Annotated in this window: 48 protein-coding genes, 5 tRNA genes and 1 pseudogene (2 of these 54 cut by a window edge); 18 read left to right on the top strand and 36 right to left on the bottom strand. The window is 71.6% G+C overall.

Annotated features, from left to right (window positions below):
• Positions 1-894 carry the 5' portion of a 3-isopropylmalate dehydratase large subunit gene (leuC, locus tag IE94_RS0125375; protein WP_030188532.1) on the bottom strand. It extends 537 nt beyond the left edge of the window, so only the first 894 of its 1,431 coding nucleotides appear in the window; its start codon is at positions 892-894; its stop codon lies off the left edge, out of view.
• A 197-nt stretch (positions 895-1,091) separates the two neighbouring features.
• On the opposite strand from leuC, the gene ndgR reads away from it, so the two are divergent.
• Positions 1,092-1,808, top strand: coding sequence for an IclR family transcriptional regulator NdgR (ndgR, locus tag IE94_RS0125370; protein WP_011030305.1), 717 nt, complete (start codon positions 1,092-1,094; stop codon positions 1,806-1,808).
• Between the two features lie 67 nt (positions 1,809-1,875).
• Here ndgR and IE94_RS0125365 read toward each other — a convergent pair whose 3' ends face one another.
• Entirely contained in the window at positions 1,876-2,463 is a 588-nt protein-coding gene (locus tag IE94_RS0125365; protein ID WP_030188528.1) for a DUF4188 domain-containing protein, read from the bottom strand.
• A 79-nt stretch (positions 2,464-2,542) separates the two neighbouring features.
• On the opposite strand from IE94_RS0125365, the gene IE94_RS0125360 reads away from it, so the two are divergent.
• Positions 2,543-3,187 carry a MerR family transcriptional regulator gene (locus IE94_RS0125360; protein ID WP_030188526.1) on the top strand — a complete coding sequence of 215 codons (645 nt, stop codon included), beginning with the start codon at positions 2,543-2,545 and terminating at the stop codon, positions 3,185-3,187.
• 49 nt (positions 3,188-3,236) lie between these two features.
• On the opposite strand, the gene IE94_RS0125355 is transcribed toward IE94_RS0125360, so the two are convergent.
• The 6 genes from IE94_RS0125355 to IE94_RS0125325 all read right to left on the bottom strand — a co-directional run bounded on the left by IE94_RS0125355 (position 3,237) and on the right by IE94_RS0125325 (position 4,591).
• A tRNA-Glu gene (locus IE94_RS0125355) sits at positions 3,237-3,309 on the bottom strand.
• Positions 3,310-3,353: 44 nt separating this feature from the next.
• Positions 3,354-3,425 (bottom strand) — tRNA-Gln (locus tag IE94_RS0125350).
• 20 nt (positions 3,426-3,445) lie between these two features.
• Positions 3,446-3,518 (bottom strand) — tRNA-Glu (locus IE94_RS0125345).
• 62 nt (positions 3,519-3,580) lie between these two features.
• Positions 3,581-3,653, bottom strand: a tRNA-Glu gene (locus IE94_RS0125335).
• A gap of 39 nt (positions 3,654-3,692) precedes the next feature.
• A tRNA-Gln gene (locus IE94_RS0125330) sits at positions 3,693-3,764 on the bottom strand.
• Positions 3,765-3,856: 92 nt separating this feature from the next.
• A complete protein-coding gene (locus tag IE94_RS0125325; RefSeq protein ID WP_030188525.1) occupies positions 3,857-4,591 on the bottom strand; it encodes an HAD family hydrolase in 735 nt (244 codons plus the stop codon).
• 106 nt (positions 4,592-4,697) lie between these two features.
• Between IE94_RS0125325 and IE94_RS0125320 the strand changes: the two genes are divergently transcribed.
• Positions 4,698-4,982, top strand: a complete 285-nt coding sequence (locus IE94_RS0125320) for a hypothetical protein (protein ID WP_037923539.1) — start codon at positions 4,698-4,700, stop codon at positions 4,980-4,982.
• Positions 4,983-5,072: 90 nt separating this feature from the next.
• On the opposite strand, the gene gltX is transcribed toward IE94_RS0125320, so the two are convergent.
• The 3 genes from gltX to IE94_RS39485 form a co-directional block, all read right to left on the bottom strand.
• The gene (gltX, locus tag IE94_RS0125315) at positions 5,073-6,557 is read right to left on the bottom strand and encodes a glutamate--tRNA ligase (RefSeq protein ID WP_063829735.1); all 1,485 of its coding nucleotides are present in this window, start codon (positions 6,555-6,557) and stop codon (positions 5,073-5,075) included.
• Positions 6,550-7,335: a fumarylacetoacetate hydrolase family protein gene (locus tag IE94_RS0125310; protein ID WP_030188522.1), complete on the bottom strand. Its 786-nt coding sequence runs from the start codon at positions 7,333-7,335 to the stop codon at positions 6,550-6,552. The genes gltX and IE94_RS0125310 overlap by 8 nt, the downstream gene beginning before the upstream one ends.
• A 103-nt stretch (positions 7,336-7,438) precedes the next feature.
• Positions 7,439-7,627 carry a hypothetical protein gene (locus IE94_RS39485; protein ID WP_167343977.1) on the bottom strand — a complete coding sequence of 63 codons (189 nt, stop codon included), beginning with the start codon at positions 7,625-7,627 and terminating at the stop codon, positions 7,439-7,441.
• 602 nt (positions 7,628-8,229) lie between these two features.
• Here IE94_RS39485 and IE94_RS0125300 point away from each other — a divergent pair.
• The 8 genes from IE94_RS0125300 (at position 8,230) to IE94_RS0125265 (ending at position 19,000) form a co-directional block, all read left to right on the top strand.
• Entirely contained in the window at positions 8,230-12,219 is a 3,990-nt protein-coding gene (locus IE94_RS0125300; protein WP_030188520.1) for a sensor histidine kinase, read from the top strand.
• A 9-nt stretch (positions 12,220-12,228) separates the two neighbouring features.
• Positions 12,229-12,642 carry a roadblock/LC7 domain-containing protein gene (locus tag IE94_RS0125295; RefSeq protein WP_003973453.1) on the top strand — a complete coding sequence of 138 codons (414 nt, stop codon included), beginning with the start codon at positions 12,229-12,231 and terminating at the stop codon, positions 12,640-12,642.
• Positions 12,643-12,753: 111 nt separating this feature from the next.
• Positions 12,754-13,152 carry a DUF742 domain-containing protein gene (locus IE94_RS0125290; RefSeq protein ID WP_003973454.1) on the top strand — a complete coding sequence of 133 codons (399 nt, stop codon included), beginning with the start codon at positions 12,754-12,756 and terminating at the stop codon, positions 13,150-13,152.
• On the top strand, positions 13,133-13,708 hold the full coding sequence (locus IE94_RS0125285; RefSeq protein WP_030188517.1) for a GTP-binding protein: 576 nt from the start codon (positions 13,133-13,135) through the stop codon (positions 13,706-13,708). Before IE94_RS0125290 ends, IE94_RS0125285 begins: the two co-directional genes overlap by 20 nt.
• A 407-nt stretch (positions 13,709-14,115) precedes the next feature.
• A complete protein-coding gene (locus IE94_RS0125280) occupies positions 14,116-17,349 on the top strand; it encodes a sensor histidine kinase (protein ID WP_030188515.1) in 3,234 nt (1,077 codons plus the stop codon).
• A gap of 10 nt (positions 17,350-17,359) precedes the next feature.
• Complete coding sequence (locus IE94_RS0125275) at positions 17,360-17,773, top strand: roadblock/LC7 domain-containing protein (RefSeq protein ID WP_004983065.1); 414 nt, start codon at positions 17,360-17,362, stop codon at positions 17,771-17,773.
• Positions 17,774-17,865: 92 nt separating this feature from the next.
• Positions 17,866-18,438 (top strand): DUF742 domain-containing protein, encoded by a 573-nt coding sequence (locus IE94_RS0125270; protein WP_030188513.1) that lies wholly within the window; start codon positions 17,866-17,868, stop codon positions 18,436-18,438.
• Positions 18,419-19,000, top strand: a complete 582-nt coding sequence (locus IE94_RS0125265; RefSeq protein ID WP_009314218.1) for a GTP-binding protein — start codon at positions 18,419-18,421, stop codon at positions 18,998-19,000. The genes IE94_RS0125270 and IE94_RS0125265 overlap by 20 nt, the downstream gene beginning before the upstream one ends.
• Before the next feature lie 204 nt (positions 19,001-19,204).
• Here the strand turns inward: IE94_RS0125265 and IE94_RS0125260 are convergent, their stop codons facing one another.
• The 3 genes from IE94_RS0125260 to IE94_RS0125250 form a co-directional block, all read right to left on the bottom strand.
• Positions 19,205-19,402, bottom strand: coding sequence for an acyl-CoA carboxylase epsilon subunit (locus IE94_RS0125260; protein WP_007387733.1), 198 nt, complete (start codon positions 19,400-19,402; stop codon positions 19,205-19,207).
• Between the two features lie 17 nt (positions 19,403-19,419).
• Positions 19,420-21,003 (bottom strand): acyl-CoA carboxylase subunit beta, encoded by a 1,584-nt coding sequence (locus IE94_RS0125255; protein ID WP_030188508.1) that lies wholly within the window; start codon positions 21,001-21,003, stop codon positions 19,420-19,422.
• A gap of 154 nt (positions 21,004-21,157) precedes the next feature.
• Complete coding sequence (locus IE94_RS0125250; protein WP_030188506.1) at positions 21,158-23,497, bottom strand: polysaccharide lyase 8 family protein; 2,340 nt, start codon at positions 23,495-23,497, stop codon at positions 21,158-21,160.
• A 150-nt stretch (positions 23,498-23,647) separates the two neighbouring features.
• Here IE94_RS0125250 and IE94_RS0125245 point away from each other — a divergent pair, with 150 nt between their 5' ends.
• Positions 23,648-24,205: a YceI family protein gene (locus IE94_RS0125245; protein ID WP_030188504.1), complete on the top strand. Its 558-nt coding sequence runs from the start codon at positions 23,648-23,650 to the stop codon at positions 24,203-24,205.
• On the opposite strand, the gene IE94_RS0125240 is transcribed toward IE94_RS0125245, so the two are convergent.
• A complete protein-coding gene (locus IE94_RS0125240; RefSeq protein WP_037923533.1) occupies positions 24,192-24,767 on the bottom strand; it encodes a cysteine hydrolase family protein in 576 nt (191 codons plus the stop codon). The genes IE94_RS0125245 and IE94_RS0125240 overlap by 14 nt on opposite strands.
• A gap of 42 nt (positions 24,768-24,809) precedes the next feature.
• A complete protein-coding gene (locus tag IE94_RS0125235) occupies positions 24,810-25,409 on the bottom strand; it encodes a TetR/AcrR family transcriptional regulator (protein ID WP_030188499.1) in 600 nt (199 codons plus the stop codon).
• Between the two features lie 83 nt (positions 25,410-25,492).
• Between IE94_RS0125235 and IE94_RS0125230 the strand changes: the two genes are divergently transcribed.
• On the top strand, positions 25,493-26,479 hold the full coding sequence (locus IE94_RS0125230) for a DMT family transporter (RefSeq protein WP_051777687.1): 987 nt from the start codon (positions 25,493-25,495) through the stop codon (positions 26,477-26,479).
• A gap of 17 nt (positions 26,480-26,496) precedes the next feature.
• On the opposite strand, the gene IE94_RS0125225 is transcribed toward IE94_RS0125230, so the two are convergent.
• From IE94_RS0125225 to ureA, 6 genes are all read right to left on the bottom strand, one after another.
• Positions 26,497-27,849 carry a TBP-associated factor 9 domain-containing protein gene (locus IE94_RS0125225; RefSeq protein WP_030188494.1) on the bottom strand — a complete coding sequence of 451 codons (1,353 nt, stop codon included), beginning with the start codon at positions 27,847-27,849 and terminating at the stop codon, positions 26,497-26,499.
• A 63-nt stretch (positions 27,850-27,912) separates the two neighbouring features.
• The gene (gene cimA / locus IE94_RS0125220) at positions 27,913-29,517 is read right to left on the bottom strand and encodes a citramalate synthase (protein WP_030188490.1); all 1,605 of its coding nucleotides are present in this window, start codon (positions 29,515-29,517) and stop codon (positions 27,913-27,915) included.
• A gap of 310 nt (positions 29,518-29,827) precedes the next feature.
• On the bottom strand, positions 29,828-30,430 hold the full coding sequence (locus tag IE94_RS0125215; protein WP_030188488.1) for a TetR/AcrR family transcriptional regulator: 603 nt from the start codon (positions 30,428-30,430) through the stop codon (positions 29,828-29,830).
• Positions 30,431-30,438: 8 nt separating this feature from the next.
• Positions 30,439-31,458, bottom strand: a complete 1,020-nt coding sequence (locus IE94_RS0125210; RefSeq protein ID WP_030188486.1) for an agmatine deiminase family protein — start codon at positions 31,456-31,458, stop codon at positions 30,439-30,441.
• Between the two features lie 29 nt (positions 31,459-31,487).
• A complete protein-coding gene (locus IE94_RS0125205; protein ID WP_030188484.1) occupies positions 31,488-33,164 on the bottom strand; it encodes an urease subunit alpha in 1,677 nt (558 codons plus the stop codon).
• Positions 33,161-33,844, bottom strand: coding sequence for an urease subunit gamma (gene ureA / locus IE94_RS0125200; RefSeq protein WP_030188482.1), 684 nt, complete (start codon positions 33,842-33,844; stop codon positions 33,161-33,163). Before ureA ends, IE94_RS0125205 begins: the two co-directional genes overlap by 4 nt.
• A 163-nt stretch (positions 33,845-34,007) precedes the next feature.
• On the opposite strand from ureA, the gene IE94_RS0125195 reads away from it, so the two are divergent.
• Positions 34,008-35,438: a cytosine permease gene (locus IE94_RS0125195; protein WP_030188479.1), complete on the top strand. Its 1,431-nt coding sequence runs from the start codon at positions 34,008-34,010 to the stop codon at positions 35,436-35,438.
• A 74-nt stretch (positions 35,439-35,512) separates the two neighbouring features.
• Here IE94_RS0125195 and IE94_RS0125190 read toward each other — a convergent pair whose 3' ends face one another.
• The 5 genes from IE94_RS0125190 to IE94_RS0125170 all read right to left on the bottom strand — a co-directional run bounded on the left by IE94_RS0125190 (position 35,513) and on the right by IE94_RS0125170 (position 41,034).
• Positions 35,513-36,601, bottom strand: a complete 1,089-nt coding sequence (locus IE94_RS0125190) for a branched-chain amino acid aminotransferase (RefSeq protein ID WP_030188477.1) — start codon at positions 36,599-36,601, stop codon at positions 35,513-35,515.
• Between the two features lie 261 nt (positions 36,602-36,862).
• Complete coding sequence (locus tag IE94_RS0125185; RefSeq protein WP_030188473.1) at positions 36,863-37,906, bottom strand: 3-isopropylmalate dehydrogenase; 1,044 nt, start codon at positions 37,904-37,906, stop codon at positions 36,863-36,865.
• A 74-nt stretch (positions 37,907-37,980) separates the two neighbouring features.
• Entirely contained in the window at positions 37,981-38,112 is a 132-nt protein-coding gene (locus IE94_RS41595) for a hypothetical protein (RefSeq protein ID WP_011030289.1), read from the bottom strand.
• Positions 38,113-38,420: 308 nt separating this feature from the next.
• Positions 38,421-40,061: an L-glutamate gamma-semialdehyde dehydrogenase gene (gene pruA / locus IE94_RS0125175; RefSeq protein WP_030188471.1), complete on the bottom strand. Its 1,641-nt coding sequence runs from the start codon at positions 40,059-40,061 to the stop codon at positions 38,421-38,423.
• Positions 40,062-40,107: 46 nt separating this feature from the next.
• Positions 40,108-41,034 carry a proline dehydrogenase family protein gene (locus tag IE94_RS0125170; RefSeq protein WP_030188469.1) on the bottom strand — a complete coding sequence of 309 codons (927 nt, stop codon included), beginning with the start codon at positions 41,032-41,034 and terminating at the stop codon, positions 40,108-40,110.
• A 165-nt stretch (positions 41,035-41,199) separates the two neighbouring features.
• Between IE94_RS0125170 and IE94_RS0125165 the strand changes: the two genes are divergently transcribed.
• Positions 41,200-42,435 carry a PucR family transcriptional regulator gene (locus IE94_RS0125165; protein WP_030188463.1) on the top strand — a complete coding sequence of 412 codons (1,236 nt, stop codon included), beginning with the start codon at positions 41,200-41,202 and terminating at the stop codon, positions 42,433-42,435.
• Here the strand turns inward: IE94_RS0125165 and IE94_RS0125160 are convergent.
• Positions 42,416-43,006, bottom strand: a complete 591-nt coding sequence (locus IE94_RS0125160; RefSeq protein WP_030188461.1) for a TetR/AcrR family transcriptional regulator — start codon at positions 43,004-43,006, stop codon at positions 42,416-42,418. The genes IE94_RS0125165 and IE94_RS0125160 overlap by 20 nt on opposite strands.
• 84 nt (positions 43,007-43,090) lie before the next feature.
• On the opposite strand from IE94_RS0125160, the gene IE94_RS0125155 reads away from it, so the two are divergent.
• The gene (locus IE94_RS0125155; RefSeq protein ID WP_030188460.1) at positions 43,091-44,638 is read left to right on the top strand and encodes an MFS transporter; all 1,548 of its coding nucleotides are present in this window, start codon (positions 43,091-43,093) and stop codon (positions 44,636-44,638) included.
• Between the two features lie 64 nt (positions 44,639-44,702).
• Here the strand turns inward: IE94_RS0125155 and serA are convergent, their stop codons facing one another.
• From serA to IE94_RS0125125, 6 genes and pseudogenes are all read right to left on the bottom strand, one after another.
• Positions 44,703-46,292 (bottom strand): phosphoglycerate dehydrogenase, encoded by a 1,590-nt coding sequence (gene serA / locus IE94_RS0125150; RefSeq protein WP_030188457.1) that lies wholly within the window; start codon positions 46,290-46,292, stop codon positions 44,703-44,705.
• A 134-nt stretch (positions 46,293-46,426) separates the two neighbouring features.
• Positions 46,427-46,992 (bottom strand): annotated as a pseudogene (ilvC, locus tag IE94_RS36025) (ketol-acid reductoisomerase); the annotation flags it as partial.
• Between the two features lie 118 nt (positions 46,993-47,110).
• The gene (gene ilvN / locus IE94_RS0125140; protein ID WP_030188454.1) at positions 47,111-47,635 is read right to left on the bottom strand and encodes an acetolactate synthase small subunit; all 525 of its coding nucleotides are present in this window, start codon (positions 47,633-47,635) and stop codon (positions 47,111-47,113) included.
• Positions 47,636-47,656: 21 nt separating this feature from the next.
• Positions 47,657-49,498, bottom strand: a complete 1,842-nt coding sequence (locus tag IE94_RS0125135; protein WP_030188452.1) for an acetolactate synthase large subunit — start codon at positions 49,496-49,498, stop codon at positions 47,657-47,659.
• Positions 49,499-49,741: 243 nt separating this feature from the next.
• Positions 49,742-52,873 carry a putative bifunctional diguanylate cyclase/phosphodiesterase gene (locus IE94_RS0125130; protein ID WP_030188450.1) on the bottom strand — a complete coding sequence of 1,044 codons (3,132 nt, stop codon included), beginning with the start codon at positions 52,871-52,873 and terminating at the stop codon, positions 49,742-49,744.
• A 424-nt stretch (positions 52,874-53,297) separates the two neighbouring features.
• Entirely contained in the window at positions 53,298-54,239 is a 942-nt protein-coding gene (locus tag IE94_RS0125125; RefSeq protein ID WP_030188448.1) for a 2-hydroxyacid dehydrogenase, read from the bottom strand.
• Positions 54,240-54,313: 74 nt separating this feature from the next.
• On the opposite strand from IE94_RS0125125, the gene IE94_RS0125120 reads away from it, so the two are divergent.
• Together IE94_RS0125120 and IE94_RS0125115 are read left to right on the top strand one after the other, a co-directional pair.
• Positions 54,314-55,312, top strand: a complete 999-nt coding sequence (locus IE94_RS0125120; RefSeq protein ID WP_030188446.1) for an aldo/keto reductase — start codon at positions 54,314-54,316, stop codon at positions 55,310-55,312.
• A gap of 107 nt (positions 55,313-55,419) precedes the next feature.
• On the top strand, positions 55,420-56,619 hold the full coding sequence (locus tag IE94_RS0125115; protein ID WP_051777679.1) for a PQQ-dependent sugar dehydrogenase: 1,200 nt from the start codon (positions 55,420-55,422) through the stop codon (positions 56,617-56,619).
• 8 nt (positions 56,620-56,627) lie between these two features.
• Here the strand turns inward: IE94_RS0125115 and IE94_RS0125110 are convergent, their stop codons facing one another.
• On the bottom strand, positions 56,628-56,831 hold the full coding sequence (locus tag IE94_RS0125110) for a DUF6191 domain-containing protein (protein ID WP_030188441.1): 204 nt from the start codon (positions 56,829-56,831) through the stop codon (positions 56,628-56,630).
• 38 nt (positions 56,832-56,869) lie between these two features.
• A protein-coding gene (locus tag IE94_RS0125105; RefSeq protein WP_037923557.1) for a helix-turn-helix transcriptional regulator crosses the window boundary here: on the bottom strand, positions 56,870-57,061 show its end. 2,868 nt of this gene lie beyond the right edge of the window; only the last 192 of its 3,060 coding nucleotides appear in the window; its start codon lies beyond the right edge, outside the window; it ends in the stop codon at positions 56,870-56,872.

Genomic DNA, 57,061 nt, shown 5'->3' with positions numbered 1-57,061 from the left:
CGCGCCCTGGCCCGGGTTGGTGCCCCAGGTGACGAACGGCGCCAGCTCGGCGGCCTCGATGACCACCTCGGCGTCGAACTCGGCGTCGTCGTCCGTACGCAGCGTCTTCCAGTACTCGACCGCCGCGTCCCAGTCGGCGCCCTCGGGGGCGTGCGGGCGGCCCTGGAGGTAGGCGAAGGTGGTCGCGTCGGGGGCGATCATGCCCGCGCGGGCGCCGGCCTCGATCGACATGTTGCAGATGGTCATCCGGGCCTCCATCGAGAGCTTCTCGATGGCCTCGCCGCGGTACTCCAGGATGTAGCCCTGGCCGCCGCCGGTGCCGATCCGCGCGATGATCGCCAGGATCAGGTCCTTGGCCGTGACGCCCTCGGGCAGTTCGCCGTTGACCGTGATCGCCATGGTCTTCGGACGGGCCATGGGCAGCGTCTGGGTGGCCAGCACATGCTCGACCTGCGAGGTGCCGATGCCGAACGCCAGCGCGCCGAAGGCGCCGTGCGTCGAGGTGTGCGAGTCGCCGCAGACCACGGTGGTGCCCGGCTGGGTCAGGCCCAGCTGGGGGCCGACGACGTGCACGACGCCCTGCTCGACGTCGCCCAGCGGGTGCAGCCGGACGCCGAACTCCGCGCAGTTCTTGCGCAGCGTCTCCAGCTGGACCCGGGAGACCGGGTCCGCGATGGGCTTGTCGATGTCGAGCGTCGGGGTGTTGTGGTCCTCGGTGGCGATGGTCAGGTCGAGCCGCCGCACCGGGCGGCCGCTCTTGCGGAGGCCGTCGAAGGCCTGCGGGCTGGTCACCTCGTGCAGCAGGTGCAGATCGATGAAGAGGAGGTCGGGCTCGCCCTCGGCGCGCCGGACGACGTGGTCGTCCCAGACCTTCTCCGCGAGTGTCCTACCCATCGCTTTCCCTTCGGTCGACGACGAAGCGCCGACCCAACTAGTGATCTTGGGGAAGCGGTGCCCGCGCCCCTGTGATTCCGGGCAACCGCCACCAGGCCCATGTGTCACGGGCCGTTGTGACTTCGTGCCTTCCAGAGTGGCGGGTTCCACGGAAAATTGAACTTGCGTTTCACAGAGTGAGACGGGAGTATCGTTGCATGGACAACAGTAGCGGCGTCGGCGTTCTGGACAAGGCGGCCCTCGTCCTGAGCGCTCTGGAGTCCGGTCCGGCCACCCTCGCGGGGTTGGTCGGTGCGACCGGACTGGCACGACCCACGGCCCACCGCCTGGCCGTGGCGCTGGAACACCACCGCATGGTGGCGCGCGACATGCAGGGCCGATTCATCCTCGGCCCGCGCCTTGCCGAGCTGGCAGCGGCGGCCGGCGAGGACCGCCTGCTCGCCACCGCGGGCCCGGTCCTCACCCACCTGCGCGACGTCACCGGCGAGAGCGCCCAGCTCTACCGCCGCCAGGGCGACATGCGCATCTGCGTGGCCGCGGCCGAGCGCCTGTCGGGCCTGCGGGACACCGTCCCGGTCGGCTCCACGCTCACCATGAAAGCCGGTTCCTCGGCCCAGATCCTGATGGCCTGGGAGGAGCCGGAGCGCCTGCACCGCGGCCTCCAGGGCGCCCGTTTCACGGCGACCGCGCTGTCCGGCGTGCGCCGCCGGGGCTGGGCCCAGTCCATCGGTGAGCGGGAGCCCGGCGTCGCGTCCGTCTCCGCGCCGGTGCGCGGCCCGTCCAACCGCGTGGTGGCCGCCGTGTCCGTCTCGGGGCCGATCGAGCGCCTCACCCGCCACCCCGGCCGTATGCACGCGCAGGCGATCATCGACGCCGCCGGCCGCCTCTCCGAGGCGCTGCGCCGCAACGGCTGAGCCGCGCGGGACACCGCCGACCGGTCAACGGGCCCGCCTCAACGCCGCGGCGGGCCCCGCGCCGTCCTCAGGCCCCGTCCTGGGCCTGGTCCCGGGTCGTCTCCCCGGCGACCACCTTCCTCTCCGCCCTCCCCCGCGCACCCCGCTCCACGCTCCTGCGCGACCGGTGCGCGAAGCGGTCCTCCGCGCGCCTGCCCCGCCGTTCGAGCGGCACCCGCCCGTGCGCCGCCGCGAGCCCGAAGGGCGGCATGTCCGCGTAGATCGACTCGTACGACCCCTCGGGCACGACGTACGCCTCGTGCCACAGCCCCACGTGCCCGCGCACCCGGCCCTTGCGCTCCTTGCGGTTGACGACCGCCCAGGCCCGGTGGTGGAACATGTCGGGCGAGTGGGCGTACCGGTAGAGCTTCTCCTTGGACTCCCAGTACTGGACGACGTAGTACGTCCGTGGCGACGCCGTCAGCAGGACGTGGCCCAGCAGTCCGCGCTCGGGCGCCCTCGCCAGCTCGCGGAGCATGCGCGGCATGGCGAGGAGGACCGGCAGCCAGTGGTGTACGGCCCAGAAGTGGTTGATCCGCATGCCGATCAGCAGGACGGTCACGTCCCCCTCGGCGGCGGCGGTGGTACGGGTCGCGGTCGTGGACCTGCCCGGCATGACGCCTCCCCGTGTTGGCGAGCCGCACTCTCCGAGCGGCTGCTTGGATAGTTCCGCTATCCGAGAAAGGGCGCAAGGGATGCGACTGGCCGACCTGAGCAGACACAGCGGGGTGTCCACCGCGACGATCAAGTACTACCTGCGGGAAGGGCTGTTGCCGCCGGGCCGGCAGATCAACGCGACCACCGCCGAGTACGACGAGGGCCATCTGCGCCGACTGCGGCTGGTGCGGGCGCTGATCCAGGTCGGGAAGGTGCCGGTGGCGACGGCCCGTGAGGTCCTGGGGCACGTCGACGACGAGTCGCTGGGCCGCACCGTCCGGCTCGGGGCGGCCCTGTGGGCGCTGCCGCAGGACGCCGAGCCCGACGAGGCGGACCCGGCGGTGACCGCCGCGCGCGTCGAGGTGGACCGGCTCCTCGAACTGCTGGGCTGGGAGACCTCCCGGGAACTGGCGCCGCTCTCCCCCGTGCACCGCTCCCTGGTGGTGGCGGTGGCCGCGCTGCGCCGCCTCGGCTATCCGTGGGACGCGGAACCGATGGCGCCCTACAGCGAGTTGATGAGAGAGGTGGCGCGGCGGGACCTGGACTTCATGGAGACCCACGCCTCGGAGGCGGAGAAGGTGGAGATGGCGGTCGCGGCGGCGGTGCTCTTCCAGCCGGTGCTGCGGGCCCTGCACCGGCTGGCACAGGAGGAGGAGTCGGCGCGCCGTTACGGCATCGAGTGAACGCCGAAGGGGGCTTCCGCCTCGGCGGAAGCCCCCTTGGGACTTCATGTACCCCCGACCGGATTCGAACCGGCGCTACCGCCTTGAGAGGGCGGCGTGCTAGGCCGCTACACAACGGGGGCGTGGATCATGCAGGCGTTCAATGCTGCTCCGCCGCAGATCCGAGCTGGTCTACCAGGACTCGAACCTAGACTAACTGAACCAGAATCAGTCGTGCTGCCAATTACACCATAGACCAATGTGGTTTAGACCAGTTCGTACCCCCGACCGGATTCGAACCGGCGCTACCGCCTTGAGAGGGCGGCGTGCTAGGCCGCTACACAACGGGGGCCCTAGCGATCCTGCATCGGAGACAGTGGGAGCGACCCGAACTGTCCTCGCGGGAAGGATCTGTACCCCCGACCGGATTCGAACCGGCGCTACTGCCTTGAGAGGGCAGCGTGCTAGGCCGCTACACAACGGGGGCTTTGCGGATGTACTCCGCAGCGCAGATAAGCTCTGCGAGCTGGCCTACCAGGACTCGAACCTAGACTAACTGAACCAGAATCAGTCGTGCTGCCAATTACACCATAGGCCACTGGAACGCAAGCCCCGGAGGGGTTCTTGTTCTAGCGTTGCGCTTCCGGTTCCCGGCCGTTCGGCCCGCTCTCCGGCGGCGCAGGAAGAACATTACCCGAAGGTGGACGGGGCTCCAAAACGGGTATCGGCGCCGAGGAGCGACGGAAGTTCGGAGAGCGAGGCGATGCGGCGCGGTCCGGCCGGCGGGTCGACGGCCGCGTAGACGCCGCCGCGGTCGATCCAGACGGAGAGCAGCCCGGCGTCGGCGGCGCCGCGTCCGTCGATCTCCGGGTGGTCGCCGACGTAGGCGACCTCGGCCGGGGCGAGGCCGAGGGCGTCGCAGGCCGCGAGGAAGGCTCCCGCCTCCGGCTTGGAGATGCCCAGCTCGGCGGCGCACAGGATGGCCTCGAAGCGGTCGTGCACGCCGAGGACACGCAGCTTGCGGTCCTGGACGGTGAGGCTGGAGTTGGAGAGCACGGCGTGCCGGTGGCTGTCGGCGAGGGCGTCCAGCACGGGCATCACGTCCGGGAAGAGCGACCAGGCGGCCTCGTAGTGCGTGACGTACCGCTGGAACCAGTCGTCGGCCTCGGCGTCCGTCAGCTCCGGCCGGCCCAGGAAGACCCGGGTGCGGTCGCGCCGCTGTGTGACGAAGTCCACCTCGCCCGCGGAGAAGCGCGCCCACTGCTGGTCGGTGATCTCCCGCCAGCGCACGAGGGCCTCCTCGGCCGACCCGTATCCGGCGAGCAGCCCCTCGGCGACCAGATGGGCGCGCATGCCCTCGCGGTCGGCGGTGGTGTAGTCGAAGAGGGTGTCGTCGACGTCCCAGACCACGGCGCGAATGCTCATGATCCGACGCTAACGCCGGGACGGGCGGTACGGGGGCTCCTCAGCGGTTCGGGGGGCGGCGGATGCCGTAGTTTGGGAGGACCGACGAGCGAAAGACCGAGCCGCCATGACCGAATATCGCGTTCAGTTCACCGTTGAGGCCCGCGCGACGTACGAGGCGCTGCCCGTCGAGCGCCGGGCCCATCTGGACCGGGCCGTACGGATACTGGCCCGCGACCCGTTCCGGAAGAACGCGACCGCCCAGCTCGGCCCCGACGAGCATCTGCGCAAGGCCTACGTCGCCCCTGGCGTGATGCTGGAGTACATGGTGGCCGGAGCGGTGATGGTCGTCGTCGTCCTGGAGATCTTCGACGAGAGCGCCTATCTCGTCGACGAGGCCGACGCGCAGTGACCCCGTGGCAAGGGGCGGCACCCGGAGTGTTCCGGATGCCGCCCCTTGCTCGTGCCCGTTGCCCGTAGGCGGTCCCTGCGCGCTCGGGCGTTACTCCGCCAGCCGCGCCAGCGCCGCGTCGATCCGGGCCAGGGACTTCTCCTTGCCCAGCACCTCCAGGGACTCGAAGAGGGGCAGGCCGACCGTGCGACCGGTGACGGCGACGCGGACGGGGGCCTGGGCCTTGCCGAGCTTGAGGCCGTGGGCCTCGCCGGCGGCCAGGACGGCCTCCTTGAGGGACTCCGGGGAGGTCCAGTCGGCGGCGTCCAGCTTCTCGCGGGCCGTGGTCAGGAGGGCGTCCGAGCCGTCCTTCATCGCCTTCGTCCAGCTCGCCTCGTCGAAGACCGGCTCCGGCAGGAACAGGAAGTCGACGTTGTCGGTGATCTCGGAGAGGACCTTGAGCCGGGTCTGCGCGTGCGGGGCGATCGCCTGCCATTTGGCCTCGTCGAAGTCCTCGGGCGCCCAGGGTGCGGCGGGGGCCTTCAGCCAGGGGCGGCAGCGCTCGGTGAAGTCCTTGACCTCCAGCAGGCGGATGTGGTCGCCGTTGATCGCCTCGCACTTCTTGAGGTCGAAGCGCGCCGGGTTGGGCTGCACGTCGGAGATGTCGAAGGCCGCGACCATCTCCTCGATCGTGAAGATGTCCTGGTCGGCCGAGAGCGACCAGCCGAGGAGGGAGAGGTAGTTGAGCAGGCCCTCGGGGAGGAAGCCGCGCTCGCGGTAGAGGTTGAGGCTCGACTGCGGGTCGCGCTTGGAGAGCTTCTTGTTGCCCTCGCCCATGACGTACGGCAGGTGGCCGAAGGCCGGGATCTCCTTGGCCACGTCCAGCTCGATCAGCGCCTTGTACAGGGCGATCTGGCGCGGGGTGGAGGAGAGCAGGTCCTCGCCGCGCAGGACGTGGGTGATCTCCATCAGGGCGTCGTCGACCGGGTTGACCAGGGTGTAGAGCGGGGCGCCGTTGGCACGCACGATGCCGTAGTCCGGGACGTTCTCCGCAAGGTAGGTGATCTCGCCGCGGACCAGGTCCGTGAAGGTGATCGCCTCGTCGGGCATCCGGAAGCGGACGACGGGCTCGCGGCCCTGCGACACGTACTCCTCGACCTGGGCGGCGCTCAGCTCGCGGCAGTGGCCGTCGTAGCCGGAGGGCTTGCCGGCGGCGCGGGCGGCCTCGCGGCGGGTGTCCAGCTCCTCCTGGGAGCAGTAGCAGCGGTAGGCGTGGCCGGCGTCCAGGAGCTTGGTGGCGACGTCCTGGTAGAGGTCCATGCGCTGCGACTGGCGGTACGGCGCGTGCGGGCCGCCGACCTCGGGGCCCTCGTCCCAGTCGAAGCCCAGCCAGCGCATCGAGTCCAGCAGCTGCTGGTACGACTCCTCGGAGTCGCGGGCCGCGTCGGTGTCCTCGATGCGGAAGACCAGCGTGCCCTGGTGGTGGCGCGCGAAGGCCCAGTTGAACAGGGCGGTGCGGACCAGGCCCACGTGGGGGTTGCCGGTCGGGGACGGACAGAAACGGACGCGTACGGGGGAGCCGGATGCGCTAGCCACGCTTGACAACCTTGTTGGTGAGAGTGCCGATGCCTTCGATGGTGACGGCGACCTCGTCGCCGACGTTGAGGGGGCCGACGCCGGCCGGGGTGCCCGTGAGGATCACGTCGCCGGGCAGGAGCGTCATCGCCTCGGAGATGTTGACGATCAGATCCTCGATGGAGTGGATCATCTCGCTGGTGCGGCCGAGCTGGCGCTGGTCGCCGTTGACCGTGAGCTGGATGGTCAGGTCGCCCGCGGTCGCGAGGTCGAGGTCCGTCTCCGCCCAGGGGCCGAGCGGGCAGGAGGAGTCGAAGCCCTTGGCCCGGGCCCACTGCTTCTCACGGCGCTGCACGTCGCGGGCGGTGACGTCGTTGGCGCAGGTGTAGCCGAAGATCACGTCCTGGACGCGCTCGCGCGGGACCTCGCGGCACATGCGGCCGATGACGACGGCCAGTTCGGCCTCGTGGTGCAGTTCCTCGCTGAAGGAGGGGTACTGGATGGGGTCCCCGGGGCCGATCACGGAGGTGGACGGCTTGAAGAAGGCGAACGGGGCGTCGGGCACCTCGTTGCCGAGTTCACGGGCGTGCTCGGCGTAGTTGCGGCCGAAGGCGACGACCTTGTTGGGGAGTACCGGCGGCAGGAGCCGCACCTTGCTCAGGGGCACCTTGGTGCCGGAGAGCTCGTAGTCCGCGAACGGGATGCCCTTGATGATGTCGAGGACGAGCTGGTCCGGCTGGTCGCCCTCGACCGCGCCGAAGGCGACGTTCCCGTCGATGGAGAACCTGGCGATGCGCACGGGTTGCTTGGCCCCTTGACTGAGCTGGCTGGAGTCTGACGCTCCAGGCTAACGCGGTGGGCCTGCCCGGGTGGCGCTGAACGGTCCCCCGTCCGGTGCCGTACTACTCTGCGACCGACGCCGCGACCGGGGCCTCCATGAGGATCGTGCGGCGGGGGTTGGCGGTCTGGGCGGGGAGCTCGACGGCGTGCTCCAGCTGTTCCGGCGTCTGCAGAGCGTCGGCGCCCTCGAGGTGCGCCAGCGTCGTGCGTCGCGGGTTGGCGATCTTGTGGAACATCATCGTCGTCTTCACGGTTGTACGAGGCCCTGTCGTGTCCGGGCGCCCGAGGGGCGGCGAAAGCCCCTGCGAGGGCGCGGGTTGTCGGTTTTGCCTTCTCTGTAAAGCGTCAGGCTAAACACGCGATTCCCCGGCAACCGTGGGCCAGACCACGATGTGGATGTGAGTTTGCTCACTCAGCAAGGTTCAAATCGGTCAATTGCGACGCCGAGGCCACTCGGACCAAACCGACATTACACGCCTGAAGCCATCATTCCGCTGCCGATCATGTCGACTGGGACACCCTCCGCACCCCGTCGACTCGCGGGCATACGTCCGCTTTGCAAGTGATCATCTTCTACGGCTGGTGACCTGGCCCTCACGTGCTGTCACGTATCTCACGGCCTGCCCCGTGGGCCTTGTTGGAGATCCTGCACTGTGCTGGAATTCCACGGACCGCCGCAGGATCGAGCCGGCGCACAGGGGGCGCACACCAGCGCCGAGCGGCGGCGAGAAGGGGGAACCAGCGCCGGTCACTCACGACCAACACAGGGGCGTATTCAGGGCGCCCCTTTGACGCCGACACCGTGCCCAGCCGTTCACGCGGAGGGGCGCCTGGTCCAGAGGTTGCGACGCTAGTGCAGGGACGTTTCAAGAGGGATGGCAGCGCTTCGGCGGAGCCGGAGCCGCAGGGCGGGACTGGCCCCAAGGCCGTCAGCTCCTCGCCCCAGCACGCCCAGAACCCGGGCCAGACCCAGCCCGGCGACGGCGGGGACCGCGCCGGCCAGGCGGCGGGCCCGTCCGCTCCCGGCCAGCAGCCGTCCGCCAAGCCGGCCAAGGGCTCGACCGGCCCCGGCCCGCGCATAGCCCTGCGCAACTGGCGGATCTCCACCCGTCTGGTGTCGCTGCTCGCGCTTCCGGTGGTCGCGGCGACCTCGCTGGGCGCGTTGCGCATCAACCAGTCGCTGGACGACATCCAGCAGCTCGAGAACATGAAGCTGCTGACCGAGATGACCAAGCAGGCCACGGAGCTGGCCGCCGCGCTCCAGGAGGAGCGCGACCAGTCGGCCGGCCCGCTGGCCCACGGCTCGAAGTCCAGCGCGATCGCCGTCAAGGGCGACCGCGAGCAGACCGACCGGGCCCTGAAGAACTTCCTCGACAAGTCCGAGGAGATCGACGCGGCGAGCAAGAACGGCAACCTCGTCGGCGTCCGGGACAGCCTCGTCGGCATCGCGAGTGACCTGAACGATCTGACGAAGATCCGCAGCACGGCGTACACGGCCAAGGACAACTCGACCCAGACGGTCGAGGCCTACCACCGCCTGGTCACCCACCTGCTCGACCTCTCGCAGGACATGGCGGAGGCCACCAGCAACCCGGAGATGATCCAGCGCACGCGCGCCCTGTCGGCCTTCTCCTCGGCCAAGGAGTACGCGTCCATCCAGCGCGCGGTCCTCGCCGCGGCGCTCCCGGCGAACAACACCGACAAGGGCGACCTCGCCGAGAACGACCGGCTGTACGCCCAGTCGGCGTTGCAGAGCCAGACCTCCGAGGTCCGCAGCTTCAGCAGCATCTACGGCGAGGGCGCCGAGGACCTGCTCAAGCCGATCTCCGAGGGCAACCCGGTGATCGAGACGTCCGACCAGTACGCCGGCCGCGCCCTCAGCAAGACCGACGGTCTGGCGGGCCTGAGGGCCCGGTCCTACCAGGACTGGCTGGACGACAGCTCCACCAAGATCCAGCAGATGAAGAACATCGAGCTGAAGCTGCTGGAGGACATGGAGCAGCAGGCCCGAGAGCTGCGCGCCGAGTCCGAGCAAGAGGCCATCATCTCCGGTGTCCTCATCCTGCTGGTGCTCGGCGTCTCCCTGGTCGGCGCGTTCGTCGTGGCCCGGTCCATGATCCGCTCGCTGCGCCGCCTGGAGGACACCGCGACCAAGGTCGCCCAGGACCGCCTGCCCGAGCTGGTCAAGCAGCTCTCCGAGACCGACCCGCAGGACGTCGACACCTCGGTGGAGTCGGTCGGTGTGCACTCCCGGGACGAGATCGGCCGAGTCGCCGCGGCCTTCGACGACGTGCACCGCGAGGCGGTCCGCCTCGCCGCCGAGCAGGCCCTGCTGCGGGGCAACGTCAACGCGATGTTCACCAACCTCTCGCGCCGCTCCCAGGGCCTCATCCAGCGTCAGCTCTCGCTCATCTCCGAACTGGAGTCCCGCGAGGCCGACCCGGACCAGCTGTCCTCGCTGTTCAAGCTCGACCACCTCGCGACGCGCATGCGCCGTAACGGTGAGAACCTCCTCGTCCTCGCCGGTGAGGAGCCGGGCCGGCGCTGGACGCGCCCGGTCCCGCTGGTCGACGTGCTCCGTGCCGCCGCCTCCGAGGTGGAGCAGTACGAGCGCATCGAGCTGGCCTCCGTGCCGAGCACCGAGGTCGCCGGCCGCGTGGTCAACGACCTCGTGCACCTGCTCGCCGAGCTGCTGGAGAACGCGACCTCGTTCTCCTCGCCGCAGACCAAGGTCAAGGTCACCGGTCACGCGCTGCCCGACGGCCGTGTGCTGATCGAGATCCACGACACCGGCATCGGCCTCTCTCCCGAGGACCTCGCCGCGATCAACGAGCGGCTCGCCTCGCCGCCCACCGTGGACGTCTCCGTCTCCCGCCGCATGGGTCTGTTCGTGGTCGGCCGCCTCTCGCAGCGCCACGGCATCCGCATCCAGCTGCGCCCCTCCGACTCCGGCGGTACGACCGCGCTGGTCATGCTGCCCGTCGACGTCGCCCAGGGCGGCCGCAAGCCGCAGCCCAAGCCGGGTCAGCCCGGTTCGGGCAACGGCGGTCCGGCCGCCGCGCAGGCCGCCGCCGGTGTCGCCGCGGCCCGCCGCGGCGGGCAGGGCGGCGGTGCCCTCGGCGCCGGTACGCCGGGCGGCCGTCTCGCCGCCGGCCAGGGACCGCGGGCCGCACTGCCCGGGCGCGACGCGGGCGGCCGCCCGGGTGCGCCGGGTGGCGCGCGCGGGCCCCAGTCCCCGGCGGCCCCGGCCGCCCCGGGCCAGCAGAACCGTCCGGCCCCGGCCGGCGCGGGAGCCGGTGCCGGTCAGGCGCCCGGTGCCCCGCAGGGCCTTCAGGCCGCGGGCATGAACGCGCCGCAGGGCAACGCACCGCAGGGCAACGCGCCGGCCGGCAACGCCGCGCAGGGCCAGGACATGTTCGGCGGCAACCGCGCTCCCTCGGCGCCCCCGCAGCGCACCAAGCGGAGCGGCAACGGCGACGCCGAGCAGGGCCGTCGCCCCCAGCTGCCGCCGCGCGGCGGTCCGCGGGCCGAGCTGCCCGGTGGCAACCCGCAGCCGCGGGTGCCGAGTTGGAGCGAGGAGAACGCGCAGCCGCCCGTGCCGCGCGCCTCGCTGGACGCCCCGCGCGGCCACGACGAGCCGGACAGCTCCCGCACCGACCGCACGCCGCACCTCGACGAGCGGCAGGGCCCGGGCGCGACCGCGGAGATGCCGGCCGTGCCCCGGTTCGGCGAGCCCCAGTCCCCCGCCGCCACGGCCGAGTTCCCCCGCCCCGACTTCGACGCCCCGGCGCCCCGGCGGGACGAGTCGCAGGACACGGGCCAGTTCGCCGCACCCGGCCAGAACCAGTACGAGGGCCAGTACGGTCAGGGCCAGTACGGCCAGGACCAGTACGGCCAGGACCAGTACGGTCAGGACCAGTACGCCCAGGGGCAGTACGACCAGGGCCAGTACGCAGGACCCGGCCAGTACGGTCAGGACCAATACGACCAGGGCCGGTTCGGCCAGGACGCCCCGCAGAACGACCCGTTCGCGCGGCCCGAGCCGGCCGCCCCGCAGCAGGGCGGCGGTTCCTTCGTCCGCTCGGACGTCTTCGGCGGGCAGCCCGCGCAGGCGGCCCCGAACGGTGCGGCCCCGGCCGACCGGTTCACCGGCGCCCAGGACTACGACAACGGCTCGACCGGCCGACCTCACCTGCCGGCCCGTCAGAACCCGGCGCCCACCGGACAGTTCGAGCGCTCCCAGGCGGGCGGCACGCAGGGCGGAAACGACTTCGGCACCGCGCGTCCGCCGGCCCCGCAGCGGCCGGTCGCGCCGGAGCCCGCGGGCCAGAACGCCAACGGCACTCCCCCGCAGCGGCCCGGAGACGGATGGGCCCTGCCCCCGGCCTCCGGTCCCGGTGACGGGCGTACGCCGCTGTACGACACGCTGGAGACCAACTGGTTCCACGGCGACCGCGAGACCAGGGCGCCGCAGGCCGCCCCGGCCGCGTCCCCGGAGCCGCAGGCCGCCCAGCCCCAGACCCCGGCGGCCCCCCAGCGGCCGGCCACCTCGGCCTGGCGCAGCTCGCCGAACGACGATCTCGTCCGGCAGGCGGAGCGCGTCAGGCAGCCGGCCGCGGGTGGGGTCACCACCTCCGGCCTTCCGCGCCGGGTCCCCCGGGCCAACCTCGTCCCGGGGACGGCTCAGCAGCAGTCGCACCAGAACGGTCCGCAGGTTTCGCGTGCGCCCGACGACGTGCGCGGCCGGCTGACCAATCTCCGTCGGGGAATCGCACAGGGCCGTCAGGCCGGTACCAGCCAGACCGGCAGTTACCCGCGGCCCACTCACCAGCAGGAGCGTTAGTTGAGCCCGATGAGCCAGGCGGCACAGAACCTCAACTGGTTGATCACGAATTTCGTGGACAACACCCCAGGTGTGTCCCACACCGTCGTCGTGTCCGCCGACGGACTCCTCCTGGCGATGTCGGAGGGCTTCCCTCGCGACCGCGCCGACCAGCTCGCGGCCGTTGCCTCGGGGCTGACCTCGCTGACCGCCGGGGCCTCCCGGATCTTCGAGGGCGGCAACGTGGCGCAGACGGTCGTGGAGATGGAGCGGGGATTCCTCTTCCTCATGTCCGTCTCGGACGGCTCGTCCCTGGCCGTTCTCGCGCACCCGGAGTGCGACATCGGCCTCGTCGGCTACGAGATGGCGCTCCTGGTCGACCGTGCCGGCGCGGTCCTCACACCCGACCTGCGCGCCGAACTACAAGGCAGTCTGCTCCACTGATCGGCCCCGGCACTACCCGTGTTACCAAATCACCGTCCGGCCGCCACAATCCCCCCACCGGCCTCGTCAGACGGCTTGACTGACCGACTTGCTGTCCCGCCCGGAGGATCCATGACCCCGCCCACCGCCTCTCATGATCCGTACGCGGAGCCGTACGAGGACGAGGGCGACCAGCCGCTGGTACGTCCCTATGCGATGACCGGTGGCCGGACCAGGCCGCGCTACCAGCTCGCCATCGAGGCGCTGATCAGTACGACGGCCGACCCGGCAGCGCTCATGGGGCTGCTCCCCGAGCACCAGCGCATCTGCCACCTGTGCCGCGAGGTGAAATCGGTGGCCGAGGTGTCGGCCCTGCTGGCGATGCCGCTCGGTGTGGCGCGGATTCTGGTCGCGGACCTCGCGGAGGCCGGACTCGTCGCCATTCACCAGCCTGGCGGAGACGAGAACAACGGCGGTGCGCCGGACGTGACACTGCTCGAAAGGGTGCTCAGTGGACTTCGAAAGCTCTGACGGAGGGCGGGCGACCACCTCCGCGAAGATCGTGGTGGCCGGCGGCTTCGGCGTCGGCAAGACCACGTTCGTGGGCGCCGTCTCCGAGATCAACCCCCTGCGCACCGAGGCCGTGATGACCTCGGCCAGCGCCGGGATCGACGACCTCACACACGCCGGGGACAAGACGACCACGACGGTCGCCATGGACTTCGGCCGCATCACGCTCGACCAGGACCTGATCCTGTACCTGTTCGGCACGCCCGGCCAGGACCGGTTCTGGTTCATGTGGGACGACCTGGTGCGCGGCGCCATCGGCGCGGTCGTGCTGTGCGACACCCGCCGGCTGGCCGACTGCTTCCCGGCCGTCGACTACTTCGAGAACAGCGGTCTGCCGTTCGTCGTCGCGCTCAACGGCTTCGACGGGCAGCAGCCGTACAACCCGGACGAGGTGCGGGAGGCGCTGCAGATCGGACCGGACACCCCGATCATCACGACGGACGCCCGGCACCGCGCCGACGCGAAGTCGGCGTTGATCACGCTGGTCGAGCACGCGCTGATGGCCCGCCTGCGGTAGGTCCACCGGACCCCGCGGCCAAGTCGGCAGGGCGCTACGGCACTTGTCGTAGACGAGTCGGAGCCGGCTGTGTCCTTTGACACGGCCGGCTCGGCTGTTCATAACGGTTCGGCAGAGGAATCGGGTGATACCGACACGCGACGCGGTCAACTGGTCTCGCTGCGCTCACGAACGCCCCGTCTTTTGACGGGCCTCGCTCTTTATGACCGTTTTACGTGGGGCTTACATCACGTGTAACCCCCGCGTTCGACTGTTTGGAAGAGCGCTGGTCGCCGTGCTGGAATGCCAGAACTGCCCAATGGTCAAAGACGTACTCAGCAGTAGCACGTACTCGATGACTGACGGAGCGGGGTTCTGAGACACAGCGGCACGACACAGGTGCCGACCGCCGAGAGGTTGTTGGTCGAGTGAGGCGAAGCACGAACAGTCCCGAGCCATCGGCCCGGGGCAACTTCACCCCGCCGCCGCGCGCAGCGGCGCCCGCCCCCGCCGCCGCCGCGGAGCCCAAGGCCGAACCCGCGCCCAGCGGTGGCCGTCTCACGCCGCGCAACTGGCGGGTGACCACCCGGCTGAACGCGATCCTGCTCATACCCGTGCTGGTCGGCCTCGTCATGGGCGGCTTCCAGGTGAAGAGCTCGATCGACACCTGGCAGGACGCCGAGGACGCCGAGAGCACCGCGCGCCTGGTGCGCGCCTCCCTCGGCTACGCCAACGCCCTCTACACCGAGCGGGACGTCACGGCGGCCCCGCTGCTCCAGGGCAAGGGCGAGAAGGACACCACCGTCGCCGAGGCCCGCCGGGCCACCGACGAGGCGGCCGACGCCTTCGACGAGGCGGCCCAGGGCATGCCCGCCAAGGCGGGTCTGGAGCGTCGCCTGAAGGTCTTCCGCGAGCAGGAGCCCAAGCTCCAGACGCTGCGGGCGGCGGCGTACACCGCCAAGCTCAAGGGCGTGGAGACCGAGGAGGGCTACACCGGCGTCGCCCACCCGCTGATGGAGTTCGCCAACGAGCTGGGTCTGGGCACCGGCAACATCACCTCCTACGGCCGTACCGTCTACGCGATCTCGCTGACGAAGGCGGCGCTCTCGCTGGAGCGCTCCATCGGCATGCACATGCTGGTCAAGCCGGGCCCGGAGCCCAGCCACCTCGCCAGCCAGCGCGTCGCGCTCTCCTCGTACGCCTATCTGGAGCGCATCGCGGTCGAGGAGTACATCGGCGGCGGCACCGAGGCGGACGCGCAGAAGCTCGAGGACGCCGAGGCGCGGCTCAAGGCGGACGGCGCGGCCATGGCCAAGGAGGCCAAGGCCAAGGACCCGGACTACGTGCCGCCGCCGTCCGACCCGACGACCATGATCTCGGAGCTGGCCGGACTCTCCTCCACGGACCCCGGCGCCCGCGCGGCGCTGGCCCAGCAGGGCATCACGCCGGAAAACTGGTGGGCGGTCAACACCCTCAAGTTCGACGCGTACCAGAAGATCGAGTCCGACCTGGCCGACAAGGCGGTGTCCGAGGCGTCCACGATCGCCGACGACGCCGAGCGCGACGCCTACATCACCGGTGCCGCCGTCGTGATCGCGCTGCTCGCCGCCTTCGTCCTGGCCGGCATGGTGGCCCGCCAGATGAGCCGTTCCATGCGCCAGCTGCGCAACGCCGCCTTCGGCATCGCCGAGCAGCGTCTGCCGATGCTGGTCGACCAGCTCTCCCGCACCGACCCCGGCCGGGTCGACACCCGGGTGCAGCCGATCCCGATCACCTCCACCGACGAGATCGGCGAGGTCGCCCGCGCCTTCGACCAGGTGCACCGCGAGGCGGTCCGGCTCGCCTCCGAGCAGGCCCTGCTGCGGGGCAACATCAACGCCATCTTCACCAACCTCTCGCGCCGCAACCAGTCGCTGATCGAGGGCCAGCTGAGCCTGATCACCGACCTGGAGAACAACGAGGCCGACCCCGACCAGCTGGAGAACCTCTTCCGGCTGGACCACCTGGCCACCCGTATGCGCCGCAACGGCGAGAACCTCCTGGTCCTCGCGGGCGAGGAGCCCGGCCGCCGCTGGGACCAGCCGGTCCCGCTGGTCGACGTGCTGCGCGCCGCCTCCTCCGAGGTGGAGCAGTACGAGCGCATCGAGCTGTCCGGTGTGCCGGAGGCCGAGATCCACGGCCGTGCCGTGACCGACCTGGTGCACCTGCTCGCCGAGCTGCTGGAGAACGCCACGACGTTCTCCTCGCCGCAGACCAAGGTCCGCGTCACCGCGACCCGGCTGCCCGACGGCCGCGTGATGGTGGAGATCCACGACAAGGGCATCGGCCTGACCGCCGAGGACTTCGCGGACATCAACCACAAGCTGGCCAACCCGCCGACCGTGGACGCCGCGATCTCGCAGCGCATGGGCCTGTTCGTGGTCGGCCGGCTGTCCGACCGGCACGGCATCCGCGTCCAGCTGCGCCCCTCCGGCGAGCAGGCGGGCACCACCTCGCTGGTCATGCTGCCGGACGCCATCACCCACGGTGGCGGCGGCGAGCAGCAGCCGCGCGACGAGTTCACGGTCTCGCAGATCATCCCGGAGCAGGACTTCCGGGGCGAGGGCTTCGCCCAGGTCGGCCAGCCCATGCGGACCGCCGCGGAGCTGGGCTTCGACGACAGCCGCTACGCCGAGATCCCGGACGACATACGCGAGCTGGACCCGGTCGGCCGCTCGCTGATGCGCGAGGAGCGCCGCGCGGCCCTGGAGGCCCAGTCGCACCCCGAGCTGCCGGGTCCGGTGGACCAGGGCGACGGCCGCAGCACCGGGGCCACCGGGTTCCAGGACCGGTTCACCGGTCAGCAGCCCGGGTACGACCAGCCCCTCGACGGCTACCAGCAGCAGCCGAACGGCTCCTACCAGGAGCAGGCGAACGGCGGCTACCAGGAGCAGGCGAACGCCGGCTACGACCCGCAGTCGGGGTACGCCGACCAGCAGCAGGCGTACCAGGAACCGCAGCAGGCGTCGTACGGCGAGCAGTACTACCCGCCGAACGGCGACATGCCGCAGACCGGGGACTACTCGCCCTTCGAGCAGCGGCGCCACCAGGACGACTGGCCGCAGCAGGACGGATATCAGAACGGATATCCGGACCACTACCCGACCGGTGCCCCTCAGACGCAATCCGCCGAGGCCGCTGACGTGACCGAGGCGGACCGCGTAGGCTTCGACCGTCCGGGGCCGGCCCCCTCCGCCGCCCACGAGCTGACCGACGCCGGTCTTCCCCGCCGCGGATCCCCCGCGAGCGGTGCGGGCGATGCGGGGCACGCGGGTCAGGAGACGCCGGCCGCCGCACCGGGGGCGGGCGGCGAGGACACCTGGCGGTCGGCCAACGACGACCGCTGGCAGCAGGCCTCGGCGCTGCGCAAGCCCAAGGCGGGCGGGGTGACCTCCTCGGGCCTGCCGCGGCGGGTGCCCAAGGCCAACCTGGTCGAGGGCGCGGCCGAGACCACTCCACAGGGAGGCCCCCAGGTCTCCCGCGCTCCGGAGGATGTCCGGGGCAGGCTGAGCAACCTGCGGCGCGGCGTCGAACGGGGCCGCAGCGCAGGCAGTGAAACGAACGGCCAGGACACAGGGAATGAACACCGTGGTCCTGACAGCACCTACAACCAGGAGCGTTAGTGTGAGCCCGATGAGCCAGGCGGCGCAGAACCTGAACTGGTTGATCACCAACTTCGTGGACAACACCCCGGGGGTGTCCCACACGGTGGTGGTCTCCGCCGACGGACTCCTTCTGGCGATGTCCGAAGGGTTCCCTCGCGACCGAGCCGATCAGCTCGCGGCCGTCGCCTCCGGCCTGACCTCGCTGACCGCGGGTGCCTCGCGCATCTTCGAGGGCGGCAGCGTGAACCAGACGGTTGTGGAGATGGAGCGCGGATTCCTCTTCATCATGTCCATCTCCGACGGCTCGTCCCTCGCGGTTCTCGCACACCCCGAGGCGGACATCGGTCTCATTGGGTACGAGATGGCCCTTCTGGTGGACCGTGCGGGCACGGTCCTGACCCCCGATCTGCGGGCGGAGCTCCAAGGGAGCCTTCTCAACTAAAGGACAGACGGTGCGTTTTGGCGTCCCATGCCCGTAAAGTTTCGGGACGCGGCTCCACAGCGTTGGTGCCAGGCACAGTCGGAGGAGGAAAAGTGGCAACACCCCCAGGCGGTCCGTCGTCGGGCAACTGGTCGTACGGCCCCGGTCAGGGCCAGGGCGACGGCTCGGCGAACGGGTACGGCTACCCCTCCGTGCCGAGCCACCGGCAGCCGTACGCGCCGCAGGGCCCCGGCCCTTCGCCGTACGACCAGCCGCACGCTCCGCGCATCCAGCCCGTGCAGCCGCAGCGCCGCACCCCTGAGCCGGCGCCCGCCGGGGCGTCGAACAATCCCCTGGTGCGCCCGTACGCCATGACGGGCGGCCGCACCAGGCCCCGGTACCAGCTCGCCATCGAGGCGCTGGTGCACACCACCGCGCAGCCGCACCAGATGCAGGGCCAACTGCCCGAGCATCAGCGGATCTGCAACCTCTGCCGGGAGATCAAGTCGGTGGCCGAGGTCTCGGCCCTCCTGACGATCCCTCTCGGCGTGGCCAGGATCCTCGTCGCCGACTTGGCGGAGGCGGGACTGGTCGCCATCCATCAGCCCGGCGGCGACGAGAGCGCCGGCGGCCAGCCAGACGTGACACTGCTCGAAAGGGTGCTCAGTGGACTTCGCAAGCTCTAGCGGCGGTCCTTCCCGCTCCACCACTTCCGCGAAGATCGTGGTGGCGGGCGGCTTCGGCGTGGGCAAGACCACGTTCGTCGGCGCTGTCTCGGAGATCAATCCGCTGCGCACCGAGGCCGTGATGACATCCGCGTCGGCGGGCATCGACGACCTCACCCACACGGGGGACAAGACGACCACGACGGTCGCCATGGACTTCGGCCGCATCACGCTCGACCAGGACCTGATCCTTTACCTCTTCGGCACACCCGGCCAGGACCGGTTCTGGTTCATGTGGGACGACCTGGTGCGCGGCGCCATCGGGGCGATCGTGCTGGTCGACACGAGGCGGCTCGCCGACTGCTTCCCCGCGGTCGACTACTTCGAGAACAGCGGTCTGCCGTTCGTCATCGCGCTCAACGGCTTCGACGGGCAGCAGCCGTACAACCCGGACGAGGTGCGGGAGGCGCTGCAGATCGGCCCGGACACACCGATCATCACGACGGACGCGCGGCATCGGGCCGACGCGAAGTCGGCGCTGATCACTCTCGTGGAGCACGCGCTGATGGCGCGGCTGCGCTGAAGGCTGCGCCGGGTTGCGCGACGCCCCCTGCGGCCACTGGGCTGCCGGGGGCGGTTTCGGTGCCGGGCGCGGGTAGTACGTGGCTGGTCGCGCCCACGCGGCGCAGCCGCATATTGACCCAGCCCCGCACCCCTGGGGCGTCCACCGAGCCCGGCGTAACAAGTAAGGCCCCTCCGTGTGGAGGGGCCTTACTTGCTGCTCGGGTCAGCGCCAGCTGTGCGGCGCCCGGAAACCGGGCTCGCGCTCCAGGCGGCGCCAGCCGGCGCGGGCTCGGCCGCCGCCGTGGGCCGGGGCGATCTCGGCGGGGCGGGCGGCGGCGCGGGCCAGGAGGAGGGCCGTGATGGCGGCGACTTCCTCGGGCTCGGCGTGGCCCTTCTCGACGCGGATGTCGGGAGTGGACATGGAGGTGGCTCCTCGGGTCACTGCGGCGGGTTGCCGTGCTTGCGGGAGGGCAGGTCGGCGTGCTTGCTGTGGAGCATCGCCAGGGACTTGATCAGCACCTCGCGGGTCTCGGCGGGGTCGATGACGTCGTCGACCAGGCCGCGTTCGGCCGCGTAGTAGGGGTGCATCAGCTCGGACTTGTACTCCTTGACCATGCGGGCCCGCATGGCCTCGGGGTCCTCGGCCCCGGCGATCTGCCGGCGGAAGATGACGTTGGCCGCGCCCTCCGCGCCCATGACGGCGATCTCGTTGGTCGGCCAGGCGTAGGTGAGGTCGGCGCCGATGGACTGGCTGTCCATGACGATGTAAGCACCCCCGTACGCCTTGCGCAGGATGAGCGAGATGCGGGGCACGGTCGCGTTGCAGTAGGCGTAGAGGAGCTTGGCGCCGTGGCGGATGATGCCGCCGTGCTCCTGGTCGACGCCGGGCAGGAAGCCCGGTACGTCCAGAAGGGTGATGATCGGGATGTTGAAGGCGTCGCACATCTGGACGAAGCGCGCGGCCTTCTCGGAGGCCTCGATGTCCAGGACCCCGGCCAGGCTCTGCGGCTGGTTGGCGACGATGCCGATGGCCTGGCCGTCGAGGCGGGCCAGGGCGCAGATGATGTTGCGGGCCCAGCGCTCGTGGACCTCCAGGTACTCGCCGTGGTCGACGAGTTCCTCGATGACCTTGGCCATGTCGTAGGGGCGGTTGCCGTCCGCCGGGACCAGGTCGAGCAGGACGTCGCTGCGGCGGTCCACGGGGTCCGAGGACTCGGCGCGGGGCGGGTTCTCCCGGTTGTTCTGCGGCAGCAGGGAGAGGAGGTAGCGGACCTCGGCGAGGCAGGTCTCCTCGTCGTCGTAGGCGAAGTGGCACACGCCCGACGTCTCGGCGTGCACGTCGGCGCCGCCCAGGCCGTTCTGCGTGATCTCCTCGCCGGTGACCGCCTTGACCACGTCCGGGCCGGTGATGAACATCTGCGAGGTCTCGCGGACCATGAAGACGAAGTCGGTGAGGGCGGGACTGTAGGCCGCGCCGCCCGCGCAGGGGCCGAGCATCACGCTGATCTGCGGGATGACGCCGGACGCCTTGGTGTTGCGCTGGAAGATGCCGCCGTAACCGGCGAGCGCGCTGACGCCCTCCTGGATACGGGCGCCGGCGCCGTCGTTCAGCGACACCAGGGGGGCACCGGCCGCGATGGCCATGTCCATGATCTTGTGGATCTTCGTGGCGTGGGCCTCGCCCAGCGCACCGCCGAAGATCCGGAAGTCGTGGGCGTAGACGAAGACCGTGCGGCCCTCGACCGTGCCCCAGCCGGTGATGACACCGTCGGTGTACGGCTTCTTGGTCTCCAGGCCGAAACCGATCGCCCGGTGCCGGCGCAGCTGCTCGACCTCGCGGAAGGAACCCGCGTCCAGAAGCAGCTCGATCCGCTCACGCGCCGTCAGCTTGCCCTTGGCGTGCTGCGCCTCCGTCGCCTTCTCGCTCGGTCCGGCCAGCGCCTGCGCACGAATCTCGTGCAGCTCGGCCACTCGCCCGCGTGCGTCCGTCGGCTCACCCGGCGCCTCATCCAAAACGGTCATGTAGCGACTCTACGAAGCAGACCAAGGAATGCGAGCCGTCGACTCCGTACAGTCTCCGGCCCGTTTTCCTGGTAGCACTGAACAGAATCCCCACCGCGTGCAGCCTTTTCGACTGCTCAGGGGGCCTCCAGCTTGTAGAGGTCGCACAAAGCCGTCAGCTGAGAGTCACCTCACATTCATGGGTGGTACATACCACCCCAGGAGTGACGCGGAGGTGCAGTCGGCGGCCCGTCGCGAGGACCTCGACCGTCTCGTCGGCCCGCGCCACCGCTCGCACCGGGTGGTCCCAGACGATCTCCAGGGGCTCTCCCGTGCGGGCCGGTTCGCTCACGCAGAGCGTAGCGGTACGGCCCCGGCGGCGGACCAGCACACTCGCCCCGGCCGCGGCGGTGAGCGGACCCGCCGTGCCGGCCTGCCAGAAGTTCGCGGCCGTGAGGCCGAGGGAGGGGACGGTCACCGCCTGGCGGCGGGCGTCGTTGGCGAGGACGGTGAACCGGTGGGGGTCGGCGGCGCGGCGGGCGACGGCTGCCAGGGAGGCGCCCGGCATGACGGTGTAGACGTAGCTCGCGTCGGCGGGGTCGGTGCCGTGGTCGAGCCAGAGGGTCTGCCAGCGGCGGGTGCGGCGCTCGGTCGTGCTGGTGGTGTTGATGTCGGACCAGGCACCGGTGCGGTCCTCGCGCAGCGTCCGCAGGCCGCCCCCGGGCACGATCCAGCCGCCGTGGCCCTCCAGGTGGGCCCAGTGCCGGCCGCGCGCGAGGGCCTGGCCGCCGCCCTCCCCCAGGTTGCGGTTGTCCACCACCGTCTCGACCGGGACGCCGTCCGCGCAGGTGATGCCGGCGCCCAGGCAGACCACGGCGTCGTCGAGGAAGAACCAGGACTTGCGGGCCTCAAGGGTCGAGCCGAGGCCCTTGAGGTGCTGGCCCACGGCCGCGTACTCGCCGTCGGTCGTGCCGCCGACCCGGCGCACGTCGGGTCTGGGGGCGCCCCATTCGCCGCCCGCGCGGTCGGGCAGGCGTTTGGTGGAGACGGTGGTGCCGGGCAGCCGGTACCAGTCGACGGTGGGCCAGAACCAGTCCGTGTACTGGTCGGAGGCGGTGCCGTTCGCCCACCAGGTGAGCATGCCCGCGCCGGTGTGCCAGCCGCGCGGGTTCTCGCCGTTGCCGCACTCGTAGTGGGCGATGCGGTCGCTGGCCATGGCGAGGCCCGCGGTGAAGGCGGGGCGGCGGTGGACGGCGCGGTCCATGGCCGCGAAGAGGTGGTGCCCTACGGGTTCGGGGGCGGCCTCGCCGGGTGCGTCGGCGATCGCGTGCAGCCTGGCCAGGTCGGCGACCGGGAACTGGGGCGCGGTGAGGAGCGGGGTGACGGTGTCACGTTCGATCCAGCCCTTGATCCGGGCGTGCCAGCGCTCGCGCTCGGCCTCGCTCGCGCCCCCCGCGAGGACCGCCATGGCGGCGATGATCTGCTGGCCGTGGAAGTGGTCGCCGCGCATGACGTGCAGGTCGTCGCTCGTGAGGTAACCCCGGCTGATGGCCCGCCCGTTGACGGTGTCCATGACGAGCCCGTCGTGGATCAGGGGCGCGTAGGCGTGCTCGACGCTGTCCAGGACGATCTGCCTGGCGGGGTCGGTCACCTCCCACTCGGAGCCGGCCAGCAGGGTGAACAGCCGCCCCAGCCCGTCCAGCATGACCTGGCCGTACGTCCCCGAGTAGGCGACCCAGGTGTGCTGGACGAAGGAGCCGTCGGCGTGCAGTCCGTCGCCCTCGGTGACGTACGGGAAGACCGGCGAGAGGGCGTCGCGGGCCAGGGCGAGCTTGGCGGGGGCCCGGCCCAGGACGCCGCGCAGGGCGACGGAGCGGCACAGGTCCACGCGGTTGGCCCCGGTGGAGGTGCCGGTGTAGTCGCCGAGCATCGCGTCGGGGACGAAGTGGTCGACGGCGGCGCAGGCGGCGGCCACGCGGTCGGCGCCGAGGTGGTCGTACAGGGCGGCCGTGATGTCCATCAGGAGCCGGGGGCTGCCGATCTGCCACTCCCACCAGTTGCCGTAGCGGGTGGTGGCGGGGTTGTAGACGGTGACCGAGAGGTGGTCGAGGCCGCGCAGGATGTCGGCGAGGAGGGCGGGGTCGCCGGTGGAGCCGGTGCCCCGCTGCACGTACGCCTCGGTCATCGTCCACAGGCGGCCGTAGGCGAAGGTGATGCCGGCGGGCGGGTCGAAGGGGTGGCCGGGCCACAGGGAGGTGGCGGTGGGGGCCATGGTGGCGCGGTGCTCACGGGCCCGTGCGCCGGTCTCGGCGAGACGGGAGGCGTACGGCTCGGCGGCCGGGTCGTAGCCGGCGCCGAGGGCGATCTCGAGCCAGCGCAGACGAAGGGCGTCGTAGGGGTCGGCGGCCGCGGTCGCCGTACGGGGGAGGGAGGCGAGGACGGCGGCCGTGGCCACCGTGGCGGCCCCGAGCAGGACCGTGCGGCGGGTGGGGGCGGTGGGGCGACGTGGGGTCATGCTCATGCCGTCTATCACGCCGGAGGCGGGAGGGGAACGGTGCGGCGACACGTCGGGCGAAGTGGTTGATGGCGGCGTGGAATAGGTCTAGAGTCGAGCCCGTTGGAACTGGTTGAACATTCAACATCAACGCCTTTCCCGGAGGACACCATGACCACCACCCCCGACCTCTCCACGCTGACCGGCGACTACACCGTCGACCCCACCCACACCACGATCGGCTTCACCGCGCGCCACGCGATGGTCACGAACGTCAAGGGCAAGTTCCTCGACTTCACCGGCACGCTGCACCTGGACGGCTCCGACCCGTCCCGCTCCACGGCGTCCCTGGACGTCACGATGGACAGCATCGACACCGGCTCCCCCGACCGTGACGGCCACCTGAAGAGCTCGGACTTCTTCAACACGGGCGAGTACCCGACGATGACCTTCCGCTCCACCAAGGCGGAGTCCACGGGCGGCGACGACTACCGCATCACCGGTGACCTGTCGATCCTCGGCACGACCAAGCCGCTCACCATCGACCTGGAGTTCAACGGCGCCGCCAAGGACCCGTTCGGCAACGAGCGCGTCGGCTTCGAGGGCAAGGCGGAGATCAAGCGCTCGGAGTGGGGGCTCACCTGGAACGCGGCGCTGGAGACGGGCGGCGTGCTGGTCTCCGACAAGATCAAGCTGAACTTCGACATCTCGGCGATCAGGCAGGCCTGACGTCCCGCGCCCCCTCGGGGGCATCGAAGTCCACCTCGGCGGCGGCCCGGACCCGGATACGGCGGCCGGGCCAGCCGATCGCCCGGTAGACGGCGTTGTACTGCGCGATCGAGCGGTCGGCCGGGACCAGGTCGGTGTCCGCCCCGGTCCGTACCGAGGTGGTGTGCCCGTCGGCGACCACGACCAGGTCGTAACCGCGGCTCAGCGCCTGCCGTGCCGTGGTGTCCACGCAGATCTCGGTGGCGAACCCGGTGACGATCACCTCGGTGACCCCGCGCGCCGTCAGGATGGCGTCGAGGTCGGTGTCCAGGAAGCTGTCCGGGGTGGTCTTGTCCACCACCGGCTCGCCCTCCCGCGGGGCCAGCTCGGGCACGACCTCCCACCCCTGGGTCCCGGGCACCATGTCCGCGTCGCGCTGCCGGACGGTCACCACCGGCACGCCGGCCGCGCGGGCCCGCTCGCTCAGTCCGGCGATCGCGGCGACCGTCTCGGCGGCCCGGTGCGCCATGGCGACCGTGGTGTTCTGCATGTCGATGACGAGAAGTGCGCTGGTGGCCGGCATGGGCTCACCGTAGCGGCGCCTCCTGCCCGCGCGCCCCCCGTTTCACCTGCCCAGCAGCTCCCGCACCTGGTCGAGGGCGGTACCGAAGGGGTCGGGGACGATCCCCACGCCGTGGGCGACCAGCGCCCCCTCGTGCAGCAGCATCAGCGTCCGCGCCAGCCGGTCGGCACCGGCCGCGTCGATCTCCCGGGCCAGGCCGGTGAACAGGTCGAGCATCCACCGCTTCTGGCCGGTGATGACCGGGTACGCCGGATGGGCCGGATCGCCGATCTCCGCATGCGCGTTGATCATGCCGCACCCCCTGGCGCCGTACCGCGCCGACCACGCGCGCGAGGCCTCGAAGACCGCCTCGATCCGGGCGGGCACCCCCTCCCCCGCCTCCTCCAGCCGCCCGGCGAGCAGCTCCCGCCACCGCTCGTCGCGCCCGGCCAGGTACTCCACGACGATCTGCTCCTTCGAGCCGAACCGGTCGTACAGCGTCTTCTTGGTCACCCCGGCCTCGGCGGCGATGAGATCCACCCCGACGGCGTGGATGCCGTGCTCGTAGAACAGCCGCTCGGCGGCCTCCAGCACCCGTCGCGCACCGGCCGTCATCCGGACGCGGCGCGGTTTCCCCTCCGGATCCCCGACTTCTGCACCCATGACCATGAGTATACCGGTCTGTATAGTGGGCACCCGAGGTGAGTAAACCGATCTGTCTACTGTGGACTCTGGAAGTGGTCGACGTGAACGTCCTGCTCCCGGCCGCCTTCGTACTGTGCTGGAGCTCCGGCTTCATCGGCGCCAAGCTCGGTGCGGAGACCGCTGCCACGCCCACCCTCCTGATGTGGCGCTTCCTGCCGCTCGCCGTGGTGCTGGCGGCCGCCGCTGCCGTCTCCCGGGCGGCCTGGCGGGGCCTGACGCCGGGCGGCGCCGGCCGGCAGATCGCCATCGGCGCGCTCTCGCAGAGCGGCTATCTGCTCAGCGTCTACTACGCGATCGAGCTGGGTGTCTCCAGCGGCACCACCGCCCTGATCGACGGGGTCCAGCCCCTCGTCGCCGGCGCGCTCGCCGGGCCCCTGCTGCGGCAGCACGTCTCCCGCGGGCAGTGGCTCGGACTGTGGCTCGGGCTGTCGGGTGTGGCCACGGTGACGCTCGCGGACGCCGCGGCGGCGGGGGCGGGCGTGGCCTGGTGGGCGTATCTCGTCCCGTTCCTCGGGATGCTGTCCCTGGTGGCGGCCACCTTCCTGGAGAGCCGCACCCGGGAGCCGGTCGCGCCCCGCGTCGCCCTGACGATCCACTGTGCGACCAGCGCCGTCCTCTTCTCCGGGCTGGCGCTGGGCGCCGGGGCGGCGGCACCGCCCGCCGGGTCCTCGTTCTGGCTGGCGACCGCCTGGCTGGTGGTACTGCCGACCTTCGGCGGCTACGGGCTGTACTGGCTGATCCTGCGCCGGTCGGGCATCACCGAGGTCAACACCCTGATGTTCCTGATGGCCCCGGTCACGGCCGTGTGGGGTGCCCTGATGTTCGGTGAGCCCTTCGGCGTCCAGACCGCCCTCGGCCTGGCGGTCGGCCTCGCGGCGGTGATCGTCGTCCGGCGCGGGGGCGGCGCACCCCGCGGGCGGCGACCCGTGCGGTCCGGCGCGGGCCGTCCGACGGCCCGGAGGACGACGGCCGGGAGGACGACGGCCGGGAGGACGACGGCCGGAAGGACGACGGAGGCCAGGCGCTGACGCCCGCCGCGCGCACCTCAGAAGCCGCCGCCGAAGTCCCCTCCACCGCCGAAGTCGCCGCCCCCGCCGAAGTCGCCGCCGCCGAAGCCGCCCCCGAAGTCACCGGGGTCGAAGTCGCCGCCCGAGATGTCGCCGCCCTCGTAGCCGCCGAAGTCGCCGTACCCGGTGCCGTAACCGGCCCCGTAGGCGGGGCCCGCCATCATGCTGCCGAGCAGGGTGCCGACCAGCAGTCCGGGCAGGATGCCGCCGCCGAAGTAGCCGCCCGCCCAGGGGCCGTAGGCCGGGCCCGCGTCCCAGTAGGGGCGGCGGCCGTACTCGGTGTCCACCTCGCGGATCATCGGGTCCCGCCCGTCGGACAGCCGGGCCTGGTCGGCGGCGCAGACCGGGACCTGCCGCGTCGTGCCGCCCGGCGGGGTCCAGGTGGCGTCCGCGACCGACGGGCCGTGCCGCGGGTCGAAGAAGCAGGGCGGCCGGCGTTCGGGCAGCGGCCTGCCCTCGCGGCGGGCGGCGAGCTGCGCGAGCGAGAAACGGCCGTCCTCCACCGCCTGGGTGACCGCGCGCACGTCCTCCGGTCTGCGGGCGTGGGCCATGTACGTCTTCGCCTGCTCGTAGGCGTCGAGGGCGCGTTCGTAGTCCGCCCGCATGGCGTCGTCGGCACCCCGTTCCGCCGGGTGGAAGTCCAGGCGGTCCAGTTCCTCGCCGAAGGCCGTGATGTCCTCGTCGACCACCACCCGCAGCCGTTCCAGGGCCGCCCGCTGCTCCGCCTCGCGGCGGCGGCGGTTGCGCCGGGAGACCGCGTAGACGCCCGCGCCGCCGATCACCACCACCGCGCCGGCGGTGATCAGGGCGCCCGTGGGCGCGGAGCCGCCGCCGGAGTCCCAGGACGAGGGGGCCGAGCCGCGCACACTGCGCAGCGCGTCGTCGACGAAGTCGTTCAGCTGGGCCTTGGGGTCGCCCGCGCCCCGCACGGCGGTGACCAGGTTCTGCACGCCCTGGCGGCTCAGCACGCTGCTGTCGGCGCGGGCGTCGAAGCGGTCGCCCAGGCGCACGCCGTACAGACCGGTGATGCCGGTTTCGGTGCGGATGTTCTGGAAGAGGTTCTCGGTCGGGTAGCCGGCCGGGAGGACCACCACGAAGACGGGTTCGCCGGCGTCCTCGATCTTGTCGGCGAGCGCGTCCGCGTCCGACTTGGACAGCAGGCCGGACGCGGCCGGATCCACGTAGACCGGACTCTCCCGCAGGGCGGCGCCGATCTCGGAGACATCGGTCTGCGCCTGCGCGCCCGGCGCACCGGCCAGCAGCACCGCCAGCGCGGCGACGACCGGCACGACCAGGAGACGGATGAGGACCTGAGCACGAACGCCCTTCATATGTTCGAACGTACCCGAAGGGACCTCAATCAGACATAAAGTGCGGGTCCGCGAGCGCTCGGCTCACTCGGCGGGCGCGACGCCCGCCCGCAGCAGCCCGTACGTGTAGGCGTCCTCCAGGGCCTGCCACGAGGCGGCGATGACGTTCTCCCCGACGCCCACCGTGGACCACTCCCCCGTCCCGTCCGAGGTGGAGACGAGGACCCGGGTCGTGGACTGCGTGCCGTGCACGCCCTCCAGGATGCGGACCTTGTAGTCGACCAGGTCGAGCTTGGCCAGCTCCGGGTAGATCTTCTCCAGGGCGACGCGCAGCGACCGGTCCAGGGCGTTGACCGGGCCGTTGCCCTCGGCGGTGGCGACGATGCGCTCGCCCTTGGCCCGGAGCTTCACCGTGGCCTCGTTGGCATGGGTGCCGTCGGGGCGGTCCTCGCTGATCGCGCGCCAGGATTCGACGTCGAAGTACGTGAGCGGCCTGCCCTCGGCCTCGGCGCGCAGCAGCAGCTCGAAGCTCGCGTCGGCGGCCTCGTAGGTGTAGCCCGCCAGCTCGCGTTCCTTGACCCGCTCGACGACCCGGCCGACCAGCTCGCGGTCGCCGCCGAGGTCGATGCCGAGCTCCTTGCCCTTGAGCTCGATGGAGGCGCGCCCCGCCATGTCGGAGACCAGCATCCGCATGGTGTTGCCGACCAGCTCGGGGTCGATGTGCTGGTAGAGGTCCGGGTCGACCTTGATCGCGGAGGCGTGCAGGCCGGCCTTGTGCGCGAAGGCGGAGACGCCCACGTAGGGCTGGTGGGTGGAGGGGGTGAGGTTGACGACCTCGGCGATGGCGTGGGAGATCCGGGTCATCTCGCGCAGCCGGCCCTCGGGCAGGACCTGCTTGCCGTACTTCAGCTCCAGGGCGGCCACGACCGGGAACAGGTTGGCGTTGCCGACGCGCTCGCCGTAGCCGTTGGCCGTGCACTGGACGTGGGTCGCGCCCGCGTCGACGGCGGCGAGGGTGTTGGCCACGGCGCAGCCGGTGTCGTCCTGGGCGTGGATGCCGAGCCGGGCGCCGGTGTCGGCCAGCACCGTGGCGACCACGGCCTGGACCTGCGCCGGGAGCATGCCGCCGTTGGTGTCGCACAGGATGACGACGTCGGCACCGGCCTCGGAGGCGGTGCGCACGACCGACTTCGCGTACTCGGGGTTGGCGCGGTAGCCGTCGAAGAAGTGCTCGCAGTCGACGAAGACCCGGCGGCCCTGTGCCTTGAGGTGGGAGACCGTGTCGGCGACCATCGCCAGGTTCTCGTCCAGCGTGGTGCGCAGCGCCAGTTCGACGTGCCGGTCGTGCGACTTGGCGACCAGGGTGATCACTTGGGCGCCGGAGTCGAGCAGCGCCTTGACCTGGTGGTCCTCGGCGGCGCTCGCGCCCGCGCGGCGGGTGGAACCGAAGGCGACCAGCTGGGCGTGCTGGAAGTCGATCTCCTGCTGGGCGCGGGCGAAGAACTCGGTGTCCCGCGGGTTGGCGCCGGGCCAGCCGCCCTCGATGAAGCCCACACCGAAGTCGTCCAAGTGCCGTGCGATGGCCAGCTTGTCCGCGACCGTGAGGTTGATGCCCTCGCGCTGCGCGCCGTCGCGCAGGGTGGTGTCGAAGACGTGGAACGAATCGTCGAGTTCGCTGGTTGCGGTCATGATCTGAAGGCTCCTGTAGGGGATCTCGGTCTACCGGAATGACCGGTTCCACCGTCCGTCTATGATCCCTCGCGCTCTCTTCCCGGCTCGGGGTGGGCCAGGAAAGCGAAAAACCCCTCGCGGGTGCGAGAGGTCTGCGCGCGGGTCGAGGACGACGGTGTCCACCCGTACCTGGTCGTACGTGGTGGTCACTGCGGACCGGCGCGCCTGCTGCCAATAATCATGGCGAACGAGAGCACGGGGGCAGTCTGGCACATTACGTCCCCCTGTCCACCGCCTGTCTCAGGATGCGAGCGAGGGACGGTCGGGATCAGGACCGGGCGAGGAGGCCCTCGGCGAGGAACTCCCGTGCGTGGCCGAGCACCTGCGTCCGGTCCGTCCCGCGCAGGCCGATCGCCACGTGGATGGCGAAGCCGTCGAGCAGGGCCCGCAGCCGGGACGCGAAGCGGTCCGGGTCCACCGGGCGGAACTCCCCGCGCGAGATGCCCTCGGCGAGCAGGGCGACCAGGTCGCGGTGCCAGGCGCCCTCGATGGCGGCCTGCCGGTCGCGGGCCTCCTCGGGGGCGTTCTGCGAGCGGTTCCAGACCTCCAGCCACAGCGTCCAGTGCGGGTCGCGGTGGCCCTCGGGGACGTACAGGCCGACGTAGGCGTCGAGGCGTTCGAGGGCGGTGCCGGGCCGGGTGAGCAGGCGGCCGCGCTCGGCGCCGAGGCGGCCCTCGCTCCACTCCAGGGTGCGCAGCAGCAGCTCGTCCTTGGAACGGAAGTAGTAGAGGAGGTGGCCGCTGCTCATGCCGACCTCGCGGCCGAGGGCCGCCATGGTGAGCTTCTCCAGGCCGCGCTCGGCGATCATCTCCATGGCGGCGGCGAGCACGTCCTCGCGCGGCGGGGCCTGTCTGCGCCCACCACCGGCCATGTCCGCTCCTAGATCCTCGGCTGCTGCTGCGTGATGCAGTGGATGCCTCCGCCACCCGCGAAGATCGTACGCGCGTCCACCAGGGTCACCGTCCGCTCGGGGAACAGGCGGCGGAAGATGCCCGCCGCGAGTTCGTCGTTCGGGTCGCCGAAGGCGCACAGGACGACGCCGCCGTTGCACAGGTAGTGGTTGATGTACGAGTAGTCCGCCCAGCCGCCCTGCTCGTCCTTGAGGACCGTCGGGGCGGGAACCTCGACGACCTCCAGGCGGCGGCCCCTGGCGTCACTCTCGCCGCGCAGGATCTCCAGATACCGCTGCGAACGCTCGTGGTCGGGGTGCCGGGGGTCGCGCTGGCTGTGCACGACGACGGTGCCCGGGCGGGCGAAGGCGGCGACGATGTCGACGTGGCCCTGGGTGCCGTACCTGCCGTAGTCGCCGGTCAGGCCGTGCGGGAGCCAGATCGCCCGGGTCGTGCCGAGCTTGGCGTGGACCTCCGCCTCGACCTCCTCGCGGCTCCAGCCCGGATTGCGGCCGGGGCCGAGCTGGACGGTGTCGGTCAGCAGCACCGTGCCCTCGCCGTCGACGTGGATCGCGCCGCCCTCGTTGACCAGCGCGCTGCCCAGCACGGGGGCACCGGCGAGGTCCGCCACCTGGCGGGCGATCTTCGCGTCGTGCTCCCAGCGGGCCCAGTCCTGGGCGCCCCAGCCGTTGAAGACCCAGTCCACGGCGGCGAGCCCGCCCTGCCCGTCCGTCACGAAGGTCGGGCCGATGTCCCGCATCCAGGCGTCGTCCAGCTCGCGCTCCACCAGGTCGACGTCCGGGCCGAGCAGCTCGCGGGCGGTGTCCGCCTGGCCGGGCCCGTGCACCATCGTCACCGGCTCGAAACGGCGCACCGCGCGGGCGACGGAGGCCCAGGCCGCACGGGCCCCGGCCAGCTCCTCGGCGTCGGTGAACGTCGCGTTGGGGCCGGGCCAGGCCATCCAGGTGCGTTCGTGCGGGGCCCACTCGGGCGGCATGCGGAAGGTCATCGAGGTGTCCCAGGAGGTCAGAGGGGGCGTCAGAGGAAGTAGAGGCGGTTGAGCGAGACGGACTCGGCCGCGTCGCAGCGCAGCGGGTCGCCGTCGAGGGTGACCAGGCCGGTGCGCTGGTCCACGTCGACCGCGCCGGTACGGGTGTTCAGGAGCAGGTCGGCGGGGCCGATGCCGCGGGTGCCGCGCACGGCGACCCGGCGGCGCCTGGTCGGCAGGGTGTCGTGGCCCTGGTCGAGGGCGGCCCGCGCGACGAAGGCCACCGAGATCTCGGCGGGCGTGGCGCCGTGCGCGCCGAACTGCGGCCCGAGGACCAGGGGTTCGCAGGTGTCGGTGGCCGCGTTCGGGTCGCCGACCACGCCGTACGCCGGGAAGCCCGACTTGAGCACCAGCTGCGGCTTGGCGCCGAAGTACTCCGGGCGCCACAGCACGATGTCGGCGAGCTTGCCGACCTCGAGGGAGCCGACCTCGTGCGCGAGGCCGTGGGCGAGGGCGGGGTTGATGGTCAGCTTGGCCAGGTAGCGCAGGACCCGCTCGTTGTCGTGGTCGTCCGGGGCGCCGAACCGGGCCTTCATCAGGCCCGCCATGGCGAGGGTGCGGCGGACGGTCTCGCCGGCCCGGCCCATGCCCTGCGCGTCGGAGGAGGTGATGCCGATGGCGCCCAGGTCGTGCAGCACGTTCTCGGCGCCCATGGTCCCGGCGCGGATGCGGTCGCGGGCCATGGCGGCGTCGCCGGGCAGGTCGGTCTTGAGGTCGTGGACGGAGACGATCATTCCGTAGTGCTCGGCGACCGCGTCCCGGCCGAAGGGCAGGGTCGGATTGGTGGAGGAGCCGATGACGTTCGGCACCCCGGCCATCTTCAGCACGTTCGGGACGTGTCCGCCGCCGCAGCCCTCGATGTGGAAGGCGTGGATGGTCCGGCCCTCCAGGACCCGGAGGGTGTCCTCCACGGAGAGGCATTCGTTGAGTCCGTCGCTGTGCAGGGCGACCTGGACGTCGTGCTCCTCGGCGACGCGCAGCGCGGTGTCGAGCGCGCGGGTGTGGGCGCCCATGTCCTCGTGCACCTTGAAGCCGGACGCCCCGCCCTCGGCCAGCGCCTCGATCAGCGAGGCCTCGTGCGAGGAGGAACCCCGGCCCAGGAAGCCGATGTTGACCGGCCAGGCGTCGAAGGCACCGAACGCGTGCCGGAGCGCCCAGGGCGAGTTGACGCCCACGCCCCACACCGGGCCGAACTCCTGCCCGATGATCGTCGTCACGCCGGAGGCCAGCGAGGCCTCCATGACGCGCGGGGAGAGCAGGTGGACATGGGTGTCCACGGCACCCGCGGTGGCGATCAGGCCCTCGCCGGACACGATCGTGGTGCCGGTGCCGACCACGACGTCGACGCCGTCGAGGGTGTCGGGGTTCCCGGCCCGGCCGATGGCGTGGATGCGCCCCTCGCGGATGCCGATCGACACCTTCCGGATGCCCTGCACGGCGTCGATCACGACCACGTTGCTGATCACGACGTCGCAGGTCTCCCGGACGGCCGCGGCCTTCAGGTGCAGTCCGTCGCGGGCGGTCTTGCCGAAACCGGCGAGGAACTCGTCGCCGTACCGCTGGGCGTCGGACTCGACGCGGATCACCAGCCCCGAGTCGCCGAGGCGGAGCCGGTCGCCGGCGCGCGGCCCGTGGGTGGCGGCGTAGGCGTAGGGGTCGACGCTCATCGGTGTGCTCCCAGATATCCGCAGGCGGCGGCCCGGCGCAGGGCCTCCTCCCGGGCGCCCGGCGCGTCCAGCGGGCCGTCGACGAGCCCGGCGAATCCGATGACGACGCGCGCGCCGCCGATCGGCACGAGCCCCACCTCGACGCGTTCGCCGGGTCCGAAGCGGACCGAGGACCCGGCGGGCACGGCCAGGCGCATGCCGTAGGCCCGCCCGCGGTCGAAGTCCAGGCGCGGGTTGGCCTCGAAGAAGTGGAAGTGGGAGGTCACGGAGACGGGCACGGTCGCGGTGTTGGTGACCGGGATCCGCACCGCCGCCTCGGGTTCGGCGTGTCCGGGGCCCGGCAGCAGGCCGCCGGGGGCGTCGGCGCCGAGCCCGCCGCCCCCGACGGGGTCGGTGACGACCGCGAGGCGGGAGCCGTCGTCGAAGACGGCCTCCACGTGCACCTCGGTGACCACGTCCGCGACGCCGGGCAGGACGTCGTCCGGACCGAGCACGGACCGGGCGCGCTCGACGGCCTCCGCGAGGCGCACCCCGTCGCGGGCGGCCTCGCACACGGTGTCCGCGATCAGCGCGGTCGCCTCCGGCACGTTCAGCCTGAGCCCGCGGGCCCGGCGGGCGCGGGCCAGCTCGGCCGCCCCGAAGAGCAGCAGCCGATCCCGTTCCGTGGGGGTCAGTCTCACGCCGCGACACCTCCTCATCCAGCCACAATTTGAGTACCACTCAAATGACACCCATCACTCTAAGCGCCAAATAGACGTACGTGAACCGTTGACGAGCGGTACGGGCAGACGTCACATTGAACGTCGCTCTAAACATCCCGGCGGCCGTCGAAGGAGACCAGCCATGCCGATAGAACAGCGCGGAGTCGACACCATCCCCGAGGCGGAGCGCACCAGCGGTCCCCGGGACCTGGTCTCGATCCTGCTGGGGTCCAACCTCTGTCTGGGCGTGATCGTCTTCGGTTGGCTGCCGCCGTCCTTCGGCCTCGGCTGGTGGGCGTCGGTGGGTTCGGTGGTCGCGGGGACGGTCGTCGGCACGGTGTTCACGGCCCCGCTGGCCCTGATCTCCCTGCGCACCGGCACCAACCTGTCCACGTCCTCCGGCGCCCAGTTCGGCGTGCGCGGACGGCTGGTCGGCTCGGTGGTCGGACTGCTGCTGGCCCTCGGCTACACCGCGCTGACCGTGTGGATCGGCGGGGACGTGATGGCGGGCGTGCTGGGACGGCTCTTCGGCCTGCCGCGGGGCGGTGCGACGTACGCCGTCGTCTACGGCCTGCTGGCCGCCGCGACCGTCGCGGGCGCGGTCTACGGCTACCGGGTGCTGCTGGCCATGTCCCGGGTGCTGGCCTACGGCATGACGGCGCTGCTGGTCCTCGGCGTGATCGCCTACGCCCCCGATTTCACCACCGCCGCGCTGCCGGAGGCGGGCGGGTATCTGCTGGCCGGCTTCTGGCCGACGTGGCTGCTGGCCGCCGTCGCCGCGGGACTGTCCGGGCCGATCGCCTTCATCACGCTGCTCGGCGACTACACCCGCTACATCTCCCCGGTCCGCTTCTCCTCCCGCCGGGTGCTGCACGCCACCTGGCTGGGCCTGACGCTGGGCCTGCTGGTCCCGCAGCTCTTCGGCACCTTCACGGCGTACGCCGCCCGCGCCGCCCTGGACTACGCGGGCCCGCTGGTCGACGCCGCCCCCGCCTGGTACCTGGTCCCGCTGCTGCTCGCCGCCTCGGCGGGCTCGGTCGGCAACGCGGGGCTGATGCTGTACTCGATGGGCCTGGACCTGGACGCCATCCTGCCGCGCGCCTCCCGGGCCCGCGCCACCTGCACCGTCGCCGTCGTCGCCACGGTCTGTGTCTTCGCCGGGCACTACGCCTGGCAGGCGCAGTCGGCGATGACGTCCTTCGTGCTGCTGCTGACGGCGATCGGCACCCCGTGGGCGGTCATCACGATGATCGGCGCGGTGCGCTGCGGCGGCGTCTACGACGCGGACGCCCTCCAGGTCTTCAACCGCCGGGCGCGGGGCGGGATCTACTGGTACCGCTCCGGCTGGAACGTCCCCGCGACGGCCGCCTGGGCGGTGGGCGCGGCGGTCGGCGTGCTGGCGGTGTCGCTGCCGTCGTACGAGGGTCCGCTGCTGTCCCTCACCGGCGGGGTGGACTGCAGCTTCCTGCTGTCGGGACTGGTGGGCGGGGTGGTGTACGTGCTGTCGCCGCGGCCCCGGGCCGCCTTGCCGGAGGAGGCCGGGGTCGACGAACTCAGCCCGTCCGGCTCTTGAGGACGGGGCCGTTCAGGCCGAAGCGGGGATCTGGGGGCGGGAGCCCCAGCGGCCCCGCCCCCGCGCCCCACAGCTCAGGCCAGCGTGTGCATCCACCCGTGCACGTCCGCGACCGTGCCCCGCTGGATGTCCAGCAGCGCGTCCCGCAGCCGCTGCGTCACCTCGCCCGTCTCGCCCCCGCTCTGCTGCCACTCGGCACCGGACCGCTTGACCGTGCCGACGGGGGTGATCACGGCCGCCGTACCGCAGGCGAAGACCTCGGTGAGGGTGCCGTTCTCCGAGTCGCGCTGCCACTGGTCGACCGAGACGCGGCCCTCCTCGGCCTCGTAGCCGAGGTCGCGGGCGACGGTGAGCAGGGAGTCGCGGGTCACGCCCTCCAGGATGGAGCCGGTGAGAGTGGGCGTGATGATCTTGTTCCCGTACACGAAGTACAGGTTCATGCCGCCCAGTTCCTCGACCCACTTGCGCTCGATGGCGTCGAGGTAGCAGACCTGGTCGCAGCCCTTGGCGGCGGCCTCGGCCTGGGCGAGCAGGGAGGCCGCGTAGTTGCCGCCGGTCTTGGCGTCGCCCATGCCGCCTGGGACGGCGCGGACGCGGTCCTCGGAGACCCAGATGGACACCGGCTTGACGCCGCCCGGGAAGTAGGCGCCGGCCGGGGAGGCGATGACGAGGAAGAGGTACTCGTTGGCCGGCTTGACGCCCAGGCCGACCTCGGTGGCGATCATGAAGGGGCGCAGGTAGAGCGACTCCTCGCCGCCGTGCGCCGGGACCCACTTCTCGTCCTGCCCGACCAGCGCGTCGCAGGCCTCGATGAAGGTGTCGACCGGAAGCTCGGGCATCCCCAGGCGGCGCGAGGACGCCTGGAAGCGGGCGCCGTTCTTCTCCGGGCGGAAGGTGGCGACGGAGCCGTCGGGCCGCCGGTAGGCCTTCAGCCCCTCGAAGATCTCCTGCGCGTAGTGCAGGACCATGGTGGCCGGGTCGAGGGAGAGCGGGGCGTACGGCACGAGTTGGCCGTCGTGCCAGCCGCGGCCCTCGGTCCACTTGATCGTCACCATGTGGTCGGTGAAGTGGCGGCCGAACCCGGGGTTGGCCAGAATCGCCGCGCGCTCGGAGTCCGAGAGCGGGTTGGCGGAGGGCTTGAGCTCGATCGTGGGCGTCGTCATGGGTGGCTGTCCTTCACCGGTGTGTGTTGTGACGGGCCGCGGTCACGCCCGTACGGCCGGTGGCCGGTGCGTGGACGTCCGTGCATTCCCTCGGGTCGCGGCTTCGCGTTCGATTATCGCGCGCGGCCCACGACGGGTGAAGCGGGGTGAATGCGGCCCAGGGTTCGATGGTCGCACCTGGCGGACGCAGGAGAAAGCCGCCGGGTGCCTTGCTTGTCGGACCCGGCGGCTTCGAAAGGTTGGGTTTCGAGTGCGCCGGCGTCAGCCGGCTACTCGTACGGCGAGTGCGTCGCCGATCTCGGAGGTGCTCCGGGCGGGCAGGCCGCCGCGCTCGCCGAGGTCCACGGAGACGGCTTCCTCGATCCGGACCGCCTCGTCCTCGTGGCCGAGGTGGCGCAGCAGCAGGGCGACGGACAGGACCGTGGCGGTGGGGTCGGCCTTGCCCTGGCCGGCGATGTCGGGCGCGGAGCCGTGCACCGGCTCGAACATCGAGGGGAAGTCGCCGGACGGGTTGATGTTCCCGCTGGCGGCAACGCCGATGCCGCCGGAGACGGCCGCGGCGAGGTCGGTGATGATGTCGCCGAACAGGTTGTCGGTGACGATCACGTCGAAGCGGGCCGGGTCGGTGACCAGGAAGATGGTCGCGGCGTCGACGTGGATGTAGTCGGTGGTGACCTCGGGGTACTCGGCGGCCACCTTGTTGAAGACGTTGGTCCACAGGTGTCCCGCGAAGGTCAGCACGTTGTTCTTGTGGACCAGCGTGAGCTTCTTGCGGGGGCGGGCCTGGGCCCGGGCGAAGGCGTCGCGGACGACGCGCTCGACGCCGTAGGCCGTGTTGACGGAGACCTCGGTGGCGACCTCGTGCTCGGTGCCCTTGCGGATGGTGCCGCCGTTGCCCGTGTACGGGCCCTCGGTGCCCTCCCGGACCACGACGAAGTCGATCTCGGGCTGACCGGCGAGCGGCGTGGCGACACCGGGCAGGAGCTTGCTCGGCCGCAGGTTGACGTGGTGGTCGAAGGCGAAGCGGAGCTTGAGCAGGAAGCCGCGCTCCAGCACGCCGGACGGCACCGACGGGTCGCCGATCGCGCCGAGCAGGATGGCGTCGTGCGCCTTGAGGGCGTCGAGGTCGGCGTCGGTGAGGGTCTCACCGGTGGCGTGGTAGCGCCGGGCGCCGAAATCGAATTCCTTGGTCTCCAGCTTCACATCCTGCGGAAGGACGGCGGAGAGGACCTTGAGACCCTCGGCCACGACCTCCTGGCCGATGCCGTCACCGGGAATCACTGCGAGATTGAGGCTGCGAGACATGTCGGCACCCTACCGCTCGTCCCACGGGATGACATGAGGCGTCCGCCATGCGGACGCCAGGTCGTCCGCGCGGCTCAGTGGCCGGTGGCGCCGCCGTTGTCCCTGCGGTCGAGGGAGCGCTGGAGGGCGGCCGCGGCGTTCTTGCGGTCGGAGTCGCTGGTACGGGAGAGGTGGCGGACTCGGCGGCGGACGGTGGTCTCGGCCATGGGAATCGACTCCTTCGGCACAGCACACGGGGTGCGGAGAAAGGGGATTGCGTAGGGCCGGAAGGGGCGGGGAGCACGGTGCCGCAGGGGTTGCCTGCCACGGGCACGGGCTCACGACCGCCATTCGCTCGATCGAGCGGGACGTTCGGCTCCTACAAAAGTAAGGGAGCGCACCGCGTCTGTCTCCACAATTACTCGGACTTCCTACTATCTGAGACAGTGCCTTCGCTCACACCGCCCCGACCTGCGAAAACGCCCGGCGGGCCAGGTCGGTCGACCTGGCCCGCCGGGCGCTGCGCACGCGGGTGTCAGCCCATGTGCGGGTAGGTGTAGTCGGTCGGCGGGACCAGCGTCTCCTTGATGGCGCGGGTCAGCGTCCAGCGCATCAGGTTCTGCGGGGCGCCCGCCTTGTCGTTGGTGCCGGAGGCACGGCCGCCGCCGAAGGGCTGCTGGCCGACGACGGCGCCGGTCGACTTGTCGTTGATGTAGAAGTTGCCGGCCGCGTAGCGCAGCTTCTCCATCGTGTAGGCCGCCGCCGCGCGGTCGCCCGCGATGACCGAGCCGGTGAGCGCGTAGTCCGACACCGACTCCATCTGGGTCAGCATCGTGTCGTAGGCGTCGTCGGCGCTGTCGTCGTAGACGTACACGGCGAGGAAGGGGCCGAAGTACTCGGTGCGGAAGACCTCGTTCTCCGGGTCGGTGCACTCCACGACCGTCGGGCGGACGAAGTAGCCGACGGAGTCGTCGTAGGAGCCGCCCGCGACGATGGTGCAGGTCTCGTCCGCCTTGGCGCGGTCGATGGCGGCCTTGTTCTTGGCGAAGGACCGCTCGTCGATGACGGCGCCGATGAAGTTCGACAGGTCGGTGACGTCACCCATGGTGAGGTAGTCGACCTCGGCGGCGAACTCCTCCTTGAACCCGTCGTTCCAGATGGACGCCGGGATGTACGCGCGCGAGGTGGCGCTGCACTTCTGGCCCTGGTACTCGAAGGCACCGCGGGTCAGCGCGGTCTTGAGCACGGCGCGGTCGGCGCTCGGGTGGGCGACCAGGAAGTCCTTGCCGCCGGTCTCGCCGACCAGGCGCGGGTAGGTGCGGTACTTCTCGATGTTGTTGCCGACCGTCTTCCACAGGTGCTGGAAGGTCTTGGTCGAGCCGGTGAAGTGGATGCCCGCGAGGTCCCGGTGCTCCAGGGCGACCTCGGAGACCGCGATGCCGTCGCCGGTGACCAGGTTGATGACGCCCTTGGGCAGCCCGGCCTCCTCCAGGAGCTGCATGAGCAGCACGGCGGCGTGGGTCTGCGTCGGGGACGGCTTCCAGACCACCACGTTGCCCATCAGGGCGGGGGCGGTGGGCAGGTTGGCCGCGATCGCGCTGAAGTTGAACGGCGTGATCGCGTAGACGAAGCCCTCCAGCGGGCGGTGGTCCATGCGGTTCCACACGCCCGGGGAGTTGGCCGGGGGCTGCTCGGCCAGGATGCCTCGCGCGTAGTGGACGTTGAAGCGCCAGAAGTCGACCAGCTCGCAGGGGCTGTCGATCTCGGCCTGCTGGGCGGTCTTGGACTGGCCGAGCATGGTGGAGGCGGCGATGGTCTCGCGCCAGGGACCCGACAGCAGCTCGGCGGCGCGCAGGATGATCGCCGCGCGGTCGTCGAAGGACATCGCGCGCCACGCGGGGGCGGCGGCCAGGGCGGCGTCGATCGCGTCCTGGGCGTCCTGCCGGGTGGCGTTGGCGTAGGTGCCCAGGCGCGCCTTGTGGTTGTGCGGCTGCACGACGTCGAAGCGCTCACCGCCGCCCATCCGCTTCACACCGCCGATGGTGCAGGGCAGGTCGAAGGGGTTGTCGGCGAGGTGACGGAGCTTCTCTTCGAGTCGAGCCCGCTCCGGGGAACCGGGCGCGTAGCCGTGCACCGGCTCGTTGACGGGGGTGGGGACCTGGGTCACAGCGTCCATGGGTTCCGTAACTCCTTTAACTGAGCGGTCTTGCGAGCGGGTGGGCTCAGCCCTTGCTGACCATCGAGCGGGCGAAGAACCGGAGGTTGGCCGGCTTCTCCGCCAGACGGCGCATGAAGTAGCCGTACCAGTCGGTGCCGTAGGCGGTGTAGACGCGCATGCGGTGGCCCTCGGCGGCGAGCCGCAGGTGCTCCTCGCCCCGGATGCCGTACAGCATCTGGAACTCGTACTCGTCGAGCTTGCGTCCGGCCGTGCGGGCCAGCTCCTGGCCGATGGAGATCAGGCGCGGGTCGTGGGACCCGATCATCGGGTAGCCCTCGCCCTCCATCAGCGTGCGCAGGATGCGGACGTACGCCTTGTCGATCTCGTGGCGCTGCTGGTACGCGACCTCGGCGGGCTCCTTGTAGGCGCCCTTCACCAACCGTACGCGAGAGCCGCTGTCGGCGAGCCGGCGCGCGTCGGCCTCGGTGCGGAAGAGGTAGGCCTGGATGACGCAGCCGGTCTGCGGGAAGTCCTTCCGCAGCTCCTCGTGGATGGCGAACATCGAGTCGAGGGTGGTGTGGTCCTCGGCGTCGAGGGTGACCGTGGTGCCGATCTCGGCGGCGGCCTCGACGACCGGGCGGACGTTCTCGAGCGCCATGTCGTGGCCGCCGTCCAGCGCCTGGCCGAACATCGACAGCTTCACCGACATCTCGGCGCGGGTGCCGAGGTCGAGCGGCTTGAGCCGGTCGATCAGCTCCAGGTACGCGTCGCGGGCGGCCTCGGCCTGCGCGGGGGTGGTGATGTCCTCGCCGACGACGTCCATCGTCAGTTCCAGGCCCTGATCGGTGAGCTCCCGGATGATCGGCACGATCTGGTCGACCGTCTCGCCGGGGATGAACCGGTCGACGACCGGCTTGGTCACGGGCGCGGCCGAGACGAGACGACGCATCCGGTCGCTGCGCGACGCGGCGAGAATCACGGGACCCAGCACGGGGCACCTCCACTTACCAACCAACACAGGGGCCGCTGCCCGCACAGGGGCGAACGGCACGGAGAACCACCGTGAAATCTAAGGATCCTCCCGATCGTCGGCTATCGACAGCTGTCACGCATCCGTGCCACGGATCTCAGACGGATGTATGAAGGGCGCGCGCATATGCGGCAGAATGCCCGGGTGACGTCCGATTCCCGAGGGACCGCAGGCACCGGTGGTACCCGTGGTGACTACCAGGAGCTGGTCGACGAGCTCTCCGAGCTGCTGGGCGCGCCCGCGACCCTGGAGAACCGCGACTTCGAGCTGATCGCCTTCGGCGCCTACGACAGCGAGGGCGACCTCGACCCCACGGTCCTCGACCCGGTGCGCACCCGCTCGATCCTCACCCGGCGCTCCACCGCCGCGGTCCGGGCGTGGTTCGAGGGCTTCGGCATCACCCGGGCGACCGGACCGGTCCGCATCCCGCCGACCCCCGAGGCGGGGGTGTATCGCGGGCGCGTCTGCCTGCCGGTACGCCATCGGGGGGTGGTCCTCGGCTATGTGTGGCTCCTGGACACCGATCCGGGCCCGACCGAGCGGCAGCTGGCGGCGGCCATGGCGGTCACGGCGCGGATCGGCGCGCTGCTCGCCGACGAGGCCCAGCACGGCGCCGACCTGAGCCGGGAGCTGCGGGCGGTGCTGACCGCCGAGCGGGACTGGCAGCGGGACATGGCGGTGGCGGAGCTGCGCAGCGCGCTGGGCCCGCGGGCGGACACCCCGCACGCGGTGGTCTGCGTGGCGCCCTGGCCCTCGGCCGACCCGGACGACGCGCCCTCGGTCCGCACGGTGCCGGGGGCGACGGCCCTGTGCGCGGTGCCGTGGGGAGCCGCCGCGGTGTCACTGGCCCTGCTGGTCCGGCTGCGCTCGGTGGACGTGGTCACCCCGGCGACCTCGGCGGCGGGGCGGCTGCTGGAGCGGGTCACGGCCCGGGACGCCGGCGGGACGGCCGGGGTCGCGGCCGGCGTCTCGGCGCCGCGGACGGGTCTCGCGGACCTGGGGACGGCCTGGGCACAGGCGTCGGCCGCGGCCCGGGCGGCGCGCGCCGAGGCGCGGTTCGCCCCCGTCGCCCAGTGGACGGACATCGGGCCGTACCGTCTGCTGACCGCGCTGCCCCCGCGCTCCGCCCAGGATCCCGCCGTAGGCGCGCTGCTCTCCCCCGCCCACCGCGAACTCGCCCGCACCGCCGAGGTCTACCTGGACCGTGCGGGCCAGGCCGGGCGGACCGCCGCCGAGCTGGGCGTCCACCGCCAGACGCTGTACTACCGCCTGTCGCGCGTCGAACAGCTCACGGGCCTGGACCTGGACGACGGGGAGGACCGGCTGCTGCTGCACATGGCGCTCAAGGCGCGTCGCCTGTAGCGGCACCCTCGATCACCTGGCGCAGGCCGGCGGCGAGCTGCCCGCCGTCGGGCGCGGACTTCGGGTCGAACGTCCACTGGGCGATGAGCCCCGTCATCAGGGTCACGTAGAACATGCCGAGGGTGTCCACCCGCTCGTCGGACACGTCCTCCTCCCGGCCGCCCATCAGCAGCGGGATCAGGCCGCGCCCGGCCTCGCGCTGCGCCACCGCCAGGTGGTCGCGGACCTCGGGCAGCCGGTCGCCCAGAGCGAGGACCTCCATGCTGAGCCGCCACACCGAACCGGGCTCCTTCATGGTGGCGACGATGTTCGACCACACCCGCTCGAACCGCTCCAGGGAGCCCGGCGCCGTCTCCTCCAGGCTTCCGTCGCCCTCGAAGGCGTCACCCACGCCCTCGACCAGCGACACGTAGGCCCGCGCGAGCAGGGCGTCCTTCGAACCGTAGTGGTAGCCGATGGAGGCCAGGTTGGTCCCCGACTCCTTGACGATGTCGCGGGCGGTCGTGTGCACGAACCCCTTGGCCAGCAGGCAGCGCTTGGCGCCTTCGAGCAGATCCTCACGGTGTCCCATGCCGTCACCCTATCCATCCGTCCAGACAGCCGTATTATACAAGCGTTCTAGACAAGCGTATAAGACGTGCGTACAGTCTCCGCCATGACAACGAACCCGTCCCCGGCCGGCCGCCGTGAGTGGACCGCGCTGGGCGTACTGATGCTTCCGCTGCTGCTGGTCTCGATGGACGTCTCCGTCCTGTACTTCGCGATCCCGGAGATCAGCGCGGACCTGGACCCGAGCGGCGTCCAGCAGCTGTGGATCTTCGACATCTACGGCTTCGTCCTGGCCGGCCTGCTGATGACGATGGGAGCGATCGGCGACCGCGTCGGCTGCCGCAGGCTGCTCCTCCTAGGCGCCGTGGCCTTCGGCGCGGCCTCACTGCTCGCCGCCTACGCGCACACCGCCGAGACCCTGATCGCGGCCCGCGCGGTCCTCGGCATCGGCGGCGCCACCCTGATGCCGTCGACGATGGCGCTGGTCCGCACGATGTTCACCGACCCCGGCCAGCGGGCGAAGGCGATCGGGCTGTGGTCGGGGGTGATGACGGCCGGGATCGCGCTCGGCTCGGTGATGAGCGGGGTGCTCGTGGAGCACTTCTGGTGGGGCTCGGTCTTCCTGGTCAACCTGCCCGCGATGGCCCTGCTGCTGATCCTCGGTCCGGTGCTGCTCCCGGAGTCCAAGAACCCCTCCCCCGGCCGCTTCGACCTGCTGAGCGTCCCGCTGTCGATGGCGGCGGTCCTGCCCGTGGTCTACGGCCTCAAGGAGCTGCCCTCCGAGGGCTGGAACGTCCGCTACGTCGTCTCGATCACCGTCGGCCTGCTGTTCGCGGCCCTGTTCGTGCACCGCCAGCGCACCTCGGACTCGCCGATGATCTCGCCCGCCCTCTTCCGCGGACACGGTTTCACCCCGGCGCTGGTCCTCAACACCCTGTCGGCCTTCGGGATGATGGGCTCGGCGTACTTCACCACCCAGTACCTGCAGTCGGTCCTCGACAAGAGCGCGCTGGAGGCCGCGTTGTGGAGCCTGCTGCCGTCGGTGCTCATCGGCGCCGCCGCACCGGTCGCCGCCCAACTGGTGCAGCGCGGTGTCGAGCGCGCGTACGTCGTGACGGCCGGCTTCGTCATCGCCGCGTGCGGCTACGGGCTGCTGGCCCTGTCCGGTACGGACTCGCTGTGGCTGGTGCTGGCCGCGTGCGGCGTCCTCGCCGCCGGCATCGTCGTCGTGATGTCCCTGCTCACCGACCTGGCCCTCAGCTCGGCCCCGGTCGAGAAGGCGGGTGCGGCCTCCTCACTGCTGGAGACCGCCACCGAGTTCGGCGGCGCCCTGGGCATGGCCGCCCTCGGTTCCATCGGAACGGCCCTCTACCGCCACGGCGTCCCCTCGGACGCACCGGCACCGGCCCAGGAAACCCTCGGCGGGGCACTGGCCGTCGCCGCCGAACTGCCCGGGCGCACGGGAGACGCCCTGGCGACGGCGGCACGCGAGGCGTTCACCGACGGCATGCAGGGTGCCGCGATCGCGGGCGCGGTACTGCTCCTCGGCGCGGCGGGGCTGGCGGCGCTCGGCCTGCGGCACATCCGGGTGCGCCCGGAGGCGGAGACGGCAAACGCCGGAGAGGCTGACCGACTCAGCCCGTCCGGCGTTTGAGGAGAGGCCCGTTCAGGGCCGTGAGCGGGGGACCCGGGGGCGGCAACCCCCGGGTACGGTCACCTCAGACGAGGTTGACGGACCGGGCGGAGGTCGCGCCGATCTCCGCCGCGACCTCCGCCAGCACCCCGGAGGGCACCGTGTCGTCGACGGTCAGCACGGCCAGCGCCTCGCCGCCCACCGTCGCACGGGCGACCTGCATACCGGCGATGTTGATGCCGGCCTCGCCGATGACGCGGCCGACGGTGCCGACCACGCCCGGGCGGTCCTCGTAGCGCAGGACGACCATGTGGTCGGCGAGGGCGAGGTCCACGTCGTACTCGCCGACGGCGACGATCTTCTGCAGGTGCTTGGGACCGGCCAGCGTGCCGGAGACCGACACCTCCTCGCCGTCCGAGAGGGTGCCGCGCACGGTCACCACGTTGCGGTGCTCCGGGGACTCCGAGCTGGTGGTCAGCCGGACCTCGACGCCGCGCTCCTGGGCGAACAGCGGGGCGTTGACGTACGACACCGTCTCGTCGACGACGTCCTCGAAGACGCCCTTGAGGGCGGACAGCTCCAGCACCTTCACGTCGTGCTGGGTGATCTCGCCGTAGACCTCGACGTCGAGGCGGACGGCGACCTCGCCGGCGAGCGCGGTGAAGATGCGGCCGAGGCGCTCGGCGAGCGGCAGGCCCGGCTTGACGTCCTCGGCGATGACGCCGCCCTGGACGTTGACCGCGTCGGGGACCAGCTCACCGGCGAGGGCCAGGCGCACCGACTTGGCGACGGCGATGCCGGCCTTCTCCTGGGCCTCGTCGGTGGAGGCGCCGAGGTGCGGGGTGCAGACGACCTGGTCGAACTCGAACAGCGGCGAGTCGGTGCAGGGCTCCTTGGCGTACACGTCCAGACCGGCGCCGGCGACGCGGCCCTCCTTGAGCGCCGAGTACAGCGCCTCCTCGTCGACGATGCCGCCGCGCGCGGCGTTGACGATGCGGACGCTCGGCTTGACCTTGCGCAGCGCCTCGTCGCCGATCAGGCCGAGGGTCTCGGGGGTCTTGGGCAGGTGGACGGTGATGAAGTCGGAGACCTCGAGCAGCTCGTCGAGGGACAGCACCTTGACGCCCATCTGCGCGGCCCGCGCGGGCTGCACGTAGGGGTCGTAGGCGACGACCTTCATGCCGAAGGCGGACATGCGCTGCGCGACGAGCGCGCCGATGCGGCCGAGGCCGACGACACCGAGGGTCTTCTCGGCCAGCTCGACACCGGTGTACTTGCTGCGCTTCCACTCGCCGTTCTTCAGCGCGGCGTTGGCCTGCGGGATGTTGCGGGCGGTGGCGACGATCAGGCCGCAGGCCAGTTCGGCGGCGGTGACGATGTTGGAGGTCGGGGCGTTGACCACCATCACGCCGGCCTTGGTGGCGGCGGAGACGTCCACGTTGTCCAGGCCGACGCCGGCGCGGGCGACGACCTTCAGCCTCTTGGCGGCGGCCACGGCCTCGGCGTCGACCTTGGTGGCGGAGCGGACGAGGATCGCGTCCACGTCGGCGATGGCGGGGAGCAGTTCGGCCCGGTCCGCGCCATTGCAGTGGCGGATCTCGAAGTCGGGGCCGAGCGCGTCCACGGTCGCGGGCGACAGCTCTTCAGCGATGAGTACGACGGGTTTCGAGCTCACGTGAGTCCTCACAAGTCCAATGCGGACGGCCGTCCCGACGGCCGCATGCGGTGGAGGGTTGCTAGCCGCGTGGAAGACGCACGACGCTGTGGGCCTGACGCGTATGTGTTCAGCAGTGTAGTGGCGTGGCGGGCGAGGTCCACGATCAGCTTCAGCTCGTGCAGGCACTCGAAGTAGGCGATCTCCGGCTGGTAACCGGCCTCGGTCAGCGTCTCGAAGCCCGCCTTCACCAGCGCCGCGGTGCCACCGCACAGGACGGCCTGCTCACCGAACAGGTCGGTCTCGGTCTCCTCGGTGAACGTGGTCTTGATGACGCCGGCGCGGGTGCCGCCGATGCCCTTGGCGTACGACAGGGCCAGCGCGAACGCGTTGCCCGTGGCGTCCTGCTCGACGGCGGCGATGCAGGGGACGCCGCGGCCCTCCTCGTACTGGCGGCGCACCAGGTGGCCCGGGCCCTTGGGGGCGACCATGCAGACGTCCACCCCGGCCGGGGGCTTGATGAAGCCGTAGCGGATGTTCAGGCCGTGACCGAAGAACAGGGCGTCGCCGTCCTTCAGGTTCTCCTTGATGTCCTTCTCGTAGACCTCGGCCGCAGCGACAGGGCGTGGGCGTGGCCCTGGCTGCCGTACCCGATGACCGCGACCTTGCGGCCCTGGATGATGGACAGGTCGGCGTCGGCGTCGTAGAACAGCTCGGCCACTGGGTTATCTCCTTGTGTGCGGGTGTTGCGTCCCACCGTATGCCGGTGGGGGGAGGCGAGGTTTCGGGGTCTCGGCATACGGGCGGCCGGTGGGGTGCGCGACCGCCCGTTTCCGTCGTTATGCGGACCGGTCCAGTGCGCGCAGCGAGCGGTCCGTGATCGAACGGGCGCCGCGGCCGATGGCGATCGTGCCGGACTGGACGAGTTCCTTGATGCCGTACGGTTCCAGCATCCTGAGCATGGCGGAGAGTTTGTCGCCGCTGCCGGTGGCCTCGATGGTGACGGCCTCCGGGGAGACGTCGACGGTCTTGGCGCGGAACAACTGGACGATCTCCACGATCTGGGAGCGCGTCTCGTTGTCGGAGCGCACCTTCACCAGAACGAGTTCGCGCTGGACGGCCTGGGCGGGCTCCAGCTCGACGATCTTGAGCACGTTGACGAGCTTGTTGAGCTGCTTGGTCACCTGCTCCAGCGGGAAGTCCTCGACGCTCACCACGATGGTGATGCGGGAGATGTCGGGGTGCTCGGTGACACCGACGGCGAGCGAGTCGATGTTGAAGCCGCGGCGGGAGAACAGGGCGGTGATCCGCGCCAGGACGCCGGGGGTGTTCTCCACCAGGACGGAGAGCGTGTGCTTGGACATGGTCTCTTCGGTCTCTCTCGCTCAGTCGTCTTCGTTGTCGCCGAAGTCGGGGCGGACGTCCCGGGCGGCCATGATCTCGTCGTTGGAGGTGCCGGCGGCGACCATCGGCCAGACCATCGCGTCCTCGTGGACGATGAAGTCCACGACCACCGGGCGGTCGTTGACGGAGTTGGCCTCCTCGATCACCTTGTCGAGGTCGGCGGGGTCCTCGCAGCGGATGGCGTAGCAGCCCATGGCCTCCGACAGCTTCACGAAGTCGGGGACCCGGGTGCCGCGGGCCTGAGGGTTGACGTCGTCCGGGCCGGAGTGCAGCACCGTGTTGGAGTACCGCTGGTTGTAGAACAGGGTCTGCCACTGGCGGACCATTCCCAGGGCGCCGTTGTTGATGACGGCGACCTTGATCGGGATGTTGTTCAGGGCGCAGGTGGTCAGTTCCTGGTTGGTCATCTGGAAGCAGCCGTCGCCGTCGATCGCCCAGACGGTACGGCCCGGCATGCCGGCCTGGGCCCCCATGGCGGCCGGGACGGCGTAGCCCATGGTCCCCGCGCCGCCGGAGTTCAGCCAGGTGGCGGGCTTGTCGTACTGGACGAAGTGCGCGGCCCACATCTGGTGCTGGCCGACGCCGGCCGCGAAGATCGTGCCCTCGGGTGCCAGCTGCCCGATGCGCTCGATGACCTGCTGCGGGGCAAGCGAGCCGTCCGCGGGCTGGTCGTAGCCGAGGGGGTAGGTGTCGCGCCAGCGGCTGAGGTCCTTCCACCAGGCGGTGTAGTCGCCCCGGTTGCCCTCGTCGTGCTCCTTCTGGACCGCCTGCACGAGGTCGGCGATGACCTCGCGGGCGTCACCGACGATCGGGACGTCGGCGGCGCGGTTCTTGCCGATCTCGGCCGGGTCGATGTCGGCGTGGACGATCTTGGCGTACGGGGCGAAGCTGTCCAGCTTGCCGGTGACGCGGTCGTCGAAGCGGGCTCCGAGGGCGACGATCAGGTCGGCCTTCTGCAGCGCGGTGACGGCGGTGACCGCACCGTGCATGCCCGGCATTCCCACGTGCAGCGGGTGGCTGTCGGGGAACGCGCCGAGCGCCATCAGGGTGGTGGTGACGGGCGCTCCGGTGAGCTCGGCGAGGACCTTCAGCTCGGCGGTGGCGCGGGCCTTGAGGACACCGCCGCCGACGTAGAGCACGGGGCGCTTGGCCCCGGAGATCAGCTTGGCCGCCTCGCGGATCTGCTTGGCGTGCGGTTTGGTGACCGGGCGGTAGCCGGGCAGGTCCATGACCGGCGGCCAGGAGAAGGTGGTCTTCTTCTGGAGGATGTCCTTGGGGATGTCGACCAGGACGGGGCCGGGGCGGCCGGTGGAGGCGATGTGGAACGCCTGCGCGATCACCTTGGGGATGTCCTCGGCCTTGGTGACCAGGAAGCTGTGCTTGGTGATCGGCATGGTGATGCCGACGATGTCCGCCTCCTGGAAGGCGTCCGTACCGATCGAGGACGAGACCACCTGTCCGGTGATCGCGACCAGGGGCACGGAGTCCAGGTTGGCGTCGGCGATCGGGGTGACCAGGTTGGTGGCACCGGGTCCCGAGGTCGCCATGCAGACGCCCACCTTGCCGGTGGCCTGCGCGTAACCGGTCGCGGCGTGGCCCGCGCCCTGCTCGTGGCGGACCAGGACGTGGCGCACCTTGGTCGAGTCCATCAGCGGGTCGTACGCCGGAAGGATGGTGCCACCGGGGATGCCGAATACGGTGTCGGCGCCGACCTCCTCGAGAGAGCGAATGAGGGACTGCGCACCCGTGACGTGCTCGGGGGCGGACTGTCCTCCGGATCGGGGCCGGGGCTGCGGGTGAGCCCCGGTGGCCTGCTCGGTCATCGGCATTCTCTTCTCGATGCTGAGGGTTTTTGCGAGGTTTGTACGGTCTGCTTCTGTCGCTCGGCAGGTGCCTGTGCAACAAAAAACCCCTCGTGCCATAAGGCAAGCGAGGGGAGCGCGTCGGGTGTGGGTCGCGGGGAGTCCGGGTCGGTCCGGACGTCACCAGCTTCAGCCGACGCGCTGTCCAAGTACGAGAATTCGGGTGCGCATGGCACTGACCTTCCCTCCGGCGCGCACTCACTGTCAAGTGGGTGGGACGGGAGTCTCATTATGTGAGCGCAGGGCCGTGCCACCACTCAGGACGGCCGGCAGCCCGGAGGTGACGCCGCCGACGACCTGGCCGGGGGCGGGGCCGCCGACCCCCTTGGTGTACACCCCGGCGCCACCGCCCGCGAAGGCCGGTTCGGCCGGTCCGTGGGGCACCGGGTAGTGACCGGTGCCGAGCGCCCTGCGCAGCCGGTACTCGTCCAGCGCCCCGGAGAACGCCATGCCCTGTCCGTGTGTGCACCCCATCGCGCGCAGGGCGACGATCTGCTCGGGCAGGTCGACGCCGTCGGCGACGGACTTCAGCCCGAGGTCGGTGGCGATGCGCAGCAGACCGCTGGTGATCTTGTGCAGGCGCGCGGACTCCACGACGCCCTCGACCAGGCCCCGGTCGAGCTTGAGGACGTCCACGGGCAGCCGCCGCAGCGCGGTGATCGCCGCGTAGCCGCTGCCGAAGCCGTCCAGGGCGATCCGGACGCCGACCCTGCGCAGCGCGTTCAGCCGGCGGTCCAGCTCGTCGAGGCCGACGCGCGGGTCGATGTCCGACAGCTCGATCACCAGCGAGCCGGGCGGCAGTCCGTGCCGGGTCAGCAGGGCCTCCACGGAACCCAGCGGCATGGAGCGGTCCAGCAGGCGGCGGGCGCCGATGCGTATGGCCACGGTCACGGACAGCCCGGTCGCCGCGCGTTCGGCGGCCTGCTCGACGGCCTCGCGCAGCACCCAGCGGTCGAGTTCGGCGGTTCTGTCGCCCTCCTCGCTCACCCGCAGGAACTCGGCGGGGGTGAACAGCACGCCCTGCGAGGAGCGCCATCGCGGCTGGGCGCAGACCGAGGTGATCCGGCCGTCGGTGAGCGAGACCACCGGCTGGTGCAGCAGGGCGAACTCCCCGTCGTGCAGCGCGGCCCGCAGCCGGGTGGCCAGCTCCGCCTTGCGTACGACGTCCTGCTGCATCTGCGGTCGGTACAGCTCGACGCGGCCCTTGCCGCCCGCCTTGGCCCGGTACATGGCGAGGTCGGCGTTGCGCAGCAACTCGCCCGCCCCCAGGCCCGGTTCGGCGAACGCGACGCCGATGGAGGCGTTGACCCGGACCTCGTTGCCGTCGATGAGGTAGGGCTGGGAGAGCGTCAGTCTGAGCCGGTCGGCCAGCTCCCTGATGTGACCCTCGCGGGCGGTCCGGTCGCGGGCGCCGTCCCCGACGATCAGGGCCGCGAACTCGTCGCCGCCCAGTCGGGAGGCGGTGTCCCCCTTGCGGACGGCCTCGTGGAGTCTGCGGGCGGCCTGGACGAGCAGTTCGTCGCCGGCCTGGTGCCCGATGGTGTCGTTGACGCCCTTGAAGCCGTCGAGGTCGATGAAGAGCACCGCCGTGCCGCGCAGGGCGGCACCCCGGTCCAGGGCGCGGCGGCCGGAGAGCGCCTGCTGGACGCGCCGGGTGAACAGGGCACGGTTGGGCAGGTCGGTGAGCGGATCGTGTTCGGCGTTGTGCTGGAGCTGCGCCTGCAGGCGCACCCTTTCGGTGACGTCCCGGCTGTTGAAGATGAGGCCGCCGTGGTGCCGGTTGACGGTCGACTCGACGTTGAGCCAGCCGCCCTCCCCGGACCGGAAGCGGCACTCGATGCGCGTGGTGGGTTCCTCGACCGGGCTGGCGGCCAGGAACCGGCGTACCTCGTGCACCACGCAGCCGAGGTCCTCGGGGTGGATGAGTCCGGCCAGCTCGGTGCCCACCAGTTCCTCGGCGGGCCGTCCGTAGACTCCGGCGGCGGCCGGGGAGACGTAGCGGAGTATGCCGTTGGGCGCGGCGATCATGATGACGTCGCTGGAGCCCTGGACCAGGGAGCGGAAGTGGTTCTCCTTCTGGGCCAGTTCCTGGGTGAGGACGATGTTGTCGAGCAGCATGATGCCCTGCCGGACGACGAGCGCGAGCACCACGGTGCCGCCGGTCAGCAGCACCACGCGGTCGACGCTGCGGCCGTTGAGCACGTTGTAGAGGATGCCCAGGGTGCAGACGGCGGCCGCGAGGTACGGCGTGAGCGCGGCCAGGGACCCGGCGATGGGGCGGGCGGCCGGGTAGCGGCCCCGGTCGCCGCCCTGTCCCGGTCCCGGCAGGGCCGGGGGCAGGGCCGGGGGCAGGGCCGGGGGCAGGGCGGTGGGCGTGGCGGACGGCGCGGCGGGGGGCGCGGGCCGGTGACCGGCACCGCGCTGGCCGGGCAGGTGCTCGCGCACCACGCGCGTGTGCCCGTCGGCCTCGTGCTCGTCCGGCGCCGACCGCCCGCGCCGGGACGCGGCCCAGGGGGCGTACGCGAGGAGCAGGGAACCGGCGAACCAGCCCGCGTCGAGGAGCTGTCCCGAGCGGTAGCTGTTGTGCAGCAGCGGCGAGGTGAACAGGGCGTCGCACATCACCGTGAGGGCGAGCGCGCCGATGGCGGTGTTGACGGCGGACCTGCAGACCGGTGACCGCCTGAAGTGCAGCGCGAGCACCATGCTGACGAGGGCGATGTCGAGCAGCGGGTACGCCACCGAGAGCGCGGAGTGCGCGACGCTGGACCCGCCCTCGGCCTTCGCCGCCTGGGCGAGCGCCAGGCTCCAGGCCAGGGTCAGCAGCGAACCGCCGATCAGCCAGGCGTCCAGGCCCAGGCAGATCCAACCGGCCTTGGTCACCGGGCGCTTGGCCAGCACCAGCAGCCCGACGATGGCGGGCGGGGCGAAGCACAGGAAGAGCAGGTCCGCGTAGCTGGGGCTGGGCACCGGCACCCGCAGCACGACCTCGTACCACCCCCAGACCAGGTTGCCCAGGGACGCCATCGCCGAGGAGAGGGCGAAGAGCAGCCAGGCCGGTCGGAAGGGGACGCGGCGCACGCGGGCGTAGAGGAAGCAGGAGACGGCGGCGGCGGCAGCGGCGGCGCTCAGCCCGAAGTCGCCCATGATCTTGGCGACGTACTGCGAGCCCCAGCCGAGCGCGGCACCGACGGCGTAGGCCGCGCAGACCAGGGCGAGCACGAGCTGGCGGACGAGGGGCGGTCCGCCGGCGGCGGCCGGGGGCCGGGCCGGCAGCGGTCCGGCCGATGCCTGACCGCGCAGCGCTCCGTCCAGCGTGGGCACGGGGGGCGGACTCACCGCGGCCTCCCGGTCCGCACCGCTCCCGCGCCCCGCGCACACCGGTGGGCCGGCCGGTCCTGCCTCGCGCGGTCCCCCGGCCGACGCGGGTGGGGGCAGCTGCGGGCATGCCGGGCGCCGGGGCGGCCGGGCCGACTCCGTCGGCGCGCGGTCGCGGTCGTGGTCGTGGTCGTGGTCGTGCGCCAGGGTCGCCGGCGGCGGCTCCGCCGCGTCGGATCGTTGGTCCACAGGCCGTGCATCGCCCGTCGCCCCCCTCGCAGTCTGAGATGTCCATCCCCGGCGCCGTACGTGCGCGACGCATCCCCTGTCGGACGATACACCAGTCTCGTCACTCAGGGACATAGGTTCTCTACGCTCCGTGACGACCAGCGGATATGCGCACACCCACCGCATCCAGGGGATCGCGGAGGGTGCCTGAAACGGATTACGCGCCCGTCGTCAGGATCACGTTGCGCAGCGGCTCCCGGTTCACGAACCGGGTCAACTGACCCACCAGCAGCCGCTTGGCGCGGGGCAGGAAGGCGGAGGTCGGACCCCCTGCGTGCGGGCTGACGACTATGCCGGGAGCATGCCACAGAGGGTGGCCCGGCGGCAGCGGTTCGGGGTCGGTCACGTCGAGGGCCGCGGTGAGGCGCCCGCTCTCCAGTTCGGCGAGCAACGCCTTCGTGTCCACGACCGGTCCGCGCGCCACGTTGACGAGCAGGGCACCGTCCTTCATCCGGGCCAGGAACTCGGCGTCGACCATGCCCCGGGTGGCCTCGGTGAGCGGTGTGACCAGGATGACGACGTCGGCCCTCGGGAGCAGGGCGGGGAGTTCGGTGAGCGGGTGCACGGGGCCGCGCTCCGTGGTGCGGGCGGAGCGCGCGACGCGCACCACCGGCGCGACCTCGAACGGCACGAGCCGGTCCTCGATCGCGGCGCCGATCGAGCCGTACCCGACGATGAGCACGGTCCGGTCCGCGAGCGCGGGCCGGAAACCGCCGAGCCACTCGCCGCGGTCCTGCGCCCGCACGAAGTCCGGGATGCCGCGCAGCGACGCCAGGACCAGGGCCAGGGTCAACTCCGCGGTGCTGGCCTCGTGCACGCCGCGCGCGTTGCACAGCCGTACGCCCGCCGGCAGGTGCTTCAGGCCGGGCTCGACGTGGTCGATGCCCGCGGAGAGGGTCTGGACGACCTGGACGGAGCGCATCTCGGGCAGCGGGCGTACGCCGACCCCGCTGGGCTTCATGTAGGGCACGACGTAGAAGGCGCAGTCGGCCGGGTCGGCGGGGAAGGTCTCCTCGCCGTTCCAGTGGCGGTAGGTCGGGCCCTCGGGGAGGCCCTCGATCTCGTCCGGGGGGATGGGCAGCCACACGTCATCGGTCATGGTCAGGAGGCTATGTCAGCGGGCCGGGAGGCAGAGGTTAGGTTGGGTGGCCTGACGAGGGAGGGTCACGACCGGTGGAGCGCAGGACGATCGGCGCGACGGCACTCGCGGTGGGGGCCGTCGGACTGGGGTGCATGCCGATGAGCTGGGCGTACAGCGCCTCGCGGCAGCGGGGGGACGAGTCGCTCAGGGCGGTGCACCGGGCCCTCGACCTCGGGTCCTGCCTGCTGGACACGGCGGACATGTACGGCCCGTTCACCAACGAGCTGCTGCTGGGCCGGGTGTTGAGGGAGCGGCGGTCGGAGGCCTTCGTGTCGACCAAGGTCGGTCTGCTGGTGGGTGAGCAGCACATCGTGGCCAACGGCCGCCCCGGCTATGTGAGGCGTGCCTGCGACGCGTCCCTGCGCCGGCTGCAGACGGACGTCATCGACCTGTACCAACTGCACCGCGCCGACCCCGAGATACCCGTCGAGGAGACCTGGGGCGCGATGGCGGAGCTGGTGCGGGCCGGGAAGGTGCGGGCGCTCGGCCTGTGCGCGGTCGGCGCGCGGTCGGCCCGGCGGCCGGGGGCGCGGCTGCACGACGCGACGATCCGCCAACTGGAGCGGGTGCAGCAGGTCTTCCCGGTGAGCGCGGTCGAGGCCGAGCTGTCGGTGTGGTCGCCCGAGGCGCTGCGGACCCTGCTGCCGTGGTGCGTCTCGCGCGGCGTCGGCTTCCTGGCCGCGATGCCGCTGGGCAACGGCTACCTGACCGGCACCCTGACGCCCGGTCAGGGCTTCGAACCGGAGGACCTGCGGGCCCGGCACCCCCGCTTCACCGCCGAGATGATGGCCGCCAACCAGCCGATCGTGGCCGCGCTGCGCCGGATCGCGGCCCGGCACGGCGAGGAGGTCACCGCGGCGCAGGTGGCGCTGGCCTGGGTGCTGGCGCAGGGGCCGCACGTGGTGCCGGTGCCGGGCACCAAGCAGGAGCGCTGGGTGACGCAGAACGCGCAGGCGGCCCGGCTGCGGCTGACCGACCGGGACCTGGCGGAGCTCGGGACGCTGCCGTCGGCGCAGGGCTCCTGGGAGTGACGCGCGCGGTCGAACGGCCGGTGGAGCCGCGCTCCTGGGACGCGGGCCCCGGACCGGTCGCGGATTCGGGATGCGCCGAACGGGAACTTGGAGGGCCCGTGCGGTGTATGACAAGGAGAACCCGCCGCGTCGAAGGGACCAAGATCGTGCGACGACGAGCCGTGCCGGCCGTGCTGGCCGCCGCTCTCCTGCTGACGGCCGGCTGCTCCTCCGGCGGCGCGGACCCGTCCGGAGCGGACGGCAGCTCCTCCCCGGCCGGTACGGCGGCGCAGTCCTCGCCCGCCGGGACACCCGCCGAGCAGGCGCCGCCCGCGAAGGGCTCCGTGAAGGTGCTCCGTACGGTCGCCACGGGGCTGGACAGCCCCTGGGGCCTGGCTCCGCTGCCGGGCGGCGACCTGCTGGTCTCCTCCCGCGACGAGGCGACGATCACGCGGGTCGACGAGAAGTCGGGCGAGAAGACGGACCTGGGCGAGGTGTCCGGGGTCTCCCCCTCCGGCGAGGGCGGCCTCCTGGGCATCGCGCTCTCCCCCGGCTTCGCCTCGGACCACCTGGTCTACGCGTACTTCACCTCGGCCTCTGACAACCGCATCGTGCGCATGCTGTACGACGAGAAGAAGCCGGCCGGCGAGCAGCTCGGCGCGCCGGACACGGTCTTCCGGGGCATCCCCAAGGGCGTGATCCACAACGGCGGCCGGATCGCCTTCGGCCCCGACGGGATGCTCTACGCGGGCACGGGCGAGAGCGGTGACACGGGCCTGTCGCAGGACAAGGAGTCGCTCGGCGGCAAGATCCTGCGGATGACCCCGGACGGCGAACCGGCGCCCGGCAATCCCTTCCCCGACTCCCCCGTGTACTCGTACGGCCACCGGAACGTGCAGGGGCTGGCCTGGGACGGCAGGCAGCGGCTGTTCGCCTCGGAGTTCGGCCAGGACACCTGGGACGAGCTGAACGCGATCAGGCCGGGGGACGACTACGGCTGGCCCGAGCAGGAGGGCGCGGGCGGTGGCCCGGGGTTCCACGACCCCCTCGCCCAGTGGCACACCGACGAGGCCTCTCCCAGCGGCATCGCCTACGCCGAGGGCTCGGTGTGGATGGCGGGGCTGCGCGGTGAGCGGCTGTGGCGGATCCCGCTCAAGGGGACGAAGGCCGCGGCCGACCCCCAGGCCTTCCTGGAGGGCGAGTACGGGCGGCTGCGCACGGTGGCCGCGGCGGGCGGCGGCAGGCTCTGGCTGGTGACCAGCAACACGGACGGCCGCGGCGACGCGAAGGGCGACGACGACCGGATCCTGGAGCTGGAGGTGAAGTAGGCGGCCGGCTACTCGTCCTCCGGGGCCGGGGCCGGGCCCTGCTCGCGGTCGGCGCTCGGCCGGTGGACGACGACCTTGCCCGAGCTGAGGTCTATCGGGCCGTGGCCCGGGTCTCCGTCACCGACGTCCTCGCGGGTCAGTTCGAGCCGGTTCTGCTCGTCGCGGGTGTGTTTGCGGCCCGGGGAGAACAGTTCCTCGAATGCGTTGAACATCGTGCCTCCGTCGGTCGGCGTCCCTTACAGCGTAAGCCTCACTCCGCCGAACGGGACGTGAGCCGTTCGGCGGGGAAGAGCGCCAGCCGGTGGGCCACCGCCGCGGCCTCCCCACGGCCGGAGACGCCCAGCTTGGCCAGGATGTTGGAGACGTGGACGCTGGCCGTCTTGGGCGAGATGAAGAGTTCCTGGGCTATCTGCCGGTTGGTGCGGCCGTCGGCGACCAGCCG

It is taken from the genome of Streptomyces violaceorubidus (assembly GCF_000717995.1).
Taxonomy (GTDB): Bacteria; Actinomycetota; Actinomycetes; order Streptomycetales; family Streptomycetaceae; genus Streptomyces; species Streptomyces violaceorubidus.
This window is presented reverse-complemented; position numbering and strand designations above follow the sequence as displayed.

Bases quoted from the DNA above. Each gene is read 5' to 3' on its own strand.
- ndgR (WP_011030305.1), top strand. From the start codon at position 1,092: ATGGACAACAGTAGCGGCGTCGGCGTTCTGGACAAGGCGGCCCTCGTC.
- IE94_RS0125365 (WP_030188528.1), bottom strand. From the start codon at position 2,463: ATGCCGGGCAGGTCCACGACCGCGACCCGTACCACCGCCGCCGCCGAG.
- IE94_RS0125360 (WP_030188526.1), top strand. From the start codon at position 2,543: ATGCGACTGGCCGACCTGAGCAGACACAGCGGGGTGTCCACCGCGACG.
- IE94_RS0125325 (WP_030188525.1), bottom strand. From the start codon at position 4,591: ATGAGCATTCGCGCCGTGGTCTGGGACGTCGACGACACCCTCTTCGAC.
- IE94_RS0125320 (WP_037923539.1), top strand. From the start codon at position 4,698: ATGACCGAATATCGCGTTCAGTTCACCGTTGAGGCCCGCGCGACGTAC.
- IE94_RS0125295 (WP_003973453.1), top strand. From the start codon at position 12,229: ATGAGCCAGGCGGCACAGAACCTCAACTGGTTGATCACGAATTTCGTG.
- IE94_RS0125290 (WP_003973454.1), top strand. From the start codon at position 12,754: ATGACCCCGCCCACCGCCTCTCATGATCCGTACGCGGAGCCGTACGAG.
- IE94_RS0125275 (WP_004983065.1), top strand. From the start codon at position 17,360: ATGAGCCAGGCGGCGCAGAACCTGAACTGGTTGATCACCAACTTCGTG.
- IE94_RS0125260 (WP_007387733.1), bottom strand. From the start codon at position 19,402: ATGTCCACTCCCGACATCCGCGTCGAGAAGGGCCACGCCGAGCCCGAG.
- IE94_RS0125255 (WP_030188508.1), bottom strand. From the start codon at position 21,003: ATGACCGTTTTGGATGAGGCGCCGGGTGAGCCGACGGACGCACGCGGG.
- IE94_RS0125250 (WP_030188506.1), bottom strand. From the start codon at position 23,497: ATGACCCCACGTCGCCCCACCGCCCCCACCCGCCGCACGGTCCTGCTC.
- IE94_RS0125245 (WP_030188504.1), top strand. From the start codon at position 23,648: ATGACCACCACCCCCGACCTCTCCACGCTGACCGGCGACTACACCGTC.
- IE94_RS0125240 (WP_037923533.1), bottom strand. From the start codon at position 24,767: ATGCCGGCCACCAGCGCACTTCTCGTCATCGACATGCAGAACACCACG.
- IE94_RS0125235 (WP_030188499.1), bottom strand. From the start codon at position 25,409: ATGGGTGCAGAAGTCGGGGATCCGGAGGGGAAACCGCGCCGCGTCCGG.
- IE94_RS0125225 (WP_030188494.1), bottom strand. From the start codon at position 27,849: ATGAAGGGCGTTCGTGCTCAGGTCCTCATCCGTCTCCTGGTCGTGCCG.
- cimA (WP_030188490.1), bottom strand. From the start codon at position 29,517: ATGACCGCAACCAGCGAACTCGACGATTCGTTCCACGTCTTCGACACC.
- IE94_RS0125215 (WP_030188488.1), bottom strand. From the start codon at position 30,430: ATGGCCGGTGGTGGGCGCAGACAGGCCCCGCCGCGCGAGGACGTGCTC.
- IE94_RS0125210 (WP_030188486.1), bottom strand. From the start codon at position 31,458: ATGACCTTCCGCATGCCGCCCGAGTGGGCCCCGCACGAACGCACCTGG.
- IE94_RS0125205 (WP_030188484.1), bottom strand. From the start codon at position 33,164: ATGAGCGTCGACCCCTACGCCTACGCCGCCACCCACGGGCCGCGCGCC.
- IE94_RS0125195 (WP_030188479.1), top strand. From the start codon at position 34,008: ATGCCGATAGAACAGCGCGGAGTCGACACCATCCCCGAGGCGGAGCGC.
- IE94_RS0125190 (WP_030188477.1), bottom strand. From the start codon at position 36,601: ATGACGACGCCCACGATCGAGCTCAAGCCCTCCGCCAACCCGCTCTCG.
- IE94_RS0125185 (WP_030188473.1), bottom strand. From the start codon at position 37,906: ATGTCTCGCAGCCTCAATCTCGCAGTGATTCCCGGTGACGGCATCGGC.
- IE94_RS41595 (WP_011030289.1), bottom strand. From the start codon at position 38,112: ATGGCCGAGACCACCGTCCGCCGCCGAGTCCGCCACCTCTCCCGTACC.
- pruA (WP_030188471.1), bottom strand. From the start codon at position 40,061: ATGGACGCTGTGACCCAGGTCCCCACCCCCGTCAACGAGCCGGTGCAC.
- IE94_RS0125165 (WP_030188463.1), top strand. From the start codon at position 41,200: ATGCGGCAGAATGCCCGGGTGACGTCCGATTCCCGAGGGACCGCAGGC.
- IE94_RS0125160 (WP_030188461.1), bottom strand. From the start codon at position 43,006: ATGGGACACCGTGAGGATCTGCTCGAAGGCGCCAAGCGCTGCCTGCTG.
- IE94_RS0125155 (WP_030188460.1), top strand. From the start codon at position 43,091: ATGACAACGAACCCGTCCCCGGCCGGCCGCCGTGAGTGGACCGCGCTG.
- ilvN (WP_030188454.1), bottom strand. From the start codon at position 47,635: ATGTCCAAGCACACGCTCTCCGTCCTGGTGGAGAACACCCCCGGCGTC.
- IE94_RS0125135 (WP_030188452.1), bottom strand. From the start codon at position 49,498: ATGACCGAGCAGGCCACCGGGGCTCACCCGCAGCCCCGGCCCCGATCC.
- IE94_RS0125125 (WP_030188448.1), bottom strand. From the start codon at position 54,239: ATGACCGATGACGTGTGGCTGCCCATCCCCCCGGACGAGATCGAGGGC.
- IE94_RS0125115 (WP_051777679.1), top strand. From the start codon at position 55,420: ATGACAAGGAGAACCCGCCGCGTCGAAGGGACCAAGATCGTGCGACGA.
- IE94_RS0125110 (WP_030188441.1), bottom strand. From the start codon at position 56,831: ATGTTCAACGCATTCGAGGAACTGTTCTCCCCGGGCCGCAAACACACC.